The organism is Enterobacter cloacae complex sp. SHL022, from assembly GCF_049237785.1.
GTDB lineage: Bacteria > Pseudomonadota > Gammaproteobacteria > Enterobacterales > Enterobacteriaceae > Enterobacter > Enterobacter hormaechei_C.
The window spans coordinates 221,906-279,576 of sequence record NZ_JBMKJH010000008.1; the positions used below are offsets into that span (position 1 = coordinate 221,906).

General features: G+C 52.2%; 54 protein-coding genes and 1 tRNA gene (2 of these 55 running past the window's edge). 17 read left to right on the plus strand and 38 right to left on the minus strand.

From position 1 onward, the window contains the following. Positions 1-622: the 5' portion of an S-methylmethionine permease gene (mmuP, locus tag ACOTZD_RS17670; protein ID WP_017383140.1), read on the minus strand. It extends 779 nt beyond the left edge of the window; 622 of the gene's 1,401 nt are visible here — the first part of the coding sequence; it begins with the start codon at positions 620-622; the stop codon falls past the left edge of the window. Between the two features lie 157 nt (positions 623-779). On the opposite strand from mmuP, the gene ACOTZD_RS17675 reads away from it, so the two are divergent. The 6 genes from ACOTZD_RS17675 (at position 780) to ACOTZD_RS17700 (ending at position 7,895) form a co-directional block, all read left to right on the plus strand. Then, positions 780-1,889, plus strand: a complete 1,110-nt coding sequence (locus ACOTZD_RS17675) for an AI-2E family transporter (RefSeq protein ID WP_003863175.1) — start codon at positions 780-782, stop codon at positions 1,887-1,889. Positions 1,890-2,003: 114 nt separating this feature from the next. Continuing rightward, positions 2,004-3,788 (plus strand): diguanylate cyclase, encoded by a 1,785-nt coding sequence (locus ACOTZD_RS17680; protein ID WP_059294403.1) that lies wholly within the window; start codon positions 2,004-2,006, stop codon positions 3,786-3,788. A gap of 383 nt (positions 3,789-4,171) precedes the next feature. Next, positions 4,172-4,666 (plus strand): molybdopterin-dependent oxidoreductase, encoded by a 495-nt coding sequence (locus ACOTZD_RS17685; protein ID WP_023324209.1) that lies wholly within the window; start codon positions 4,172-4,174, stop codon positions 4,664-4,666. Positions 4,667-4,683: 17 nt separating this feature from the next. Further along, positions 4,684-6,621, plus strand: a complete 1,938-nt coding sequence (locus tag ACOTZD_RS17690) for a putative bifunctional diguanylate cyclase/phosphodiesterase (protein WP_023324208.1) — start codon at positions 4,684-4,686, stop codon at positions 6,619-6,621. A gap of 259 nt (positions 6,622-6,880) precedes the next feature. Then, positions 6,881-7,138, plus strand: coding sequence for a YjhX family toxin (locus ACOTZD_RS17695; RefSeq protein ID WP_023324207.1), 258 nt, complete (start codon positions 6,881-6,883; stop codon positions 7,136-7,138). Between the two features lie 10 nt (positions 7,139-7,148). After that, positions 7,149-7,895: an SAM-dependent methyltransferase gene (locus tag ACOTZD_RS17700; RefSeq protein ID WP_048209304.1), complete on the plus strand. Its 747-nt coding sequence runs from the start codon at positions 7,149-7,151 to the stop codon at positions 7,893-7,895. Positions 7,896-8,001: 106 nt separating this feature from the next. On the opposite strand, the gene ACOTZD_RS17705 is transcribed toward ACOTZD_RS17700, so the two are convergent. Then, positions 8,002-9,200, minus strand: a protein-coding gene (locus ACOTZD_RS17705; RefSeq protein ID WP_121301499.1) for an IS3 family transposase whose coding sequence is annotated in 2 segments (ribosomal slippage) — positions 8,002-8,921 and positions 8,921-9,200 — 1,200 coding nt in all. Because the reading frame shifts where the segments join, the coding sequence is not laid out codon by codon here. On the opposite strand from ACOTZD_RS17705, the gene yecR reads away from it, so the two are divergent. Further along, entirely contained in the window at positions 9,193-9,384 is a 192-nt protein-coding gene (yecR, locus tag ACOTZD_RS17710; RefSeq protein ID WP_072255624.1) for a YecR family lipoprotein, read from the plus strand. The genes ACOTZD_RS17705 and yecR overlap by 8 nt on opposite strands. Positions 9,385-9,406: 22 nt before the next feature. Here yecR and ACOTZD_RS17715 read toward each other — a convergent pair whose 3' ends face one another. From ACOTZD_RS17715 to proB, 6 genes are all read right to left on the minus strand, one after another. After that, positions 9,407-9,763 carry a putative T6SS immunity periplasmic lipoprotein gene (locus tag ACOTZD_RS17715; protein ID WP_032608610.1) on the minus strand — a complete coding sequence of 119 codons (357 nt, stop codon included), beginning with the start codon at positions 9,761-9,763 and terminating at the stop codon, positions 9,407-9,409. Positions 9,764-9,765: 2 nt separating this feature from the next. Beyond that, the gene (locus tag ACOTZD_RS17720) at positions 9,766-10,308 is read right to left on the minus strand and encodes a hypothetical protein (protein WP_059294405.1); all 543 of its coding nucleotides are present in this window, start codon (positions 10,306-10,308) and stop codon (positions 9,766-9,768) included. 105 nt (positions 10,309-10,413) lie between these two features. Then, positions 10,414-10,572 carry a hypothetical protein gene (locus ACOTZD_RS17725; protein ID WP_023315491.1) on the minus strand — a complete coding sequence of 53 codons (159 nt, stop codon included), beginning with the start codon at positions 10,570-10,572 and terminating at the stop codon, positions 10,414-10,416. A gap of 568 nt (positions 10,573-11,140) precedes the next feature. Continuing rightward, positions 11,141-11,216, minus strand: a tRNA-Thr gene (locus ACOTZD_RS17730). Positions 11,217-11,327: 111 nt separating this feature from the next. Beyond that, positions 11,328-12,581 carry a glutamate-5-semialdehyde dehydrogenase gene (gene proA, locus ACOTZD_RS17735; RefSeq protein ID WP_023324201.1) on the minus strand — a complete coding sequence of 418 codons (1,254 nt, stop codon included), beginning with the start codon at positions 12,579-12,581 and terminating at the stop codon, positions 11,328-11,330. An 11-nt stretch (positions 12,582-12,592) separates the two neighbouring features. Continuing rightward, positions 12,593-13,696: a glutamate 5-kinase gene (proB, locus tag ACOTZD_RS17740; protein WP_023324200.1), complete on the minus strand. Its 1,104-nt coding sequence runs from the start codon at positions 13,694-13,696 to the stop codon at positions 12,593-12,595. A 305-nt stretch (positions 13,697-14,001) separates the two neighbouring features. Here proB and phoE point away from each other — a divergent pair, with 305 nt between their 5' ends. After that, the gene (phoE, locus tag ACOTZD_RS17745; RefSeq protein WP_003863199.1) at positions 14,002-15,054 is read left to right on the plus strand and encodes a phosphoporin PhoE; all 1,053 of its coding nucleotides are present in this window, start codon (positions 14,002-14,004) and stop codon (positions 15,052-15,054) included. Between the two features lie 132 nt (positions 15,055-15,186). Here the strand turns inward: phoE and crl are convergent, their stop codons facing one another. The 3 genes from crl to gpt form a co-directional block, all read right to left on the minus strand. Continuing rightward, positions 15,187-15,588 (minus strand): sigma factor-binding protein Crl, encoded by a 402-nt coding sequence (gene crl / locus ACOTZD_RS17750; protein ID WP_003863201.1) that lies wholly within the window; start codon positions 15,586-15,588, stop codon positions 15,187-15,189. 56 nt (positions 15,589-15,644) lie between these two features. Next, positions 15,645-16,889 carry an esterase FrsA gene (frsA, locus tag ACOTZD_RS17755; RefSeq protein ID WP_023295967.1) on the minus strand — a complete coding sequence of 415 codons (1,245 nt, stop codon included), beginning with the start codon at positions 16,887-16,889 and terminating at the stop codon, positions 15,645-15,647. Between the two features lie 104 nt (positions 16,890-16,993). Continuing rightward, complete coding sequence (gene gpt, locus ACOTZD_RS17760) at positions 16,994-17,452, minus strand: xanthine phosphoribosyltransferase (protein ID WP_003863205.1); 459 nt, start codon at positions 17,450-17,452, stop codon at positions 16,994-16,996. Between the two features lie 259 nt (positions 17,453-17,711). Between gpt and pepD the strand changes: the two genes are divergently transcribed. Next, complete coding sequence (gene pepD, locus ACOTZD_RS17765) at positions 17,712-19,169, plus strand: cytosol nonspecific dipeptidase (RefSeq protein WP_174402475.1); 1,458 nt, start codon at positions 17,712-17,714, stop codon at positions 19,167-19,169. Positions 19,170-19,224: 55 nt separating this feature from the next. Here the strand turns inward: pepD and dinB are convergent, their stop codons facing one another. The 8 genes from dinB to ACOTZD_RS17805 all read right to left on the minus strand — a co-directional run bounded on the left by dinB (position 19,225) and on the right by ACOTZD_RS17805 (position 26,430). Further along, the gene (gene dinB / locus ACOTZD_RS17770) at positions 19,225-20,283 is read right to left on the minus strand and encodes a DNA polymerase IV (protein ID WP_003863209.1); all 1,059 of its coding nucleotides are present in this window, start codon (positions 20,281-20,283) and stop codon (positions 19,225-19,227) included. A 107-nt stretch (positions 20,284-20,390) separates the two neighbouring features. Then, complete coding sequence (gene nqrM, locus ACOTZD_RS17775; protein ID WP_003863212.1) at positions 20,391-20,591, minus strand: (Na+)-NQR maturation NqrM; 201 nt, start codon at positions 20,589-20,591, stop codon at positions 20,391-20,393. A gap of 2 nt (positions 20,592-20,593) precedes the next feature. Further along, on the minus strand, positions 20,594-21,817 hold the full coding sequence (gene nqrF / locus ACOTZD_RS17780) for an NADH:ubiquinone reductase (Na(+)-transporting) subunit F (RefSeq protein ID WP_023315477.1): 1,224 nt from the start codon (positions 21,815-21,817) through the stop codon (positions 20,594-20,596). A gap of 10 nt (positions 21,818-21,827) precedes the next feature. Beyond that, a complete protein-coding gene (gene nqrE / locus ACOTZD_RS17785; RefSeq protein WP_003863217.1) occupies positions 21,828-22,424 on the minus strand; it encodes an NADH:ubiquinone reductase (Na(+)-transporting) subunit E in 597 nt (198 codons plus the stop codon). Positions 22,425-22,430: 6 nt separating this feature from the next. Beyond that, the gene (locus ACOTZD_RS17790) at positions 22,431-23,069 is read right to left on the minus strand and encodes an NADH:ubiquinone reductase (Na(+)-transporting) subunit D (protein ID WP_003863219.1); all 639 of its coding nucleotides are present in this window, start codon (positions 23,067-23,069) and stop codon (positions 22,431-22,433) included. Further along, positions 23,062-23,856 (minus strand): Na(+)-translocating NADH-quinone reductase subunit C, encoded by a 795-nt coding sequence (locus tag ACOTZD_RS17795; RefSeq protein WP_003863221.1) that lies wholly within the window; start codon positions 23,854-23,856, stop codon positions 23,062-23,064. The genes ACOTZD_RS17790 and ACOTZD_RS17795 overlap by 8 nt, the downstream gene beginning before the upstream one ends. Continuing rightward, complete coding sequence (locus ACOTZD_RS17800; protein ID WP_022647143.1) at positions 23,849-25,084, minus strand: NADH:ubiquinone reductase (Na(+)-transporting) subunit B; 1,236 nt, start codon at positions 25,082-25,084, stop codon at positions 23,849-23,851. Before ACOTZD_RS17800 ends, ACOTZD_RS17795 begins: the two co-directional genes overlap by 8 nt. A 2-nt stretch (positions 25,085-25,086) precedes the next feature. After that, complete coding sequence (locus ACOTZD_RS17805) at positions 25,087-26,430, minus strand: Na(+)-translocating NADH-quinone reductase subunit A (protein ID WP_032608602.1); 1,344 nt, start codon at positions 26,428-26,430, stop codon at positions 25,087-25,089. Positions 26,431-26,730: 300 nt separating this feature from the next. Between ACOTZD_RS17805 and dpaA the strand changes: the two genes are divergently transcribed. Continuing rightward, complete coding sequence (dpaA, locus tag ACOTZD_RS17810; protein ID WP_023315473.1) at positions 26,731-27,471, plus strand: peptidoglycan meso-diaminopimelic acid protein amidase; 741 nt, start codon at positions 26,731-26,733, stop codon at positions 27,469-27,471. On the opposite strand, the gene ACOTZD_RS17815 is transcribed toward dpaA, so the two are convergent. Beyond that, complete coding sequence (locus ACOTZD_RS17815; protein ID WP_003863229.1) at positions 27,442-28,209, minus strand: class II glutamine amidotransferase; 768 nt, start codon at positions 28,207-28,209, stop codon at positions 27,442-27,444. The two genes, dpaA and ACOTZD_RS17815, sit on opposite strands and share 30 nt — an antisense overlap. A gap of 48 nt (positions 28,210-28,257) precedes the next feature. Continuing rightward, complete coding sequence (lpcA, locus tag ACOTZD_RS17820; RefSeq protein WP_003863232.1) at positions 28,258-28,836, minus strand: D-sedoheptulose 7-phosphate isomerase; 579 nt, start codon at positions 28,834-28,836, stop codon at positions 28,258-28,260. 239 nt (positions 28,837-29,075) lie between these two features. On the opposite strand from lpcA, the gene fadE reads away from it, so the two are divergent. From fadE to ACOTZD_RS17855, 7 genes are all read left to right on the plus strand, one after another. Next, the gene (gene fadE, locus ACOTZD_RS17825; RefSeq protein ID WP_023315472.1) at positions 29,076-31,520 is read left to right on the plus strand and encodes an acyl-CoA dehydrogenase FadE; all 2,445 of its coding nucleotides are present in this window, start codon (positions 29,076-29,078) and stop codon (positions 31,518-31,520) included. Positions 31,521-31,628: 108 nt separating this feature from the next. Continuing rightward, positions 31,629-32,405, plus strand: a complete 777-nt coding sequence (locus tag ACOTZD_RS17830; protein ID WP_048241348.1) for an amidohydrolase — start codon at positions 31,629-31,631, stop codon at positions 32,403-32,405. Between the two features lie 452 nt (positions 32,406-32,857). Then, positions 32,858-33,520, plus strand: coding sequence for a helix-turn-helix transcriptional regulator (locus ACOTZD_RS17835; protein ID WP_234903215.1), 663 nt, complete (start codon positions 32,858-32,860; stop codon positions 33,518-33,520). A 187-nt stretch (positions 33,521-33,707) separates the two neighbouring features. Then, entirely contained in the window at positions 33,708-34,343 is a 636-nt protein-coding gene (locus ACOTZD_RS17840) for a hypothetical protein (protein WP_023324197.1), read from the plus strand. Between the two features lie 252 nt (positions 34,344-34,595). Then, complete coding sequence (locus ACOTZD_RS17845) at positions 34,596-36,845, plus strand: type I secretion system permease/ATPase (RefSeq protein ID WP_048241349.1); 2,250 nt, start codon at positions 34,596-34,598, stop codon at positions 36,843-36,845. Continuing rightward, positions 36,842-38,191 (plus strand): HlyD family type I secretion periplasmic adaptor subunit, encoded by a 1,350-nt coding sequence (locus tag ACOTZD_RS17850; RefSeq protein WP_072203140.1) that lies wholly within the window; start codon positions 36,842-36,844, stop codon positions 38,189-38,191. The genes ACOTZD_RS17845 and ACOTZD_RS17850 overlap by 4 nt, the downstream gene beginning before the upstream one ends. A gap of 3 nt (positions 38,192-38,194) precedes the next feature. Next, positions 38,195-39,940, plus strand: a complete 1,746-nt coding sequence (locus tag ACOTZD_RS17855; protein WP_023315466.1) for a TolC family protein — start codon at positions 38,195-38,197, stop codon at positions 39,938-39,940. 70 nt (positions 39,941-40,010) lie between these two features. On the opposite strand, the gene ACOTZD_RS17860 is transcribed toward ACOTZD_RS17855, so the two are convergent. The 17 genes from ACOTZD_RS17860 to ACOTZD_RS17940 form a co-directional block, all read right to left on the minus strand. Continuing rightward, positions 40,011-41,012, minus strand: coding sequence for a hypothetical protein (locus tag ACOTZD_RS17860; protein WP_023324195.1), 1,002 nt, complete (start codon positions 41,010-41,012; stop codon positions 40,011-40,013). 10 nt (positions 41,013-41,022) lie between these two features. Then, on the minus strand, positions 41,023-41,955 hold the full coding sequence (locus tag ACOTZD_RS17865) for an ACP S-malonyltransferase (protein ID WP_174402485.1): 933 nt from the start codon (positions 41,953-41,955) through the stop codon (positions 41,023-41,025). 10 nt (positions 41,956-41,965) lie between these two features. Then, positions 41,966-43,354, minus strand: coding sequence for a hypothetical protein (locus ACOTZD_RS17870; RefSeq protein ID WP_023315463.1), 1,389 nt, complete (start codon positions 43,352-43,354; stop codon positions 41,966-41,968). Further along, positions 43,351-44,109: an outer membrane lipoprotein-sorting protein gene (locus ACOTZD_RS17875; protein ID WP_137048452.1), complete on the minus strand. Its 759-nt coding sequence runs from the start codon at positions 44,107-44,109 to the stop codon at positions 43,351-43,353. The genes ACOTZD_RS17870 and ACOTZD_RS17875 overlap by 4 nt, the downstream gene beginning before the upstream one ends. A 39-nt stretch (positions 44,110-44,148) precedes the next feature. Then, positions 44,149-45,459: an ABC transporter permease gene (locus ACOTZD_RS17880; protein WP_023324193.1), complete on the minus strand. Its 1,311-nt coding sequence runs from the start codon at positions 45,457-45,459 to the stop codon at positions 44,149-44,151. After that, positions 45,460-46,107, minus strand: coding sequence for a hypothetical protein (locus ACOTZD_RS17885; RefSeq protein ID WP_023315460.1), 648 nt, complete (start codon positions 46,105-46,107; stop codon positions 45,460-45,462). It abuts the gene before it with no gap. Then, a complete protein-coding gene (locus ACOTZD_RS17890) occupies positions 46,091-46,798 on the minus strand; it encodes an ABC transporter ATP-binding protein (RefSeq protein ID WP_023315459.1) in 708 nt (235 codons plus the stop codon). Before ACOTZD_RS17890 ends, ACOTZD_RS17885 begins: the two co-directional genes overlap by 17 nt. A gap of 10 nt (positions 46,799-46,808) precedes the next feature. Next, the gene (locus ACOTZD_RS17895) at positions 46,809-47,759 is read right to left on the minus strand and encodes a hypothetical protein (protein WP_023324192.1); all 951 of its coding nucleotides are present in this window, start codon (positions 47,757-47,759) and stop codon (positions 46,809-46,811) included. A gap of 18 nt (positions 47,760-47,777) precedes the next feature. Further along, on the minus strand, positions 47,778-48,995 hold the full coding sequence (locus tag ACOTZD_RS17900) for a beta-ketoacyl synthase (protein WP_050870213.1): 1,218 nt from the start codon (positions 48,993-48,995) through the stop codon (positions 47,778-47,780). Between the two features lie 4 nt (positions 48,996-48,999). After that, the gene (locus ACOTZD_RS17905) at positions 49,000-51,558 is read right to left on the minus strand and encodes a beta-ketoacyl-[acyl-carrier-protein] synthase family protein (protein ID WP_174402497.1); all 2,559 of its coding nucleotides are present in this window, start codon (positions 51,556-51,558) and stop codon (positions 49,000-49,002) included. Between the two features lie 97 nt (positions 51,559-51,655). Beyond that, positions 51,656-52,816, minus strand: a complete 1,161-nt coding sequence (locus tag ACOTZD_RS17910; protein ID WP_058674817.1) for an aminomethyltransferase family protein — start codon at positions 52,814-52,816, stop codon at positions 51,656-51,658. A gap of 29 nt (positions 52,817-52,845) precedes the next feature. Further along, entirely contained in the window at positions 52,846-53,127 is a 282-nt protein-coding gene (locus tag ACOTZD_RS17915; RefSeq protein ID WP_023315454.1) for an acyl carrier protein, read from the minus strand. Between the two features lie 21 nt (positions 53,128-53,148). Next, positions 53,149-53,697, minus strand: a complete 549-nt coding sequence (locus ACOTZD_RS17920; RefSeq protein WP_023315453.1) for a 3-hydroxyacyl-ACP dehydratase FabZ family protein — start codon at positions 53,695-53,697, stop codon at positions 53,149-53,151. Positions 53,698-53,700: 3 nt separating this feature from the next. After that, on the minus strand, positions 53,701-54,456 hold the full coding sequence (locus ACOTZD_RS17925; protein WP_023315452.1) for an SDR family oxidoreductase: 756 nt from the start codon (positions 54,454-54,456) through the stop codon (positions 53,701-53,703). A 20-nt stretch (positions 54,457-54,476) separates the two neighbouring features. Then, positions 54,477-54,845, minus strand: a complete 369-nt coding sequence (acpS, locus tag ACOTZD_RS17930) for a holo-ACP synthase (protein WP_023315451.1) — start codon at positions 54,843-54,845, stop codon at positions 54,477-54,479. Between the two features lie 17 nt (positions 54,846-54,862). After that, positions 54,863-56,482: a ShlB/FhaC/HecB family hemolysin secretion/activation protein gene (locus tag ACOTZD_RS17935; protein ID WP_023315450.1), complete on the minus strand. Its 1,620-nt coding sequence runs from the start codon at positions 56,480-56,482 to the stop codon at positions 54,863-54,865. 88 nt (positions 56,483-56,570) lie between these two features. Then, positions 56,571-57,671: the end of a filamentous hemagglutinin N-terminal domain-containing protein gene (locus tag ACOTZD_RS17940; protein WP_023315449.1), read on the minus strand. Its footprint extends 2,772 nt past the window's final position; 1,101 of the gene's 3,873 nt are visible here — the last part of the coding sequence; its start codon lies off the right edge, out of view — the gene reads right to left on this strand; its stop codon occupies positions 56,571-56,573.

Consider the following 57,671-nt stretch of genomic DNA (forward strand, 5'->3'; position numbering starts at 1 on the left):
TCAGGATCGGCAGACCGCCGTGCGGGAACCAGCCTTCGGCAGTAATGTTGCTCAAGCCCGGCGCCGGTGAACCATCCTGCATCGGGATAAAACCGAAGATCGCCGCTCCGCCGAGAATAATGAAGGCGATGATGGTGATGACTTTCACCAGCGAGAACCAGAATTCCCCTTCGGCGAAGAAACGCGTGGAAATCACATTAAGAGCAAAAATCACCACGCAAAAGACGACGCACCACGTCCAGACGGGAACCTGCGGGAACCAGTACTGCATACAGAACCCGGCTGCGGTAAAGCTCGATCCCAGCGCCACTGTCCACGTAAGCCAGTACAGCCACGCCACGGTATACCCTGTCGCCGGGCCGAGATAACGAGCGGCGTAGACGTGGAACGCCCCGGTTTCCGGCATCGCCACGGAGAGCTCGCCCAGACACTGCATAACCAGCCAGACCACCAGCGCACCGATAAGATACGCCAGCAGCGTGCCCGCCGCGCCAGTTGTCGAAATGATGTATCCGGTATTGAAGAATAACCCTGTGCCGATAACGCCACCCAGCGAGAGCATAATCAGGTGGCGGGTTTTCATGGTGCGCTTAAGCTGCCCGTTTTGTTGTTCTGTTTGCATATTACCTTCTAAACGTATGGACATCTAAACATCCAAAGAAGGGTGTTATACCGCGATTGTTAACAAAAAGCCACCCGGCACGACATCGGCGCAATTATTGGTAAATCCTTAAATCAGTTCTATAGTCGACACAGTTTCTTCTTCACCAGGACTCACTATGCGATTTAACGGACTGACCAAAGGTTTCTTTATTCTCATCCTGGCCCTTGTAACCTGGGCTTTCTTTGACGTGCTGTCACCCTATTTCTCGGCGATTCTGTGGGCCGCGATCCTGACCATCATTTTCAACCCGGTGAAAAACAAACTGCGTACCGCGCTGGGCGATCGCAACGGGCTGGCTTCCCTCCTCACACTCGGCATTATCTGCCTGATCGTGTTTATTCCGTTGATGGTGATCCTTTCCTCGCTCGCGGTGGAACTGAACATGGTTTACACCAAGCTGCAACAGAACAACACGCAGTTCCCGGAAGTCATCGCCGGTATCTTCAACCGCCTGCCGGACTGGGCCAGCGGCTTCCTGGCGGATCACAACCTGACCAACGCCGCGCAGATCCAGAAAAAGCTTTCCGATGTCGCGTTACAGGGCGGACAGTATCTGGCGGGTAGCGCGTTCCTGATTGGTAAAGGGACGTTCGGCTTTGCTATTAGCTTCGGCATTATGCTGTACCTGCTGTTTTTCCTGCTCAAAGACGGGCCCTATCTGGTGCGCCAGATCCTCGACTCGCTGCCGCTGTCTGACTTCGTCAAACAGCACCTGTTCGCGAAGTTTGTCGGCGTCTCGCGAGCTACGGTAAAAGGTACGGCGGTCGTGGCGGTGGTTCAGGGTACGCTTGGCGGTATCGCCTTTGCCATCGTCGGTATTGACGGTAGCGTACTGTGGGGAGCGCTGATGGCGTTCCTCTCCCTGGTGCCCGCCGTCGGCTCGGCTATCGTCTGGGTTCCCGCCGCCATCTTCCTGTTTGCCACTCACCAACTGTGGCAGGGTCTCTTCATTGTGGGCTTCTTTGTCATTATCGTCGGGCTGGTGGACAACCTTTTACGTCCGCTGCTGGTGGGCAAAGACACCAAAATGCCGGACTACCTGATACTGATCACCACGCTCGGCGGTATGGAGCTGTACGGCATTAACGGCTTTGTGATTGGGCCGCTGATTGCCGCCCTGTTTATCGCCTGCTGGAACCTCTTCTCCGGCCGCGACCACGCAGGCAACGCCGAGGAGCTGGACGCAGATTTTATCGAAGAAGGAAAAAATCCTCCGGACCTATAACTAAACGCGTTTTGACAGGCGGCCCGGTGCCGCCTTTTTTTTCGCGATAAATCAGGGGTTTTCTATAATCTTTAATGAACGCTCTTCCACATTTGTCGTAGAAGGATCCAACAGGTGCGAATCGCCACGATCACAAACTGGGCTTATGGTGTCACGGTGTGCCTGACCATTGCCTCCGGTATCGTCATGCTGATGGCTTCCCATGCCGACAACGTAGAACGTCAGGCTGTTAAGCAACGACAAATTTTTGACCAGCTTACGGAAGAGATTGAAGCAGAAACCTGGATGCTCTCCGACTTAGCGCGCCTTTACGCCATCAAAAAAGAGCCCGATGTGCTGAAAACGTACCAGGCGAAAGAAGGCGAACTGAAGAATATCGAGCGCAAGCTGGGCCAGTTAAAAGATACGGGCGCAACGGGCGAAGAGCTGGCGCTGCTGTATGAAGGGCTGAAGATTGTCGATGACCTACAGGATGAACAGCAGGCAGCAATTGCCAGCGTCGCCCGGGGTGAGGAACAACAGGCCATTGCGTTACTCTTCGGCAAAATCTACGAACTTGAAATGGAACGCGCCCAAAGCAAGATTGACCATTTTCGTGTGCTTCTGGATAAGCGCATTATCGCCGATGTCCAGGCAGCGACCAACACGTCAAAAACCCTGCGTACCGCCTCTGAAATGATGGTCGGTCTGACCGCCCTGCTCTTCTTATTCGTGATGGGTTTTATTCTCAAGCACCGCGTGCTGCGCCCGGTGGTGCGCCTCAGTGATGTGGTTCACCGGCTGGCCTCACAGGATTACGCCGTCGAAACGCCAAATTTCAACCAGGTCGATGAGATAGGCGATATGGCGCAGGCCATTCGCATTTTCCGCGAGAACGGGCTGGCAAGGCAGCGGCTTGAAAAAGAACGCGACGCAGACTGGGCCATCCGCGAGCTGCTCGCGCGAATGACCCAGCGCTTGCAGGGCTGCGAGAACGTTAGCGACGTGATTGAGGTGGCAGAGCTGTTTGCTCCCAACATTGCGCCGGGTGTCGCCGGGCGTCTGTATATTCTGGATCGAAACCCGTGGGAGATGCGCTGTGCGGCGGAATGGTTATCTCCCCAGGGAGAAAAAAATGCTTTCCACCCCGATCAATGCTGGGCCATACGCCGTGGTCAGAGCCACCCACCGGTCAACGGCGAGCCGGATATCGGTTGCCAGCATCTGCCTGAATCACAAAAAGACAGTTCATTCTGCGTGCCGCTCATTGCGCAGGGGGAAGCCATTGGTTTGCTGTCGTTTCAGAACATCACGCCTGAAACGGCACCGTCCCGCGCCTATCTCGAATTAATGGCGGAAGCCCTGGGTCTGGCGCTGGCCAACCAGCGTCTGCGCGATGCCCTGCTGGAAAAAGCGCTATTCGACCCGCTCACCGGCTTGCGTAACCGCCACCACCTTGAAGATACCCTGCGCACTCAGATAGCTCAGGCGATGCGCAATGATGAACCGGTGAGCTGCATGATGATCGACATCGATCACTTTAAAAGCATTAACGATCGCTTCGGCCATGAGGCTGGCGATCATGTGATTAAGAGCGTGGCGACAATTGTTCAGCGTGCCGTGCACGATGCCGGCCTGGCCTTCCGCTTTGGTGGTGAAGAGTTTCTGGTGCTACTTACGGGTGCGGATGAGGACGCGGCTCACGCCTGCGCAACGGAGATTTATAACGGCGTCCATACACTGTCGCTACGTTATGGGCTTGCTGAGATTGGCCCGGTAGATGTGTCGATCGGGATCGCCAGTTACCCGCAGCACGCCCAAAGCGACGACCTGCTGCGCGCGGCAGACGTGGCGCTCTACCGGGCGAAAGAGCTGGGGCGCTCGCGGATCGTCAGTTTCAGTATGCTGGAGGCGGGTTAAGCGAAACTCAGTGCCAACGACGTCAGAGGTACGCGCACTCTCTTATTCCCTCACATTGAGGGTGCGTTATCATTCTTTGTACAAATAAATTCATCTTAACGATGCCACCATTGATAAAAAATGGGGGTGCGTAAATATATCAATAAATCAAAGCGATCATTTTTTAAACTCGGGTGGTTTATTACACTAAGTTTTTATGTTTTAAAAAACGTAAGCTTCAGCCAGCGGTCTGCAATCATGGGGCAAAATACAGCTATCATTTTGATTTTTATGATTTTAATCAAGTAGCGTTTGCAAAAAGGCGTGGCGTTCAACAAAATAGACAAACTTATAGGATAAATAACTTATAATTCTTATACTTCTGTTAAAAAGAGGAGGCCAATATGCGAATAATCCTAATGCTGTGCTGCTTTTTGGTACAAAGTTTAAGCTGGGCTGGCGAACTGCCAAAGCCTGTGGGCAAACCCATCTTAACCATTAGCGGTAATATAGAAAATACGAACGAAAATGGAAATGCCGTTTTTGATATTGCCAGCCTTGAAAAACTGGGCATGGTGAGTTTCCAGACGACCTCTCCCTGGTATAATGGCCGCACGAAGTTTGAGGGTATCCCGATGCGCAAACTCATGGAGTATGTGGGTGCAAAGGGTTCTGTCCTGAATGTGATTGCACTCAATGATTACACTACCGTCATCCCTCTCAGCGACTTCCAGAAATACAACGCCATCCTGGCTTTAAAGGTCAATGGCGAATATATGCGCATCCGCGATAAAGGTCCGTCATTCATCGTCTACCCTTATGACAGTCTTCCTGAACTCAATAATCAGATTTATTACTCGCGATCGGCATGGCAGGTCAGCAAAATGAAGATTGAATAGTAGTTCAGGAGAACATAATGAACAGGATACTGGTTGGTATCATTTTTTCTCTTTTTATCACTACGGGATATATAGCATTTCTTGTTTACGATCGTCAGCAAGAGTTGCAAAAATTGACTCACTACACTGAGTCCTGGTCTGTAGCCCAACTGGTATCTGAATATTACCGATTTGAATCATGGATTGGACTGTACGCAACCGAGACTGATGACGTTACGGTAGACCAGGTTCGCATGCGCCTGGAAATCATGCTGAGCCAGAATGATTTATTGAAAGAGGGCGGCCTGGGTCGTTATATAAACAGCGAAAAAGCGCATCAGGCGCTCGCCTTACGCCTGGAAAATATACTGAACTATCTGGATGGTCATCTTGAGAAAATGAGCCGTTCAGAGTTAAAGCTCTATCTGAAAAATATGCATTCACTGGATGCCCCGCTAAGCCAGCTTTCATCCACGGCTTTAACAAAAGATGTTAATACAATCAATGAAACCAACCTTAAAATACAGGTTCTGTATTATATTTATTCGGCACTTTCGCTGTTGCTGGTTATTTTAAGCTTCATACTGGGCTTTTTGATTATCTATCAAAATAAAAATATCCTGAAAGCCCATATGCAGGTGAAAACGCTGGCTGAAGAACTTCAGCTATCCAAAGAAACCCTGCAAATCCAGAATACAAAACTGGAATACGATGTTTATCATGACTCCCTTACCGGAATGAAAAACCGTCTTTTCTTTTGGGATGATCTCAATAAACTTAATCTACAGGCTGAGAAAAAACATATTTCGGTCACGGTGATGTTATTCGATTTAGACCGATTCAAAGAGGTGAATGATACCTACGGTCATGATACCGGGGATTTACTGTTACGTGAGGTATCCACGCGCCTTAATGCTTTGGGCCGCTTTTCAGAGACATTTTATCGTTTGGGCGGCGACGAATTTGCGTTTCTCTCCAGTGGCTTAACCGAAACCGCAGCCGTCTCACGCGCGCGAGAAATCAGTGATAGCATCAGCAAGCCCTATACAATCAATAATCAACTCATAAAAATAGCCACCTGTGTAGGTATTGTTTTATCGGATAACGAACGACGTTCAGATTACCTTTATAAGTTTGCCGATCTGGCGCTCTATGAAGCCAAGAAAGAAGGTTCTCAGCAAATCAAAGTCTTCCGCCAGCGAATGCTACAGAAGTTGCAGGAAAGCAGAACCCTTGAAAATGATATGGCAAGAGCAATAGAGAATGATGAATTTGTTGTTTATTACCAGCCTATTGTGAATTCCGTCAGCAAGGAAATTTACGGCTATGAAGCGCTTATTCGCTGGATGCATCCTGTAAAGGGAATGCTTGCCCCGGATAGCTTTATTTTCGCCGCTGAAAAAACAGGCATGATCAACGAGATAGGTAAAACCGTACTTAAACTGGCCTGTAGGGAAGCGGTCTCCTGGACTGTTCCGGCCAGGATCTCCGTCAACGTCTCGCCTGTTCAATTGGGCAGCAAATCATTTATTAATACGGTGCAGTCCGTTCTGGCTGAAACCGGGCTCCCGGCTAACCGTCTTGAGTTAGAGGTCACGGAGTCCTCCCTCTTCAGTGACAGAAATAACCCCATTGCGATTCTGAAAAAACTCCGCGCACTGGGCGTAAGAATCTCCATTGATGATTTTGGCACGGGCTATTCGTCGCTCTCCAGACTCAGCGAACTGAATTTTGATAAAATCAAGATCGATAAATCTTTTGTCAATCCGATATCTACGCAGGAAGATGCGCTTAATATTGTGAAGCTGATTACCGGTATGGCTAAAAGCCTTAATATGGGCGTCATAGCTGAGGGCGTTGAGACCGAAGAGCAGCTTGAGCGGCTTCAGGCTCTGGGTTGCGAGCTTGTGCAGGGATATCTTTTCAGCAAACCACAGCCTCAGGTCGACAGCAAAATCAAGAGCGGCCCGGAATGATTCCCTCTCCTCAGCCCGATACCAACCGGGATCACATTTTTCACCCCTGGGTATTCACTGACAATAAACAGGTGTTATCATTCACCCCGTAAATATCTATCAACTCAATCCGAGGCTTTGATGCTGGAGAATGTAATCATCCGATAATCAGCTTCCCGACCATTCCAGGCCGGACTGATTATCAATGCGCTGAAACCGTATGCGGACACCGCTGTGTGTTTGCACGTTTTGCCCATGATGATTAAACAGGTTTTCCAGTATGAATTTATCCCGTCAGGAACAACGTACCTTACACGTTCTCGCCAAAGGTGGCCGTATTGTGCACGTCCGCGATACCTCCGGCCGCGTCACCGCCGTTGAATGCTATAGCCGCGAAGGAATACTGCTGGCTGACTGCACGCTCGCCGTTTTCAAAAAGCTCAAAACCAAAAAGCTGATCAAATCCGTTAACGGTCAGCCCTACCGCATTAACACTACGGGGCTGAACAACGTTCGCGCTCAGCCTGATAATCGTTGAGGAGAGGATGATGGATATCCCACGTATTTTTACTGTTAGCGAAAGCGAACACCGCATTCATAACCCCTTTACGCCAGAGAAGTACGCGACGCTGGGCCGCGTGTTACGCATGAAGCCAGGCACACGCATTCTCGATCTTGGCAGCGGCTCGGGAGAGATGCTTTGTACCTGGGCACGTGATTACGGTATTACCGGTACCGGCATCGACATGAGCCCGCTCTTCACCGCGCAGGCCACACTGCGCGCAGAGGAACTTGGCGTCAGCGAACGCGTCCATTTCATTCATAACGACGCGGCCGGCTACGTCGCGAATGAAAAATGTGACGTGGCGGCCTGCGTTGGCGCAACCTGGATTGCGGGGGGCGTAGCCGGGACAATGGATCTGCTGGCAAAAAGCCTCAAGCCCGGGGGAATAATGCTCATCGGCGAACCGTACTGGCGTCAGGTACCCGCGACGGAGGAGACAGCCCAGGCCTGCGGCGTCTCGTCGATTGCAGACTTTCTCACTCTGCCCGGTCTGGTTGCGTCTTTCGATCAACAGGGCTATGACCTGGTTGAAATGGTGCTGGCTGACCAGGAAGGCTGGGACAGGTACGAAGCCGCAAAATGGATGACCATGCGGCGCTGGCTGGAGGAAAACCCAGACGATGACTTCGCGCAGGAGGTTCGGGCGGAGCTGACGATAGCGCCTGAACGTCATGTGACGTACACGCGGGAGTACTTTGGCTGGGGAGTGTTTGCGTTAATGGCGCGATAACATAACGCTGGCGGTATAGCCTTTAGGGTTATGCCGCCGTTCAACAGACAGGGTTAAGCATTCAGCCAGAAAGTGCAGCATAGATGGGTTGAGTTGTTTGAAGTGGTCAACCAAAACTGGCCACGGCTTTAGAGTTTTTCCAGTATCGGTTTTCCGATTCGTTTGGGGGTAACCCACCGTTATAGTCATGCGGCCTTACCGAACTGTAATACCCGACGATATAGTCTGTGATCGCATGAGCTGCTTCGCTAAAGTTTATATAGCCTGTCACTGGCACCCACTCGTTTTTCAGACTTCTGAAGAAGCGTTCCATCGGGCTGTTATCCCAGCAGTTTCCGCGTCGGCTCATACTTTGCCTGATCCGGTAACGCCACAATAACTGCCGGATCTGCCTGCTTGTGTAGTGGCTACTCTGGTCACTGGGGAACATCACTCCCGCTGGTTTACCTCGGGTTTCCCACGCCATTTCCAGCGCTTTGATGGTTAGCTTGCTGTCCGGTGAGAATGACATTGCCCAGCCTACCGGTTTCCTGGCGAACAAATCGAGAACAATGGCGAGGTAAGCCCAGCGCCTGCCTGTCCAGATATACGTCACATCGCCGCACCACACCTGATTAGGCTCTGTCACTGCGAACTGTCGCTCAAGGTGGTTTGGGATAGCAATGTGTTCATGGCCACCACGTTTATACCGGTGGGTGGGTTGCTGACAACTAACCAGTCCCAGTTCTTTCATGAGTCTGCCGGCAAGCCAGCGTCCCATTCTGAAACCTCTCAGGGTTGCCATAATGGCGATACTCCTCGCGCCAGCAGAGCCATGGCTAATGTTATGCAGCTCCAGAACCTGGCTACGTAATACAGCCCGCTTGCCGTCTGGCTTTTCGGGGCTTTTCACCCAGTATTTGTAGCTGCTGCGATGAACCCCGAACACCTGGCAGAGTGTGACCACAGGATACTGCGCTCTGAGTTTTTCGATTAACGAGAACTGTTCAGGGAGTCTGACATCAAAAGCGCGGTAGCCTTTTTTAATATGTCGTTTTCCATTTCAATGCGTTGTAGCTTTTTCTTTAGCTCACGTATTTCAATCTGTTCCGGGGTTATAGGGGAGGCTTTAGGTATTTTACCCTGTCGTTCATCCCGTAACTGCTTTACCCATCGCGTCATGGTAGAAAGCCCCACGTCCATAGCACTGGCCGCAGCTGCAACGGTGTAGTTCTGATCAAGGACCAGTTGAGCGGATTCGCGTTTAAACTCTGCGCTGAAATTTCTTTTTTCATTGGGACACCTGTATTGTTCTGAGATGAGCATATCACCTCTGTTCAGGTGGCCAAATTCAGTAAACCACTTCACACAGCGTTGCGCTGCATGGGGCTATTCTGGTGCTGAGCCTTTCGGTGGTTCAACTTCTGTTTGTTCTCAACCATCCTCAAGCGGATGTATGGAAACAATGGTCACAATGGAATATCTATGTACTGGTGACTTGAAGAAATAAGATTTGGGGGCAGAATGCCCCCTTATTCTTTGGGATAAGAAAATTCAGCAGTGACTAAATACGCCCCTGATTTAGCAGATTGGACGTCATACGCGAAGTTATACCGCTCTCCAGGTGTAAACTTAAATCCGAATACAGGAAGACACTCACCCTTCGGTACATAAACAGGCTTGTCATCAAAAATATTGTGAAGAGAGTCGCTATTATCACTGTTGATTTGGATAGCAGTGATCCGTTCCTGTGGCTCCAGTGGTGACACCACACAAACTTGATTATCTTTGATAAATGCCGTTGTAGATTCACGATCTACCATTCGATCACCAGGCCCAGGGCATCCCGTTAAGAGGAATACAACACCCAGCAACATTTTGTTTTTCATGTTTAACGCCCCTTCCCTGTTACGATTTTCTGGTAAAGCGAAGGGGCATCCTGCAATTTGTCTACGCCCCTGTACATCCCCATGCGCCCTGGTCTCTGATAGTAAGACCACTTACTGATCCCATAAACCAGCAGTAACCAGTAATCAGCTAAAATAGAGGCTTGCTGCTCAAGAGAGTAATCAGTGAGCTTTTCTTTATCCAGCCTGTAGGTATATTCAGCAGCCCAGCTAAACGCACCCCGCATTCTCACCCATTGCCCGTGCTGGTGTTGCCACACATGCCCCAATTCATGGATGAAAACATATTTATCTTCAACGAAAACTGAGTTTGCGGAAAAGTCTTCCCTGTACATCTGTTTTCTGTACCACAACTCCCCGTTGGGAGTCATCGCGTAGTTCTGTTTCTGGAGGCCGAACGGTAAATAGCTGTCGCAATGAATCCAGACACGGCTATACACTATCGAATCACCGAACACTCTGCGAGCCATTGCAATCTCGCCTAAGGTCATCCGGCGTAATGTTCCTTCCTCTGCCTGTGCGCTCATAAACTGTCCTCCTTGTATGATTTATATCAGGGTATCCAGAGAGCAGGAAATGCGCAACTAACAGATTTTGGACAATAGAAGCCAATTAGCGGCGTGTTCGGTAGTTTAAAACATGTTGTTAGCCGCTCGCGCCAACTTGATTTCCTCTCGCTCTTCCTGCTTCTTAGCAAGCCAGGCTTTCCCCTCTGGTGTTGCCAGGAATTTACGGGCGTGAATCTTACGGTTGTTGCGCTTAGTGGCTGCTGTATTCGTGGCTTTTGACATGGTATCCCCTCCGCTGAATCTGCCAGCGTTCAACGTACAGCAGAGAGACAGTACAACGAAAGTTACAATGGTGCAGATAATAGATGATCATTACGTGCCGTGTTGGGCACATAAGAAAAGGCGGCGCATAGCGCTACCGCAGGGTGTAATCCCTTCGCAGGGAGGATAAAGCCTTAGCACGTTCTCTTATCAGGTGATCGTTATACTCCGGTGATCGAAACCGTGGCAGAGCCGGATTCTTTCCCGATCCGGTTAGTCTTCCCAACATTACGCCTGTTTATTCTCTGTGACCTTTCACAAGGTGTAGCATCATTGAGCGCCGCACGAAGCGCGGAACGTATCGCTAATGGTTCAAGTGATGTGTTTAGAGAGTCCGGCAACTCTTTCAGCTTCAAGGGATGGCAAAATTTCTAATGCTGTTCGGGCTTGAGCCTGGTAACTACCCGCCAGTACGTTGTACAATCCTTGAGCCGATACAACGGAAAGGCGTTTACCAAGTGTTATCAAGGATGATAATGAAAGATACAATCCTTTAGGTTTTTGACGATAAGTGATTGATTTTCTTAGATGGTGCCGATAATAGGAGTCGAACCTACGACCTTCGCATTACGAATGCGCTGCTCTACCAACTGAGCTATATCGGCCCTGAAAGGCCGGTTACGAGCGTAACCACGGGGCAAAAGAGTAGATCTAACCGGGTGATGCGTCAATGCCCTTTTGAATCAAACGGCTATTTTTGCATCACCCGCGATTATTTACGCACGAATGGTATCATCACCAAAGCCGATCCACTTGTAGGTGGTCAGCGCTTCCAGCCCCATCGGACCGCGGGCGTGCAGCTTCTGTGTGCTCACCGCCACCTCCGCGCCCAGACCAAACTGGCCGCCATCGGTAAAGCGCGTCGAGGCATTGACGTAAACCGCAGACGAATCCACTTCATTCACAAACCGATCGGCATTGCGCAGGGTGCGCGTCAGGATCGCGTCAGAATGCTGGGTTCCGTGTTCACGAATGTGCGCAATAGCGTCATCGAGATCCGCAACTACCTTCACGTTCAGATCCAGCGACAAATACTCATCGTCGTACTGCTCCGCATTAACCGGAACGACCTTCGCCGGACCGTCTTTCAGCAGGGCGAAAGCGCTCTCGTCCGCATGCAGCGTGACGCCACTTTCCGCCATCTGCTTGCTCAGCGCTGGCAGGAAGGTACTGGCGATGCCCTGATGCACCAGCAGCGTTTCTACCGTATTACAGGTGCTTGGACGCTGGGTTTTAGCGTTGACGATAATCTTCAGCGCAGGTTCTACCTCCGCGGTGTCATCCACCACGATATGGCATACGCCAATACCACCGGTGATCACCGGAATGGTAGATTGCTCGCGGCACAGCTTGTGCAGGCCCGCACCGCCGCGTGGGATGAGCATGTCGATGTATTTGTCCATGCGCAGCATCTCGTTAACCAGAGCACGGTCGGGGCTTTCAATCGCCTGCACGGCACCCGCCGGTAAACCACACTCCTCCAGCGCCTGCTGAATGACATTTACCGTCGCGGCGTTGGTGCGCCAGGTCTCTTTCCCGCCACGCAGGATCGCGGCGTTACCGGTCTTCAGGCACAGGGAGGCGACATCCACCGTCACGTTTGGACGCGCTTCGTAAATCACCCCAATGACGCCAAGCGGCACGCGACGACGTTCAAGGCGTAACCCGCTGTCGAGCACCCCACCGTCAATCACCTGCCCTACCGGGTCGGCGAGGTTGCACACCTGACGGACGTCGTCGGCAATACCTTTCAAACGCGCCGGGGTCAGCGCCAGACGGTCGAGCATCGCTTCGCTCAAGCCGTTGCGACGCGCTTCCAGCAGATCCTGCTCGTTGGCGAGCAAAATTTCCTGCGACTGCGATTCCAGATAATCAGCGATTTTTTCCAGCACGCGGTTTTTCTCGCGGCTGGAAAGGAGCGCCAGTTTATACGAGGCGGCTTTCGCGGCTGCGCCCATTTGTTCCAGCATGTTCTGGCTCCTTAACGAATAATCATGTCGTCGCGATGCACGGCAACCGGGCCATATTCATAGCCCAGGATGGCGTCGATCTGCTGGGAATGGTGGCCAGCAATCCGACGCAGCGCGTCGCTGTTATAACGGCTTACGCCATGAGCGATGTCGCGACCTTCAAGGTTACGGATTCGGATCACTTCACCACGCGAGAAGTTGCCTGTCACGCTTTTAATTCCTTTTGGAAGTAACGAGCTTCCTCTTTCCAGAATAGCGGCGGTCGCGCCTTCATCCACGGTCAGTTCGCCAGCCGGGGGCGCACCAAAGATCCAGCGTTTTCGGTTTTCCAGCGGGGTCGCCTGGGCGTGGAAGCGAGTACCCACAGAGATGCCTTCCATCACATCACCGATTACGCCCGGACGGCTGCCCGCGGCGATGATGGTGTCGATACCGGCCCGGCACGCCACGTCCGCGGCCTGGAGCTTGGTGCCCATGCCGCCGGTCCCCAGACCAGAAACGCTGTCACCCGCGATGGCGCGCAGCGCATCGTCAATGCCGTGAACGTCTTTGATCAGTTCAGCCTGTGGATTAGAGCGCGGATCAGCGGTAAACAGCCCCTGCTGATCGGTCAGAAGCAGCAGCTTATCGGCCCCTGCCAGGATCGCCGCCAGCGCAGAGAGGTTATCGTTGTCGCCCACTTTGATTTCAGCGGTGGCAACAGCGTCGTTTTCGTTAATGACCGGAACGATATGGTTATCCAGCAGCGCACGCAGCGTATCGCGGGCATTCAGGAAACGTTCTCTGTCTTCCATATCCGCACGCGTCAGCAGCATCTGCCCGACGTGAATGCCGTAGATGGAGAACAGTTGTTCCCAGAGCTGTATGAGTCGGCTTTGTCCCACGGCGGCCAGCAGCTGTTTGGAAGCGATCGTCGCGGGGAGTTCGGGGTAGCCCAGGTGTTCACGCCCGGCGGCAATCGCCCCGGATGTCACAATTACAATACGATGCCCTGCGGCATGCAACTGAGCGCACTGACGTACAAGCTCAACGATATGGGCACGATTCAGGCGGCGCGATCCGCCTGTTAACACACTGGTACCGAGTTTTACCACCAGCGTCTGGCTGTCACTCATGATTCTCTGCCGTTCAACAATAAGGGAAAATGATGTCAGTCAGACGTTTTAACAGGTGTCAGCCCCGTTGCCAACTGCCTTAGCGCATGACCCGTCACTTTGTTGCGCGGGATCAGGAAGCGTAGCGGCAGATTTTGACAATTTTATTACCGAAAAATTAAAACATACTTTTTTAGACATATTCTTACTTTGTCATAAAACTTTCACCCACGAACGATAAAACCCTTCCTGTTTTTCACGGGGTAATAAGCCGAATCTTATTACTCAGCGAATATTAGCGCGTTTTTATAAAATCAGGATTGAAAATGAAAAAGAGCACTCTGGCATTAGTGGTAATGGGCGTAGTTGCTTCCGCATCTGTTCAGGCAGCAGAAGTTTATAATAAAAACGGGAATAAACTGGACGTGTACGGCAAAGTAAAAGCAATGCACTACATCAGTGATGATGACGCTAAGGATGGTGACCAGACTTATGTTCGTTTCGGCTTTAAGGGTGAAACGCAGATTAACGATCAGCTGACGGGCTACGGACGTTGGGAAGCTGAGTTCGCGGGTAACAAAGCTGAAAGCGACTCTTCTCAAAAAACACGTCTGGCATTTGCCGGGCTGAAACTGAAAGACTTCGGCTCACTGGATTATGGCCGTAACCTGGGCGCGCTGTATGACGTCGCCGCATACACCGATATGTTCCCGGAGTTCGGCGGTGACGGCCTGGCACAGACCGATAACTTCATGACGAAACGCGCCTCCGGTCTGGCCACATACCGTAATACCGATTTCTTTGGCCTGGTTGACGGCCTGAATATGACCCTGCAATACCAGGGCAAAAATGAAAACCGCGACGTGAAGAAGCAAAACGGTGACGGCTTCGGTACCTCCCTGAGCTATGACTTCGGCGGCAGCGATTTTTCTGTGATTGGTGCGTATGCCAGCTCCGACCGCACCAACGAGCAAAACCTTCAGGCACGCGGCGAAGGTAAAAAAGCAGAAGGCTGGGCAACCGGTTTGAAATATGATGCCAATGATATTTATCTGGCCACTATCTATTCCGAAACCCGCAATATGGCCCCTATTTCCGGTGGCTTTGCAAATAAAGCGCAAAACTTCGAAGTGGTCGCGCAATATCAGTTTGACTTTGGTCTGCGTCCATCTCTGGGTTACGTGCAGTCTAAAGGCAAAGATATCGAAGGTATCGGCGATGAAGATATCGTGAAATACATCGACGTAGGTGCGACATATTATTTCAACAAAAATATGTCTGCGTTTGTTGATTATAAGATCAATCAGATTGATGACGATAATAAACTGGGCGTAAGCAGCGATGATATCGTTGCGCTGGGCATGACCTACCAGTTCTGATGTTGTGGTAATAAAAAAACCGGCGCTGAGCCGGTTTTTTTGTGCCCGGTGACGCTGTGCTTACCGGGCGTACGGGATAGTACATTTTTCAGACCGGGTAAGGCGTAGCCGCCACCCGGCGCTGGGACATCATCAGGCTCTCAGTTTCACCGCTTCGCTGGAAAAATCGTCCGCAGGCTCCAGCTTCAGATCCAATGTTGCCAGCAGGTCGCGAGCTCTGCCGTGAAATTCTTTTAGCGTATGCTCCAGGCGATCGATCACTTCCTGATCTTTGATGCTCGTCGCCTGCCAGTGCCCGTCTTTATTAAACAGGCCAAACTGATAGGTATAGGTAAAACGGTTTTCCTGCGCTTCCATTTCCATCCACCAGCCCCAGAACTCACGTTTTTCGGGTGCAGGCTTCACGTTGACGCAAACAGCCAGGCAGTCGAAAAAAAAGCGATTCTCTTCACACTGCTCTTCTCGAATATACGGGCCAAGAGCCATGAACTTCTTAATCAGTCTACTTTTCGGGTGTCCACTCGGTAACGTCATTGCGATCTCCTTTTGTGAAGCACTGTTTTACCAAACCAACGAAATTTAGCAAACTATTAACACAATCTCTGCGTGATCCAGCGTGTGATCTCTTTCAGCGCTTTGTCAAAATTCTGGTACACCGGGCTGAAGGGCACCTCCAGCAATTTACCATCAGAAGATGACGACGTGATTAAGCGTGACTCCTCTTCCGGGCTAAACGGATCGTTCTTCCAGAAACCGGACATCATCGGGGTTGGGCAGCGGCGGCCGAGTAAGCCCTGCGTTTTTAATGAATAACGATTAAGTTCAATGCGCAACGCTTCGTCTGAAGCATCATGCATGCCAAGTCGGCTCGCCAGTACGTCCAGATACATCTCAGGAACGCTACCCTGACGCGCAGGATCGCTTAACAGAGCATGCACCACCGGACCAAGACAGGCGACGGCCTTCAGGCGTGAAGATTCAAGGTAGGCAAGCCGTACCGCGACGTTAGCGCCGAAGCGGAAGCCAAACGCGCCAACCCGGGTGTGATCAACCCAGGGGATATTCTCCAGCGCTTTTAATGCATGCTGGTGCAGCAGGCTGGAGTCTTGCGTAAGTTTCCATTTGGATGAAAAACCAATGGAAGGCATATCAAGCGTCAGCATGGCGATTCCGTTTGGGGCAAAGTAGCGCTCATACAGGCTGTAATAGTCAATTTGTAACGAGTCCAGTCCACCGCACATCAGAACCGTCGGGAACGGCCCTTCCCCCTCCGGCATATGCAGGAATCCGGTCACCGGGCTGCCGCCGGGAATGGCGAACTCAATTTCACGCATCCGGCCAGGCAACCGCTGCGCAGCCTCTTCATAAGCCCGGTTTGCCAGCGCCTGCGCCTGCTCTGCCAGTTCGTCGCCTTTAAGATGCGGATATGCAGCGATGCTGTAAAGGTTTGCCGCATGCAGCCAGTGCTTGCCGCTGAGAGTGGCATCTTCTTCCTGGCTCGCTTTTTGCTGCCAGAGCATGGCCTGCTTTGACCATTCGTAGATCCAGTTTCCACCACGGTAGCCCACTACCGTATCGTAGAGATCGCTGTCGGTACGCTCGGACTCGCTCATCACGATACGCGCCTGCACGTCGAGGATTTCACGCGGATCGATGCCGCGCCAGATCCACATCAGGCGGTTAATCATTCGATACCAGTGGGGCACGTTTTTACCGTCTAACGCTGACTGAACGGCAGGCATTGTCCCCGGATTAAACCGACGCACCAGCGTCGACGTTTCAGGGTGCTTGAAACGGGGTTTGAAGAGAGTTTCGGTGAGATTCGCCTGCGTCATTGCGTTGCCTCCATGGATACGTCATATGAAGACCATTGTAACGCGTGGCAGGGTAAAAAGAACAACGCCCGGCATAACCGGGCGTGTAAAGTTACGTATTGAAATTAACGGCCAGAGATAGGCGGTACGAAGACCACGCCCATATCCCATGGCTGTTCAATCCAGGTATCCTGCGGGATATCAATGACGTAATCATCAACCAGTGGGCGACCCGCTGGTTTCGCGAAGATAGTGACGAAGTGCGCTTTTGGATACATTTCGCGGATAGCCACCGCAGTACCGCCGGTATCCACCAGATCGTCGATAACGATAAAGCCTTCACCGTCGCCTTCCGCGCGTTTCAGCACTTTCAGTTCGCGCTGGTTGTCGTGATCGTAGCTGGAGATACATACGGTATCGACATGACGAATACCCAGCTCACGTGCCAGCAGCGCCCCCGGTACCAGACCGCCACGGCTGACGGCAATAATGCCTTTCCACTGTTCGGAAGGCATCAGACGCGCAGCCAGTTTGCGTGCGTGAATCTGCAACATGTCCCAGGTGACGACGTATTTTTCGCTCATGTGAAGTGTCCCAGCCTGTTTATATACGGCTTAAAAAAAATGAGGGTGAACCAGGTTGCGCGAGATTATAGAGATCTGACGCACTAAAAACCAGTGTTACGCGCCATGAGCCTGAGTTTTTACATGCTTAATGCTACCAGCCACGGGAGAAAGTGGTATTCTCAGTTGCATCTCGCAAGCCTGACTTGTGGTAACGATTAACCTGCTAACCCTGTGACCTGCAACATTGTTTTGCAGCGCAACGACAAGGAGACCTATCGTGTCTGAACTGTCTCAATTATCTCCACAGCCGCTGTGGGATATTTTTGCCAAAATCTGCTCCATTCCGCACCCTTCCTATCACGAAGAACAGCTTGCCGAACATATTATGGGCTGGGCAAAGGAAAAAGGTCTGCACGCTGAACGCGACCAGGTTGGCAATATTCTTATCCGCAAACCTGCCACCGCAGGTATGGAAAACCGTAAGCCAGTGGTATTGCAGGCGCACCTGGACATGGTTCCGCAGAAAAACAACGACACCGTTCACGACTTCACGAAAGACCCGATTCAGCCGTACATCGACGGCGAGTGGGTGAAGGCGCGGGGCACGACCCTGGGCGCAGATAACGGCATTGGTATGGCTTCCGCGCTGGCCGTGCTGGCTGACGACAGCGTTGAACACGGTCCGCTGGAAGTGCTGCTGACCATGACTGAAGAAGCGGGCATGGATGGCGCGTTCGGTCTCCAGGCAAACTGGCTGCAAGCGGACATTCTGATCAACACCGACTCCGAAGAAGAAGGTGAGATCTACATGGGCTGCGCGGGCGGGATCGATTTTATCTCTACCCTGCCGCTGTCCCGCGAAGCGATCCCTGCCGGATTCGAGACCTTTAAGCTGACGCTGAAAGGGCTGAAAGGCGGTCACTCCGGCGGGGATATTCACCTGGGCCTGGGCAACGCCAACAAACTGCTGGCGCGTTTCCTGGCGGGCAATGCCGCTGAACTGGATCTGCGTCTGGTGGACTTCAACGGCGGTACTCTGCGTAACGCGATCCCTCGCGAAGCCTTCGCTACCTTGGCAGTGCCTGCGTCGAAAGCGGACGAACTGAAAAAACTCTCCAGCGTGTATCTGGAGATCCTGAAAAACGAACTGTCTGCAAAAGAGAAAAACCTGACGGTGGTGCTGGAGTCCGTTACGACGGATAAAGCCGCGCTGACCGCACAGTCTCGTGACACGTTCGTCCAGCTGCTGAACGCAACGCCAAACGGCGTTATTCGCAACTCTGACGTGGCGAAAGGCGTGGTGGAAACCTCCCTGAACGTGGGCGTGGTGACCATGGGTGACGACAGCGCAGAGATCATCTGCCTGATCCGTTCCCTGATCGACAGCGGTAAAGAGTACGTTGTGAGCATGCTGGAATCTCTGGGTACCCTGGCGGGCGCGAAAACGTCTGCAAAAGGCAGCTACCCGGGCTGGCAGCCGGATGCAAGTTCTCCGGTCATGGCACTGGTGCGTGAAACTTATCAGCGACTGTTCAACAGCACCCCGAACATTCAGGTTATTCACGCGGGTCTGGAGTGTGGTCTGTTCAAGAAACCGTATCCGGATATGGACATGGTCTCCATTGGGCCGACCATCACGGGTCCACACTCCCCGGATGAACAGGTTCATATTGAAAGCGTCGGTCACTACTGGACGCTGCTGACTGAGCTGCTGAAAGCAATCCCTGCGAAGTAATTCGTCGTCTGTTGCCCGGTGGCGCTACGCTTACCGGGCCTACAATTAGCGTAATCTACAGCCCCAACACCAGCTGACGCTCCAGCTGCGGATCCAGCAAGGTGACGTGCAGCCCCACCAGCCTCACCCCTCGCCCGCCCCGCCGTTCTTCCCATGCCTTTTTTGCCGTCGCGATAAGATCCTCTTTGTTGAGGCGTGGCCAGACGTGTTCCTGCGTCGTCTGCTGAAAATCGTTAAATTTCAGTTTGATGCCCTGCCGGGCAATAAGCAGATCCGGTTTGACCTTCAGTAAGCGTCGTTCAAGTTCAGGATAGAGTTGTTCCGTAATAATGGTTTCACATTCGGTCCAGTCATGGATATCTTCGCTCAGCGTGCGTTCAACGCCGACCGATTTACGCAGCCGTTCGTTGTTCACATCCCGGTCATCAATGCCCTGACTGCGTTCCCACAGTACGCGGCCAAACTTGCCAAAACGCTTAAGCAGCAGCGCCAGATCGCTGCGCTGAACGTCTTCGCAGGTGCGTAGCCCCATACTTTCCAGCTTCGCGGCGGAGACTTTGCCCACTCCGGGGATTTTGCTGAGCGGCAGCGTCTTTAAAAACGCCGAAACCTCTTCCGGAGTGATAACGTACTGGCCGTTGGGCTTATTTAAATCGGAGGCGATTTTGGCGAGAAATTTGACCGGCGCGACACCCGCCGATGCCGTCAGGTTCAGCTCGTTAAAAATAGTCTGGCGGATCTCCTGCGCCATCAGGGTGGCGGAGCCGTGGCAGTGCACGCTGTGGGTGACATCAAGATAGGCTTCATCCAGCGATAACGGTTCGATAAGTGAGGTGTAGCGGGAAAAGATCTCCCGAATGTGGCTCGATGCTTCTTTATAGGCATCAAAACGTCCGGGCAAAAGAGTGAGATGCGGGCACAGTTTCAGCGCCATCGCTGTCGGCATGGCGCTGCGCACGCCGTATTTGCGAGCAGGATAGTTGGCGGTGCTGATGACACCGCGCTGTACCCGGCTGCCGCCAATGGCAATGGGAATATCCCGCAGCGCCGGGTTGTCACGCATCTCCACTGCGGCAAAAAAGCAGTCCATATCGACATGGATTATTTTGCGCATAGTAAGCCCTCACTCGTTACTGGATAAGTATACAGTAAACAAATGAGGGTTGAGAAGTGTGCATGGGAATTGTCGGGTGGCGGCGTTGCCTTACCCGACCAGGAAGACTAAATAATGCGTTGCTGCTCGCGAGCCATCCGCTTTTTCCGCGCATCGCACGGTTCCGGACAATCGCACACTTTTTCCATTCCGATGGAAGAGATGCCTCCGCAACTGCCCTGAATGCTTTTACGCTTGATGATCCAGCCTAAGGACATGCCGAAGATCACCAGCACAAACACCGCAAAGGTCGCCAGAAAGGTCAGCATAATCAGCCTCCGAAATCATCGAGCATGATGTTCTCATCTTCCACGCCAAGATCTTTTAGCATCTTAATCACGGCCGCGTTCATCATTGGTGGACCACACATATAGAACTCGCAGTCTTCCGGTGCCGGGTGCTGTTTGAGGTAATTTTCATACAGCACGTTGTGGATGAAGCCCGTATAGCCTGTCCAGTTATCTTCCGGCTGCGGATCGGATAACGCCACATGGAAGGTAAAGTTAGGGTTATCACGTGCCAGTTGTTCAAACTCATCGTCATAGAACATTTCGCGCAGTGAACGCGCTCCGTACCAGAAGCTGATCTTGCGCTTGCTGCCAAGTCGTTTGAGCTGGTCAAAGATATGCGAACGCATCGGCGCCATACCCGCTCCGCCGCCGATAAAGACCATCTCCGCGTCAGTATCTTTGGCAAAGAATTCGCCGAACGGGCCGGAAATCGTCACTTTGTCGCCAGGCTTGAGGGACCAGATATAGGATGACATGACGCCAGGGGGGGCATCAGGCACATTCGGTGGCGGCGTGGCGATACGCACGTTGAGCATAATAATGCCCTTCTCTTCCGGGTAGTTAGCCATGGAATAGGCGCGGAGCGCGGGCTCTTTTACCTCGGAAACAAAGCGGAAGAGGTTAAATTTATCCCAGTCGGCCCGGTACTCTTCGGGCACGTCGAAGTCAGCATACGCGACGGTGTGTGCCGGACATTCAATCTGGATATACCCACCCGCACGGAACGGGACGCTCTCCCCTTCAGGGACACGCAGCTTGAGCTCTTTAATGAACGTGGCTTTGTTATCGTTAGAGATAACTTCGCACTCCCATTTTTTCACGCCGAAGATCTCCTCCGGCAGCTCAATCTTCATGTTCTGGCGCACAGCGACCTGACACGCCAGACGGCATCCCTCTTTCGCTTCACGCTTCGTAATATGCGACAGTTCCGTTGGCAGAATATCACCGCCGCCCTCTTTCACCGTCACACGGCACTGGCCACAGGAGCCACCGCCGCCACAGGCAGACGAGACAAAAATCCCGTTGCCGGAGAGCGTGTTAAGCAGCTTATCCCCTGCCGGGGTACGGATCTGATTCTGCGGATCGTCATTGATATCAATGATCACATCCCCGGAATTGACCAGCTTCGCACGCGCCGCCAGGATCAGCCCTGACAGCACCAGTACTATCAGCGTGAACATCACCACGCCAAGAATAATTTCCATTTGTTAGCCCTTATAGCTGCACACCGGAGAAGGACATAAAGCCCAACGCCATCAGGCCGGTGGTGATAAAGGTGATCCCTAAGCCACGAAGCCCCGCAGGTACGTTGGCATATTTCATTTTTTCACGGATCCCCGCCATGGTAACAATCGCCAGCATCCAGCCGATACCGGAACCGAAGCCATACACAACCGATTCACTGAAGTTGTAATCACGCTGAACCATAAAGGAAACACCGCCAAAAATGGCGCAGTTCACGGCGATCAGCGGCAGGAAGATCCCCAGCGCGTTGTACAGCGACGGGAAGTATTTATCGAGGATCATCTCCAGGATCTGAACAAGCGCCGCAATCACTCCGATAAAGGTGATGAAGTTCAGGAAGCTAAGATCAACCCCCTCCACCAGCGCGCCATCGCGCAGCACGAAGTTGAATACCAGGTTGTTAATTGGAACGGAAAGCCCCAGCACAACGGTAACTGCCACGCCCAGACCAAATGCCGTCGATACCTTTTTAGAAACGGCAAGGAACGTACACATGCCCAGGAAGAAAGCGAGCGCCATGTTTTCAACAAACACCGCGCGCACAAATAAACTCAGGTAATGAGCCATTGTCGGTTACTCCTTTTCCTGCTGTTCAGGCTTCAACGTACGAATCAGCCAGATCAGCAAACCGATAATGAAAAATGCGCTTGGGGCCAGCAGGAACAGGCCGTTCGGCAGATACCAGCCGCCGTTCTGTACCGTATCCAGCACCGGAATGCCAAACAGCTTGCCGCTGCCAATAAGTTCGCGCAGGAAACCAACCGTCAACAGGATTACGCCGTAACCCAGGCCGTTGCCGATACCGTCCATAAAGCTCGCCAGCGGCGGCATTTTCATCGCATAGGCTTCAGCACGCCCCATCACGATACAGTTGGTGATAATCAGGCCGACAAACACCGAAAGCTGCTTCGAGGTTTCATAGGCGAAGGCGCGCAGGAGCTGATCGACCACGATCACCAGCGAGGCGATGATCGCCATCTGCACGATGATCCTTACGCTGTTGGGTATGTGGTGGCGGATCATTGAGATAAACATGCTGGAAAAAGCTGTCACCAGCGTTACCGCCAGCGTCATGACCACCGCCGTTTCCAGCTTGGTGGTGACCGCCAGCGCCGAGCACACCCCCAGCACCTGAAGCGTTATCGGGTTATTGGCTAACAGCGGGCCAATCAGCACCTTTTTAACTTCTTTCAGTTCACCCGTATCAGCCATTATTCAGCGCTCCTTCACGTACATTCTTCAGGAAGGGACCAAAGCCCAGTTCACCCATCCAGAAATCAAAGCTGTGCTGCACACCGTTTGAGGTGAGCGTGGCGCCGGAAAGGCCATCAACGGCAAATTCATCGCCGGGACGCGCGCCCCCTTTTACCACCTTCAGCGCAGGCTGGCCGTTGTCGTCGAGCACTTTTTTACCAACAAACTGTGCCCGCCAGTTAGGGTTCTCAACTTCGCCCCCCAGCCCCGGCGTTTCGCCCTGATCGTAATAAGTAATGCCTTTAACCGTACGGCCGTCGGTATCCAGCGCCACAAAGGCGTACATCATTGACCATAAACCGTTGCCATAGATGGGCAACACGATTTTCTGAATGCGTTTTTGCTCGTCACGGACGAGGTAAATCTCCGCGACATTGCTGCGGCGCTTAATGCCTGCCGGATCCTGCGAGGCGTCAAGCGTGGTGCTCATTTGCGGATCTTTTAGCGCCAGCGCCTGGTTGTATTTCGCCGGGTCTTTATCCATTAACTCCCCGGTTTTTAAATCCACCAGCCGTGCGGTAATACGTTCGGCAAACACCGCTGCGACGTCATCCTTCGTCATGCCTTCCTGCATCAGCCCGGCAACGGCCAGGATGTTACGCTGTTTATCCAGCGCACGTTGCTCCTGCTGTAGCGGTTTCAACCCTACGGCAGAACCGGCCACGACAATGGAACAAACCAGACACAGTACCAGCACCACCAGCAGCGTTTTGCTGATGCTGTCGTTATTTTTGATCTCAGCCACGCGCCTTCCTCCGTTTAATGTTGGCGCGCACAACCAGGTAGTCGAACAGCGGCGCAAACAGATTGGCAAACAGAATGGCCAACATCATCCCTTCCGGATAAGCCGGGTTGACCACGCGAATCAGTACACACATCACCCCAATGAGCGCGCCGTAACACCATTTACCTCTGTCGGTAAACGAAGCCGAGACCGGATCGGTGGCCATGAACATCATGCCAAACGCAAAGCCTCCCAGCACGAGGTGCCAGTACCACGGCATGGAGAACATCGGGTTTGTGTCTGAACCAATGAAGTTGAAAAGCGTGGCGGTGAGTACCATCCCGAGCATGACGCCAGCGACAATGCGCCAGGACGCCACGCGGCCAAAGAGGATGATGGCTCCGCCGATCAAAATCATCAGGGTAGACACTTCACCGATGGAGCCTGGAATATTGCCGATAAACGCATCAAACCAGGTGACAGGCTGTCCGGTTGCATTATTGACCAGCGTTTCGCCGCCGCCTGCCGCCCACTGTGAAAGTGGCGTCGCGCCGGAGAATCCGTCTGCTGCCGTCCACACCAGGTCGCCCGAGATTTGCGCCGGATAAGCAAAGAACAGGAACGCGCGTCCTGCCAGCGCCGGGTTGAGGAAGTTGCGTCCGGTCCCGCCGAAGATCTCCTTGGCAATCACCACGCCAAAGCTGATCCCCATCGCCGCCTGCCAGAGCGGCAGCGTTGGCGGAACAATCAGCGCAAACAGAATAGAGGTAACAAAGAAGCCCTCGTTGATCTCATGTTTGCGAATAATGGCGAACAGCACCTCCCAGAAACCGCCCACGATAAAGACAGTCATATAGATGGGGAGGAAGAAGACAGCGCCCAGCGTCATCATGCTGATCCAGCCGGCATCTGCCGCAAAGCTCACCCCCAGCGACTGTGCCAGACGATAGTGCCAGTCAGACTGAATCACCTGCGCCAGCTGCTCTGCATCATACATATGGTGCAGCGCCGGAATAGTTTGCAACCCAACGTTATACATCCCCCAGAACATGGCCGGGAAGACCGCAAACCAGACCAGAATCATCATTCGCTTGAGGTCGATGGCGTCGCGAACGTGCGCCGCGCCTTTCGTTACCAGACCCGGCGTGTAGAAAATGGTCGTTGTCGCTTCATACAGCGGGTAGTACTTTTTGAGCTTCCCTTCGGTAAAGTGCGGCTCAATTTTTTCAAAGAGGTGTTTTAAGCCCATGTTTATCCTTCCTGCTCAATGCGGGTTAACACCTCGCGCAATACGGGTCCATATTCGTATTTACCTGGACACACATAGGTACACAGCGCCAGATCTTCTTCGTCCAGCTCCAGACAGCCCAGCGCCTGGGCACCGTCGGTATCACCGGCCAGGAGATCCCGCAGCAGCACGGTGGGCAGAATATCCAGCGGCATCACGCGTTCGTAGTTGCCAATCGGAACCATGGCGCGCTCACCGCCGTTGGTGCTGGTGGAGAAGTTAAACAGCTTATGACGCAGGAAGTGGCCGAGCGTGGTGCGGGTTACCGAGTATTTTTCTGCGCCAGGCAGTACCCAGCCGAACAGCTCTTTCTCGCGTCCTTCAAGCACCACACTCACCTGAAGATGGAAACGACCCAGCCAGGCCATCGGGCCTGTCGCGTGCCTGCCGCTCAGCACCGAACCGGAAATAATACGGTTTTCACCCTCTTTCGTTTCGCCAGCCAACAGCGCCGTCAGGTCAGCCCCAAGCAGCGTGCGAACCAGACGCGGTTGGGTTGCCTGAGGGCCGCCGATGGCAATAATGCGTTCTGCGCACAGCTCACCCGTGGTGAACAGCTTACCGATAGCGATCACGTCCTGATAATTAAGATGCCAGACCTGTTTCGTCAGGCTTACCGGCTCCAGGAAATGAATATGCGTTCCCACCAGTCCCGCCGGATGCGGGCCGGCAAATTCATTAAAGGCCACCTGCCCTTGCGGATGACCGCCCAGCTTACCGCCGCTGGCCTGGCAGACATGCACTTTGCCCGGCGTCAGGCGTGTTAACACGGTGAGGCCGGCATCGAAAGCTTTTCGTTCCGCCAGGATAAGAGGCTGCGGATCTGCGCTGAGCGGGTTGGTGTCGATGGCCGTAACGAAGATAGCGGCCGGCACAGTGCCTGGCACGGGCGTTTTGCTATAGGGCCGCGTGCGAAGCGCCGTCCACAGTCCCGACTCCAGCAGTTGCGTCTGCACCACGTCGTGGCTGAGGGTGGCGAGATCGGCGGCGTCAAAACGCGCAAATTCGCGTTTCTCATCACCTTCAATTTGAATAACAACCGATTGCAGGACGCGACGCTCACCACGATGGATGGCAACAACGGTGCCGCTGGCTGGGGCTGTAAACATAACGCCAGGATTTTTTTTATCCTCGAAGAGTGCCTGGCCTTTTATTACGCGATCGCCTTCCTGTACCAGCATCGCAGGACGCATGCCCACGTAATCATCACCTACAATGGCGACATGATGAATACTTGCGCCGGTGGTAACGTGCTGTTCAGGCACGCCAGAGATTGGCAGATCGAGTCCTTTTCTGATTCTAAACATGTGGTTAGCAGGTATCCATGAACAACAATCCAGAGAGGCCGGAGTGTACCATTTTCGGCCCTGCCAGGGGCAGCAAATCCGCCGTCTGGCGCGCCGAAATGCGAGCTATTGCGCAAAGTTCCTGGAGTCAGGACAATGTGAATGGGTTATAAAGTAAAACTAATTTGTAAACGCAAAGGTTGGCTCTTGCGAAAATCTCCATCGGTGCTAATGTGAGCGCTCCTGTCCAGATTAGTCTGATTTCGGGTGTCTTTTGCCGTTCTGGCAAGTTGGTCATTGTTTTATCAAGGAACCAGTAGTATGCGTAAAATCGCATTGTTCATTGCGATGCTTCTGATACCGTGCATGTCGTTTGCCGGGCTGCTTGGCAGTAATAGTTCAACGACGCCGATCAGTAAAGAGTATAAACAGCAGTTGATGGGATCCCCGGTTTATATTCAAATCTTCAAGGAAGAGCGCACACTCGATCTGTTTGTCAAAATGGGCGAGACGTATCAGCTGCTCGATAGCTACAAAATCTGTAACTATTCTGGCGGGCTGGGGCCGAAACAGCGGCAGGGTGACTTCAAAAGTCCGGAAGGGTTTTACAACGTTCAGCGTAACCAGCTAAAACCGGACAGCCGCTTCTATAAAGCGATTAACATCGGTTTCCCCAATGCCTTCGACCGTGCGCACGGTTACGAAGGGAAATACCTGATGATCCACGGCGCCTGCGTGTCTGTCGGCTGTTATGCGATGACGGATTCCGGCATTGATGAAATCTTCCAGTTTGTCACGGGCGCACTGGTCTTCGGTCAGCCGAATGTTCAGGTCAGCATCTATCCGTTCCGTATGACGGATGCGAACATGGCACGCCATAAGTACTCTGTTTACACAGATTTCTGGAAACAGCTAAAACCGGGCTATGACTACTTCGAGCAGACCCATAAGCCGCCGGTGGTGTCCATCGTCAATGGCCGTTACGTGGTGAGTAAACCGCTCAGCCATGAAGTGGTTCAGCCGCAGCTGGCGTCAAATTACGCGGTCCCCGAGACAAAATAGCGCCCACTCGCCTGGCATGATCTTTTGCCAGGTTTCGTTGCCCGTCAGTGGCTGCGTTGCAATGACAGTGACCACATCGTTCGGTGTGGTCTCCTTCTGAAAATCAATTTCCACATCCTGATCGAGCAGCGTGGCGACGCCAAACGGCGCACGTCGGGTGATCCAGAACAGATTTGTCGAGCAGAACGCCATCACGTAGCGCCCGTCAGACAGCAGCATATTAAAGACGCCTTTCGCGCGTAACTCAGACGCCAGTGACGCTATGTACTTAAAAACGGCGGTCATGTTGCCGGGCGTACGGGGATAGCGCTCGGTCAGCTTGTGCAGCAGCCAGCAAAATGCTTTTTCGCTGTCCGTTTCACCGACAGGACGAAAATTGCCGGTTTCCAGTGATTTATAGCCCGAGAGCTGCCCGTTGTGCGCATAGGTCCAGTTACGGCCCCACAGTTCACGGGTAAACGGATGGGTATTTTCCAGCGCCACTTCGCCGCGATTGGCCTGGCGGATATGGGCGATCACCGAACAGGATTTAATAGGATAGTCCTGCACCAGTCTGGCAATGGGTGAGTTAAAGCTGGGCTGTGGATCTTTAAACGTGCGGCATCCTTTGCCTTCGTAGAAGGTAATGCCCCAGCCGTCTTTATGCGGCCCGGTTCCTCCACCGCGCTGAACCAGCCCGGTAAAACTAAAGCAGATATCGGTTGGCACATTGGCGCTCATCCCGAGCAGTTCGCACATAGATCACCTCCACAACAGCGGGGGGCACCGGCGCCCCCCAGCGAAGTCTTACTTAACCATCTCTTTTTCGATCAATTGGATCAGGATGTGGATCACTTTGATGTGAATTTCCTGAACGCGATCGGCATAACCGAAGTGTGGAACGCGGATTTCAATGTCCGCTGTACCGTCCATCTTACCGCCATCTTTCCCGGTCAGGGTGATCACTTTCATGCCCTTCTCACGCGCGGCGGCGATCGCTTTGATCACGTTAGCGGAGTTACCGGACGTGGAGATACCGAGAAGCACATCGCCTTCACGGCCTACGGCTTCAACGTAGCGGGAAAAGATGTGGTCGTAACCAAAGTCGTTGCCTACACAGGAGATGTGGCTCACGTCGGAAATCGCAATCGCCGGGTAGCCCGGACGGTTTTCGCGATAGCGTCCGGTCAGCTCCTCGGCGAAGTGCATGGCGTCACAGTGGGAACCGCCGTTACCGCAGGAGAGCACTTTACCGCCGGCTTTGAAGCTGTCGGCAAGCAGGACCGCCGCGCGCTGAATAGCGTGAATATTGGCATCATCTTTCAGAAAGTTCGCCAGCGTTTCCGCCGCTTCGTTCAGTTCGTTACGAATAAGATCCTGGTACATGAGGATAATCCTTTAGTATTGATGAAATAACACAGTGGAGTGTACCGGATAGCAGTAAAAGCGAGAAGCTAAAGCCATGCGAATCGTCCGGCGTTTTGATTTTTTGTGCCGGCTAAAACGCGAACAATGTGAACCAGGTTGTAATTATTTTGTAAACACATTGCTAAAGGAAATGACATCAACTACAACCATATCATCACAAGTGGTCAGACCTCCTACAAGCAAGGGAGCTTTTCTTTATGATGATTTTGAGCATTCTCGCAACCGTTGTACTGCTCGGTGTGTTGTTCTATCACCGTGTCAGTTTATTCCTGAGTAGCCTGATTCTTCTGGCCTGGACGGCTGCACTTGGCGTCGCTGGCCTGTGGAATATCTGGGTTCTTGTTCCCCTGGCCATCATTTTACTGCCGTTTAACCTGACGCCGATGCGTAAGTCGATGATCTCTGTGCCGGTGTTCAGGGGATTCCGTAAAGTGATGCCGCCGATGTCGCGTACAGAGAAAGAAGCGATTGACGCCGGTACGACCTGGTGGGAAGGCGATCTGTTCCAGGGCAACCCGGACTGGAAAAAGCTTCACAACTATCCACAGCCGCGTCTGACCGCCGAAGAACAGGCCTTTATTGATGGTCCGGTAGAAGAAGCGTGCCGCATGGCAAACGACTTTGCCATCACTCACGAAATGGCCGACCTGCCGCCTGAGCTGTGGGCATACCTGAAAGAGCATCGCTTCTTCGCGATGATCATTAAGAAAGAGTATGGCGGTCTGGAATTCTCCGCTTACGCTCAGGCTCGCGTGCTGCAAAAACTGGCGGGTGTCTCCGGGATCCTGGCGATTACCGTTGGCGTGCCAAACTCCTTAGGCCCGGGCGAGCTGTTACAGCATTACGGTACAGAAGAGCAGAAAGATCACTACCTGCCGCGTCTGGCGCGTGGCCAGGAAATTCCGTGCTTCGCGCTGACCAGCCCGGAGGCGGGCTCTGATGCCGGCGCGATCCCCGATACCGGCGTGGTTTGCATGGGCGAGTGGCAGGGCCAGCAGGTGCTGGGCATGCGCCTGACCTGGAACAAACGTTATATCACCCTCGCGCCTATCGCCACGGTGCTGGGCCTGGCGTTCAAACTCTCTGACCCGGAAAAACTGCTGGGCGGTGAAGAAGATCTGGGCATTACCTGTGCGCTGATCCCAACCTCGACCCCAGGTGTTGAGATTGGTCGCCGTCACTTCCCGCTGAACGTACCGTTCCAGAACGGTCCTACCCGCGGTCAGGATATCTTTGTCCCGATTGATTACATCATCGGTGGCCCGAAAATGGCCGGTCAGGGCTGGCGTATGCTGGTAGAATGTCTGTCTGTGGGCCGCGGCATTACCCTGCCGTCGAACTCAACCGGCGGTCTGAAATCGGTGGCGATGGGGATTGGGGCTTACGCGCATATCCGCCGTCAGTTCAAAATCTCCATCGGCAAGATGGAAGGTATCGAAGAGCCGCTGGCGCGTATTGCGGGCAATGCCTACGTGATGGACGCCGCAGCCTCGCTGATTACCTACGGAATTATGCTGGGCGAAAAACCCGCCGTGCTGTCGGCAATTGTGAAATACCACTGTACCCACCGTGCACAGCAGTCAATTATTGATGCAATGGATATCGCAGGCGGTAAAGGGATCATGCTCGGTGAAGGCAACTTCCTGGCACGCAGCTATCAGGGTGCGCCGATTGCCATCACCGTAGAAGGGGCAAACATCCTGACCCGTAGCATGATGATCTTCGGCCAGGGTGCGATTCGTTGCCATCCGTACGTGCTGGAAGAGATGGCTGCCGCGCAGAATAATGATGTGGATGCCTTCGACAAGCTGCTGTTCAAACATATCGGTCACGTCGGCAGCAACAAGGTGCGCAGCTTCTGGCTGGGCCTGACGCGCGGGCTGACCAGCGCGACGCCAACCGGTGATGCGACCAAACGTTACTACCAGCACCTTAACCGTCTGAGCGCCAACCTGGCTCTGCTGTCTGACGTTTCCATGGCGGTGCTGGGCGGTAGCCTGAAGCGTCGCGAGCGCATCTCCGCCCGTCTGGGTGATGTGCTGAGCCAGATCTTCCTGGCCTCTGCGGTGCTGAAACGCTACGACGATGAAGGCCGTCAGGAAGCGGATCTGCCGCTGGTGCACTGGGGCGTGCAGGATGCGATGTATCAGGCCGAACAGGCAATTGACGATCTGCTGGCGAACTTCCCGAACCGCTTCGTGGCAGGTGCCCTGCGCGTCGTGATCTTCCCGACCGGTCGTCATCACCTGGCGCCGTCCGACAAGCTGGATCACAAGGTAGCGAAGATCCTCCAGGTACCGAGCGCAACCCGCTCTCGTATTGGTCGGGGTCAATATCTGGCACCTACCCCGCATAACCCGGTAGGTTTGCTGGAAGAGGCGCTGCTTGACGTGATGGCCGCCGACCCGATTCACCAGAAGATCTGCAAACAGCTGGGCAAAAATCTGCCGTTTACACGACTGGATGAGCTGGCAAAACAGGCGCTGGCGGGTGGCATCATCGACAACAGCGAAGCTGCGATTCTGGTGAAAGCCGAAGAGAGCCGTCTGCGCAGTATTAACGTGGATGATTTCGAACCAGAAGAGCTGGCGACACAGCCGGTAAAGCTGCCGGAGAAGCACCGCAAACCTGAAGCCGCATAAGACGTTCAGCGTCCATCAACCCCGCTCCGTGCGGGGTTTTTTAATGCCACATTTTCTCGTAATGACGTGCTACAGTGTCAAAAAGCGATCTTTTAAGGAGTCGGTATCGTGCCTGGTTTGAAGATTTCTGTTTTGCAGCAGCCTTTAGTTTGGATGGACGGTCCAGCCAACCTTCGCCATTTCGATCGCCAGCTCGAAGAGATTAGCGGTCGCGATGTGATTGTCCTGCCGGAGATGTTCACCACGGGTTTTGCGATGGAGGCTGCAAAACAGTCGATGCCGCAGGACGAGGTTGTGGCCTGGATGCACGCCAAAGCGCAGGAGACAAACGCGCTGATTGCCGGTAGCGTCGCCCTCCAGACCGAACGCGGGCCGGTTAACCGCTTCCTGCTGGTCGAGCCAGAGGGAAAGGTGCATTTCTACGATAAGCGCCACCTGTTCCGCATGGCGGATGAGCATCAACATTATGTAGCCGGAAACGAACGCGTGGTGTTTGAATGGCGCGGCTGGCGTATTTTGCCGCTGGTCTGTTATGACCTGCGCTTCCCCGTCTGGTCCCGCAACCGCAACGATTACGACCTGGCGCTGTATGTTGCCAACTGGCCTGCGCCACGTTCACTTCACTGGCAGGCGTTATTAACGGCGCGGGCAATTGAAAACCAGGCTTATATTGTGGGATGTAACCGCGTAGGCACGGATGGTAACGGACACCATTATCGCGGCGACAGCCGGGTAATAAGCCCGCAGGGAGAAATTATTGCTACAGCCGAGCCGCATCAGGCCACGCGAATTGACGCCGAGCTTTCGTTAACTGCGCTAACGGAATATCGCGAGAAGTTTCCGGCCTGGCAGGATGCCGATCGTTTTAGCATAGAAAATAAATAAAGGACATCGTCGTTTACTTTAGCCAGTTCGTACGAGAACCTAATGCGCGACCTGGTAAATAAGCAATATTTACATTCACACTGAATCTGACGTTCCCGCCCACCCCCTATTTTCTTTTTATCGAAACATTCTATTCCAACCTTATAAAGTTTAGTCCTTCAATGTTTAACATTATGTTAATTGCAATAGCATTACCAAGTGAAAAAAAATAACCACCCATTAACAAAACAGAAGAACAACAACCCAAAAACCCGTAAATCGGCCATTTAAGAAAACATGTAACCACTTGAAAAATATAGACTTAAATCTTAAATGCAGCCTGAAAAGGTGTGTTCAGACTATTTAATTAAGACTTATACCAGGTATTCAGTATGATGCCTCACATCAAACGACGAGGTTGATGCTTCGTCCAAAACTAATATCGTGCTTAATCATCGCGTATAAGGTGTAATATGTTATTTCACAATAATAACTCTATTTATTTATCTCATAATGATGGTCAGCAGGTGAGCCACACGCCGTCGATGCATTGCTATGGTTGTGTGAAAAAATGCCTGTTTGGTGACGCTGAAGCGTGCGCTCGTAAAACCTGCACAGGACTTGAATGCTATATTTGGCCTGATAACAATTCTTACCTTGTAGAAGGTATCCGGCACTATTTTGAATGTGTGAGCGACAAATATATTTCTCAGCCAGTCGTGATTATTGATTTTAGCCATAAAAATATCACCTATTTTCTGAACGATAGCTGGCTCGAACAATTCAAAAATATGCGCCTTATCCTCGTCACTGACAAAAAGATGACGGCGATTGCCCATTACTGGTTCTATAACGATACGTTAGAGACCACCATCAGCTCTATTATCTTTTATGATGATTCCGCTGAGGAGGTTGCCACGAAACTGAAGAAAACGTTCCTGGCAAAAACGATCAAACCATCCGGGAGTAGGCCAAAACTGAGCCAGAATGAATTCAGCCTGTTTTCGTTCTTGTTCAATGGATGGACACCTAAAAAAATCGCGTATCAGAACGGTACTAGCGTCAAAAACACCTATGCCATGAAAAACAGAATTGAGCGCAAACTGGGAGTTTCAATCACCCGCCTGGTGAATTAGCCTTAAATGGTATTGCGTAAAAAAATCGACAATCACGGATGGGGATTAATTTCTGTAGAAAATTCCTGGATAAACGATGCTTTATCTCATCACAACTCGTTTTTTTCCTTAATGCATTATTAATATAAATATTGATATATTATAGTAGATTTAACATTTATAATTTTAACGCATAGAGTTTTATCACATGGATATCGTTACTATTAGACATATTGAGCACAACGACAACACTATGCGCTGCTATGGGTGTATGAATAAATGTGTTTTTCCTTCTTTTCGTACTGAACAACAGGGCGAGTGTAATGGTTCTGAATTTTATATCTGGCCTGAAAATAACTCTTTTTTGATAGAAGGTATATTACAATACTTTAACAACATTACGGTTAAAATCATTTCTCAACCCATTGTAGTCATTGATTTTAACTATAAGAATATAAATTTTTTCTTAACAAACAGCTGGTTAGATCGTTTTAAAAACGCAAGACTGATCCTGATAACTGATAAAAAGATGGCCGCGATTGCCCATTACTGGTTTTATAACGACACAAGCGAAACAATAATCAGCACCGTCATTTTTCATGATGATATTATTGATGATATAAAATTTAAAATTCGCCAGTCGTTCCTTGGCAAGATAACGCGACCTTCGGAGAAGAAAGCCAAACTTAGTGCAAATGAATACGCCCTGTTTTCTGAATTGTATAAGGGACAACTCCCGAAAAAGATAGCCATGAAGAATGCTACAAATGTTAAAAACATTTACGCCATGAAGATAAGAATCGAGAACAAGCTGGGCGTACCTATTTCAAGGCTCGCCAGTTAACCCTCAGTTCAAAAAACCTGAAAAAACATAAACCTGGATCAATCCACATATAATATTCTTAATCATGCAGTGGTTTATCTTTATTGTGTACATATACGGCTAACTTTACACTACGATATTGCCAGCGCTTGTAATTTCACTATAACCATCAGCCATAAACTTCGTACTTACGGATGTTCTTGGTCAATTTTAATAGCATGCCTTCACTTTATTTTTAAAGTAAGGAACGTAACTACAGGTCTGGATTCGATAATGAATACGCATCTTTCCACCGTAAAATTTAATTCAGAGCACGATTTCAATAATATTGAAGAACCCAGAAAAGATTCTCTTCTGTGGGGTGTTGAATGGCTTTGTGCACATCACGCTAAGTATGCCAGCAAAGAAGTTCTTTACGCTGGCTTGCCGAAAAGCGACAAGCTTGAGCCGGAAATGGCTTTGCGTATGCTCGACCAGATGGGGATATCTGCTGGCTGGGTAAAACGCGATCTTAATTCAATATCGTCCTGGCTCTTTCCGCTGCTGATCGCCCGCAAAGATGGAACGTATTGCATTATTACCGCGCGTAACGGTAAACGCGGACAATTCACCTATCAGATCGTGGTGCCTGAAAACGAAGGAATACTTACCGTTTCAGCGGCTGATTTGCTGGAAGTTTACGGCGGCTATGCCCTTGTCACCACGCCAAAACCCAGTCTGGATGCGCGTGCCGACGATCTTCTCTTACCGAAAGCGCAGAATGAAGGTCACTGGCTTTATTCTACGCTGTGGCGCTACCGCCACTATTTTTACAGCGCTGCGCTGGCGGCACTGCTGGCAAATATACTTACGCTGGCTGGCACCTTCTTTACGATGAACGTCTATGACCGGGTGATCCCGACGCAGGCCTATGTCACCCTCTGGTCGCTGGCTATTGGCGTCGTGATTGCCAATATATTTGAGTTTTCCAGCCGCCAGATCCGCGCATACCTGATCGATATCGCGGGGAAAAAGGCAGACCTGATCCTGGGCGCGAAGCTTTTTCGCCAGGTGATGTCTATGCGCATGGAATATAAACCACAGTCTTCCGGGACCTTCGCTAACCAGCTGCGCGATTTTGAGGCAGTACGGGATTTTATTACCTCTGCGACGCTCGCCACGCTGTCCGACCTGCCCTTCTGCGTGCTGTTCATGTTCATCATTTATATGATTGGCGGTCCGCTTGCCGTGGTGCCCCTGGTGGCAATGCCGCTCATTTTAATTGCCAGCATCGTTATTCAGTGGCCGCTGGGTCGCTATATGGAAGAAAACGTTCGCGAGATTTCGCTTAAGCAAGGCCTGCTGATTGAAAGCATTGAGGGACTTGAAGCCCTGAAAGCTGCGCAGGGTGAAGGCGTTATGCAAAAGCGCTGGGATGATTTCAGCGCGCTGGCTGCCGCTTCCTCCATGAAAACCCGCAACCTTTCCATGCTGACAACCAATTTTGTCTCCTTCGTTCAGCAAATTACCACGGTCTGTATTGTTGTGCTGGGTGTGTATTTGATCCACGCGGGCGAGCTCACGATGGGCGCCATGATTGGCGTAGTGATCCTTTCCAGCCGTTCTCTCGCCCCGCTGGCATCCGTTGTCGGGCTGGCGTTGCGTTATCAGCATGCCAAAACGGCCCTGAAATCGCTTAACCAGCTGATGGATACCCCCACTGAACGCGATTCCTTAATTACCTATCTACCAACGCCGAATTTCACGGGCAGCATGCGCCTGCACAAAGTGGGGTTCACCTATCCAGTGCCGGGAATGATGGTAGCCCCGCGCATTCTCGAGAATATCAATATCAATATTGAAGCCGGTGAGCAGATTGCGATTCTGGGCAGGATCGGCAGCGGGAAGTCTACCCTGCTGCGGGTGATGGCGCGCCTGTATCAGCAGAGCAGCGGGCAGATATTCATTGATGAAGTTGATGCAACCCAGGTTGATCCGGCGGACTGGCGTGCGGCCGTAGGCTATGTCGGGCAAGACTGCCGTCTTTTTTACGGCACGCTGCGTCATAACATCATTATTGGCAACCCGGGCGTAAGCACGGAAGAGTTTCTGCGCGTGGTTCGCCTGACCGGGCTGGATCAGGTCGCAGCCAGACACCCGCTGGGTTTTGACATGCCCATTGGTGAAATGGGGAACTGCCTGTCGGGTGGACAAAAGCAGCTCGTTGCACTGGCCCGCTGCCTGTTGCTAAGGCCGAAGATTTTACTGATGGATGAACCGACCAGCTCCATGGATGCGATGACGGAGACGTTATTCCTGCGGCGGTTAAAAGAGGCCACAAAGGGGCAAACGCTGATCATTGTCACGCATCGCATGTCCGTACTCAGTCTGGTTGAACGCCTGATTGTGCTGGAAGACGGGCACGTTGTGAAAGACGGGGCAAAAGATCGGGTCATGGAAAGCCTGAATGAGAACGTGCTGAAGAAAAAACAAACGATGCATTCGGTTGAAGAAAAGCAACAGGAACAAGGTGTGAAGGGATGATGAACGAGGACGATGTGAATCAGAACGCCTCAAAAGGAGAGGCCGATAGCGGAGCGGGAGCTTCCTCCACGGCGTTGAGAAAAATTGAGGGCGGCGCCGGAAAAACAGCGCTGGCGGAGCAAAAACCGCAGCCGACAGGAAAGGTAAAAGCGGACGATCTGAAATTCATGCATGACCTGCAGGGCGCCCTGATCGCGCAGAAAACCCCTTTCAGCATGATCATGCTCTATACCATCACGATGGTTGTCGTCGTCGCGCTGGTGTGGGCACATTTCGCTCGCGTTGAAGAGATTACGCGTGGCGATGGAAAAGTCATCCCGGCCAGCCGTGAGCAGCTTATTCAGAGCCTGGAGGGGGGCATTCTTGAGGAGCTGAACGTTCAGGAGGGCGATATTGTCGAGAAAGGACAAATCCTGCTGAAAATCGACCCCACGCGTGCCGGCGCCAGCTACGGTGAATCGCTTTCAAAAGTTCAGGGGCTGAAGGGCAGCATTGCTCGTCTCAGGGCTGAAGCCTATGACACTCCCCTGACCTTCCCGCCGGAAATTGCAGGAATTGAGTCCATCGTGCGTGATGAGACGCAGGCCTATAACGCGCGCCTCAAAACCCTGAATGAAAGCGTACAGGCATTGCAGCGCAGCCTGGCACTGGCGCAAAACGAGGTCAGCCTTTCCGAGCCGCTGGCTCGCAAAGGGCTGATGTCCGATGTGGAGATCCTGCGCCTCAAGCGTCAGGCCAACGAGTTCAGCCTGCAAATTGCCGAACGGACCAACCGCTTCCGCTCTGATGCCAACAGCGAGCTAAACCGTCTGGAATCTGAACTGGCGCAGGCGGAGGAGATCCTGCGCGGACGTCAGGACGTGATGAACCGTACTACCGTTGTCGCCCCCGTGCGCGGCACGGTAAACAATATCCGCGTGACCACGCGCGGCGGAGTTATACAGCAGGGAGCGGAGATCATGACCATTATTCCGCTCGAAGATAACCTGCTGGTCGAAGCCAAAATTAAACCCTCTGATGTGGCATTTATTCATCCGGGTCTTCCCGCGACGGTAAAAATTACCGCCTACGACTACGCCATTTACGGCGGCCTGACCGGCGTCGTCGAACACCTGAGTTCAGACACGCTAATTGATGAAGAGAAAGCCCGTCAGGGACGTGGTGATTCGACCTATTACCGGGTCTTTGTCCGTACAAACCGGGCGGCGCTACAGGTTAAAGATAAAGCGTTCCCGATCATTCCGGGGATGGTGGCAAACGTTGAAATCAGAACCGGGGAGAAGACCATTTTGTCTTACATCCTCAAACCAATACTGAAAGCGCGTGAAGCATTCAGGGAGAGATAATTTATGGTTAAGGCACGTAAAGAGCGCCGTTGGGCCAGGGTTGCAGCCGCGGTTGCACTCTGTTTGCCCTGCTCTTCTTTTGTCACCCCGCTTCACGCGGCTGACGCGGCGCAGATCAAAAACATCCCGGCCTCGCTGCCACCTATGCGCACGCAGTCAGAACTAAACCGCGCATCGCAAACGCAGCCGGTAGCACGCGCGCGTTCTCAGAATGCCGCGCCTGCCACATCCTTGCCTTCTATGCGCACGCAGTCGCAATATGCCAGTACGTCCAAAGCCGTGCCGACTCGGGCCTTCTCCGCGCCGCAACCTGAGCGTTATGCCACCGCACAGCAGGCCGCAGCGCCAATGTCGAAGCCGCAAAGCACGGCGGGTAACAGGGCAGCACTGAAAAAGAATTACGACTTCTTCCCGGCCGTCACCGAATACTATGAGCCCGATCCGGCCTATGCCACAGTTCGTCGCCACAGCGCGTCGGCAAATAGTCGCGCCACCAGCGGCATGGTGCAAGGCAACTTCAACGGCACCAGCACCAGTGATTCGCGGGAGTTTCTTCGCAGCATGGTCGCAAGAGCGCTGGCGTACAGCCCCGAACTTCGTGCAGCCTCCTCTGAGGTTCTGGCCTCGGATTATATGGTGGATCAGGTCAAAGGCCAGCGTTTGCCCCAGGTGCGGCTGGGCGTAACCTCGCCGTTGACGACGATGGGTGGAGATCGGCAGGCTTCTTCCAACAACACGCATTTTAGCGACTCCAGCGGAACCGTATCCGTTAATACCCCGATCATCGACTGGGGCAGGATCGGTAATCAGGTGGATAACTCGCTGGAGACGGCCAAGGCCGCTCGTTATTCAAAAGAGTATTCCCGGGAGCAGCTGGCCTATAACACCGTGTCTGAACTGATGAATATGAGCCGCTATGAGCAAAGCCGAATAGTGGCGAAGCATTACGTTGGTCGGATGAAAGAGCTGGTTAATATGCTGTCGCAAATTACCCAGGCGGACCGCGGCAGAGAGAGCGAACTGGTACAGGCAAAAGCGAAACTGATGTCTGCACAAGCGAGCATGGACAATATCGAACATCAGCTGAGCGCGAGTAAAATTAAGCTGGTGCGCCTGCTTGGCGCAGAGCCATCGCTACCAGACGATCTCAACTGGCAGGATACGATTATTCCGGCATCGGTCGCCATTGCGTCGCTGGATAAGAACCCGATGATGCTGAACCTGCAAGCAAAAGTCCGCGCTGCGGAATATGAAGCGGAGAGCATTAAGGCCGCGGCGCTGCCGCAGGTCAACTGGGTGGTATCTAAAAGCACAGCCAAAGACAGCAACGGCAACGAAAGCGGCTGGTATACCGGCCTTAACGTCGAATGGGAAGCGTTTAGCGGCGGCTCTCAGCGTGCCGCTCAGATGACGGCCCGCGCCAAAGCTAACGTCGCGCAGCAGCAGTATGAGGTGAGTTACCGCGACCTGGAATATCAAATCAACTATCAGGTGCAGGTCCGTGATTCGTCATTCCTGCGCGCCGATGACTACGATCGTCTCTCAGGCGAAACAGACCGCGTGCGTCAGATGTTCTACCAGCAGTGGTATCACCTGGGCAAACGAACGCTGCTTGACGTTTTGACCGCTGAAAACGACCACTTTAACAACCAGCTCTCCGCCATTAATAATCGCTATGACGGATACATTTCCAACGTAAATGTTATTGCCAGCGCCGCGATGATGCTGTCCTGGATGCGAATAACCTGAATCGTATCGACCTGATAAAAAGCCAGACCGTCAGTAATGACGGTCTGGCTTTTTTATTGCCTCTGACGTCTTACCACAGCGGGTTTTCTTTATCGATCTCCGCCCAGCGCAGATACATATCGCTCGACATCATGAAATCGTTATGCCATTTCCACCACGTATGGAGAGCGTAATAGGCCAGGCAAGGGAGGTAGCTGAGCAGGAAGTACACTTCAAACCATACCTTCCATCCGAGCAGGGTAAGCAGCAATCCGACAATCGCCGACCAGGCAAACTCCACACACAACAGCATCACCAGCCTCAGCCACAGCGGTTTCTCAGACAAAGCCCGCCAGGGGATCGCCGGAGAGAAAAAGAGATCGATCTCGTTAAGGAAAAGGTGCCCCAAAAAGATATATCGCTTCGTGAACCGTAAAAACAGAAGATTGATTGCCAGCACCACCGCACAAAGCACCAGCATGGTAATGATGGACTCGAGGGTGAAGTACCGGCCATAGCGCTCAAATTGCTCACTGTTACGTAAGGGACTTATTGTCAGCAGGTTCATCACGATGGACAGGGTAATGGCGATGGCCAGATACTGGGACAAACGCTTATATTTCCCTTTATCCCTTGTCGATGCGATGACCTGTCGAATGTAGATCGTGCGCATCGCGGCGAACATTCCCCAGATAATCAGCGGGGCAACGATGGTCAGCGTCAGCAGCACGATGTCCGGCTGAGCCAGGGTAAGCATCAGTGCACTAATGCCAGCGAAAACCAGCGTGGCGATAACCATAGCAACGAGAGGATCGTAAACAATCGGAGCCGTCGGCCGGGCCTCTTTCTTGAGAAAAATGGACAAGTCGACATTCTTAACCACGCACTTGTACGCCCAGAACGCCTTGAGGTCGGCAGTGAAGCTATACAGTATCAGCGCAAAAATAGCGCTCGCCAGCCAGACATCCTGTCGGGTAAAGGAGAACCCGGCATTTTTCCAGTAAAAGCCCAGCAGCACAAACGTCACGATATAGATAAAAAGAAGGTTCCTTTTATCCTGAAAGCGAATGAACGTTAAATAATCTGGAATCATATCTCGACCTTTACATCTCTAATGCTTTTCTACAGTGCAGAACGCGTTCGGCATTAAAACCGACGAAATCATTCAGCATTTGGCCAAGATAAGGTTTGTTACTCATCTCCAGGAACAGCGGGCTGCCTGGCTGTTCGATAAACCGCGTCATGGATTCACGCCATTTGACCGTGTGGGTCAGGTGCAGCGAGAGGTTTTCCTTAATGGCCTCCGGAACGATTTCTATTTTGCCCGTCACGTTCATCAGCACGTCGTACGCGGGTGAGGTGAAAGGCTGTCCGGCGAGAAAATCGCGCATCAGCTGTACGCCCTCTTCCATCAAACGCTTGTGCCACGCGCCGCTGACGCCGAGCTTAATCGGCTCATAGCCTTCGTCCACCAGCACCTTAGCGAACTCGCTAAGCGCAGCCGGTGTCCCGCCGATAACTTGCTGACGCGGGGTATTATCACAGCTAATATCCAGCTCAAACCCGTAGCGGGTGATGATGTTGCTCAGGGCGGCAAAATCCGCCCCCTTCAGCGCAATCATCGCGCCCTTCTGCCTTTTGCTGACCGCATCCATGGTGCTGGCGCGAAAATGGAGGGTGCGGAAAAGCGTCTCCAGCGAGATCGCACCCGCAGCGTAAAGCGCACTGTATTCCCCCACGCTGTGGCCACAGGCTCCCGTCACCCGAAGCGCCGGAAAACGCTCGCGGCAAAGGGTATACAGCGATACGTTAATTGCCGTGACGGCCAGCTGTTGCACTGTAGTCTGAATCAGTCTGTTCATCGGCCCCTTTAGGCAGAGTCGGCGCAAATCAAGCCCAGAAATATCGCTGGCACAATCCCAAATCTGTTTCGTCGTTGAATTCAGATCCCAGAGATCGCTACCCATCCCAATCACTGGATTCCCTTGCCCGGAAAACAGCAGCACGACAGGCTGCGATGCGTTATTAAGCGTCATTGTCATTTCCTTATAAATAATACTTAAAGCCAACATAGCCACCGGCGACATCGCCGAAGAAGGCAAACTCAGAATTTGCGCTACCCAGTGCTGAATAGACGCCGGTATAGGCCTCCAGCTGGTCATCAATAAAGGTCAGCGGTGCGCTGAGGTGTAGCCCCGTCAGGGTGCTTTGATCCATCAGGTTGAGGATCAAATAGGGTTGCGCGGCGATCTGATGCGTGAACTGCACGCTGGACCAGGCGTTGAGATAGTGTTTCCCCTGCAGCATGCCTTTATTGCCCGTATTGCTTATCTCGGAGGCCATCAGGTACTTGTAGGAATCAAATGCCCTGTCGAGCGGCGCATAGCCTGTCGCGGTGTTCAAAAAGGTCATCAGGTCACGCTGTTTATTCCACTCAGAGCGCGAATAGCCTTCGCTCTGGTAGTAATATTCCAGTCCAAACACGTTGAAGGTATCGGAGGTGTATTGCGCACCAACGGCCACCTCCACGCCCTGTTTATCCTCTGTTTCATACAGCGAGTCGGGGAATTCATATCGCGCCAGCTCAGCAGTTTTTTCGTCCGACAGATGGCGCCAGCGCTGCTCCGCATGCCACGCCACTTCGGCACTGATGGTGAGCTGCGGGGTGTAGTGGTAACTGTCTGAAAGCGCAACCGAATGCGAATCGCCCATCAGAACGCGCATACCCGGCGTATGGTCACGGAAGGCGTGAGAGGTATAGCCCAGCAGCCATGACTCACTGCTGTTGCCGCGCTGGTTTGCAGACCAGTTTCCGGAGGTCAGATAATATTTATCAATTGAGGCCAGCTTCGGAATCACCGTCAGCGAGAACGACTCATCCCGGTTGTCCATCGACAGCGTTGCCGCCCATGAAGAGGACTGATAAGCCGTACGGAGCTCGGGATCGTAAATCCGCGTTGGTTTTGCTCCGTCGTAATAATGCGGCGTGAGATCGGAAGGCGAGCGCAGGAAGAAGAGCCCTTGCCTGGCCTGGAGTTTGCCAACCTCAAGCTGCAGGCTGTCCGACACGGTATAGGCAAGCTTGAGCCGCTCAATTAGCAGACGCGAGCGGCGATCGTCCTCTTCAAATGCCCCGAGCTTGCGCGGCGTGTACCAGGTCAGCCCATAGACGGAAAAGTCCAGATCAAGCGCATTATCAATCAACGAGCAGCGACTTGAAACATTCACTCCGGCATCGTTATAGATATTGTGTCTGGTATATGGGTTTCGACCATTGATTCGCCAGTCTGAAATCTGTTTTTTAACGGCGGACACCTGCTCATATAACGTCACGGACGTGTTTTTTGCGACGTCATTACCCGAGAGGCAGTCAGCAAACACGCTTACCGGCAGAGCAGAAAGCACGAGGGTTAATCCGGTCAACGTGCGCTTCATTTCACACCTCGCTGAATAGACTCGCGAGTGAACGCCGATTCAGGTAACGACTCCAGACGGACGTCGCTGTACTCCATGACGGAATAACTGTTACCGTGACGCACCTCTTTCACTGTAATTTTCATCGGCCGCATCTTGCCTAATACCATTTGGAAATCCTGATATAAAACTTCTTTAATTAACTTATTATCCAGAGAGAAATAGGCCGCCTTATACGGACGGTTATCTCCCATGCTTTCGACGTAATACATCACCTTCGGCCAGGTGACCTCCGCAGATTTGCGGACCAGCTCCAGCATGTAACACCGCGCCTCACCGCAGGCAGTTTCTCCCTTAAGCGAGGCGTCGTAGGCATATTCAAAGTTGGTGACAATCACGTCGCCATTGGATATTTGCCCAATCAGCCGCTGCTGGCGTGAGACGGGAACCGGACGGCGCAGTTCAGGGGTGTAGAACCATAGATCGTACCAGTCTGAGAGCAGCACTTTGCCCTTGTCGCGCGGGGGATAAACAAAGCGCGCCAGGGAGCGGGCATCCGCTTTGATTTCCCCCTCTGGTTTCATAAAGCGCATGGAAATATCCAGCACCTGTTTATTTTCGGGCCGTGTGGCGCCCGCTTTAAATTCATGAATAGTGAGGGTGTAGCGAAACGGCTTATTTGGCGAACGGACTTCATCCGCACGGCGAATAATTTCCAGCGCGCGTTCGTCAGCCGCGGCAGAATAAGCCGCTGCTGAAAAGAGGCACGCCCCCATCAGGAGATGAGCAATAACACGAACTTTCATATCGTTTCCTTACGAGAATTTAAATGCATCCGAAATATTGAGACGTGAAGCACGCAGCGCGGGCAGTACTGAAGCTCCCGTCGCGGCCAGGATCGGCAATACCAGGGTTATCCAGTTAAGCGCGGCGCTGTCGGTTTTGATAAATGCCGTGTAGCCCTGCGATTGCCCTGGCGACGGCGGCATCGCGATACCGTAGAGGTTAATCACGGCAGCAATGGCATAACCAATCGCCAGGCTGCCCAACGCGCCGATAATGCCGATGAAAATGCCCTCCAGCAAAAACAGGCGAGTCACGTGTAGCGGCTTCAGGCCAATCGCCCTGAGCGTGGTAATTTCCCGGGTGCGCTCGATAATATTCATCGTCATCGAGTTACCGATCATAAAGATGACAATCAGACCAACGATGAGCTTAATGAAGAAGTAGATCCCTGATAAAAGCCCCTCGACCTGCTGATAAAATATCGAGGCCTCTTTCCAGTCTTTGACGATTAACGGTAATTTGTGGTCGGCAATAAATTGACGCAGTTTCGCCGTGAACGCGGCAGTATCGTCCTCTTTTAACAGGATCAGCACCTTACTCACGCTAGCGGTGCCCATAATACGTTGCGCAGTATCCAGCGGAATTTTCATCGCTACGTCATCGTAATCTTTGATGCCCGATTCAAAGATGCCGCGAAGCTTCATTGACAGCGCGCCCTGTCCTCCCTGCGTGTTGACCACCAGCACGTCCAGCCAGTCGTCATAGTGGGCATTGAGCGTTTTCGCCAGCCCGCTCCCAAGCGTGATTTCATCCGTACGGATGCGGGACAGATCGCTGCCGATGATTAATTTATCAAACGAGCCCAGCTTCAGTGCCGGCAGCGGCTCTACGCCCAGCGCGGAGAAATAGCTGGAGGTTTCGCTCTCATACTGCGAAATAACACCGGTGAACTCCAGCTGGCCGGAGAGCGTCGAGATACTCTCGGCCAGAGTCGGATCGTTGAGGATCGCTTTCTTTAATGCCGGGTAATCTTCGATCAGACTTTTGTTTTTATTGGATGTTTCGAAATAGTTTTTATTATAAATCTGAACATGACCAATGTTAGTACGGATGGTTTGCTCTTTCAGGATCCAAAAGGAGTAATCAATAAAACCGCCGTACAGAAAAATCGACACGCCACCTAACATAATGGCGGCAATCGTTGAAAACGAGCGCCTTTTGTGGCGAAACAGATTTAAGAAAGCAAACTTTACGTCCCGCGAACGAAATAATACACACCAGAGGACAAAAAGCAGGATCAACACAACAACGCTTATCGCGAACACCATTTCCCCGGACATTTATTTCCCTTTCACCAGCGGTAACAGGACTTCTGTCACTTCGTTGATATCCCACTCTGGCGCATTGCCCGATGCCAGAGACGATGCGGTACTGGCATTACGCAGCTCTATTTCAGCCAGTAACGCGTCCGCCTGCTTCTTGCGTTTACAACTCAACAGCGCGCGATAGCGCATTTCGTTAATGTGTTCCACTAAACCGGCATTGAATATGCCAGGGGTTTTCAGCATCTGTTCCGTATCGTTTAACGTCACCACACAGCGTCCGATAGCCGCAGGCAAATACGCATCGACTCGCGCGCGCATGTAGCGCACCAGCGGGTTCTCTGCATAGAGATCGACCGCCTCATCCAGGTAGAAAAAGCCCGTTTTGCCGAACTCAGATGCCCGAATAAAGTCATTGGTTTTAAGGAAATAGTCGGCCTGACGCAGCGTACCGTAGGCATAGAAAACCAGAGACAGAGGATTGTCGTTGGCTTTGTATTCCTTGAAGAGCGACTGCGTCATCTCGGCGAGCATGTCTGCCTCCATCGGGAAACCGCTTTTTATGACGTGCTCGGCTACCGGTGCCGGTGCAGCTTTGATGTTTCCGGCATAGGCCAGGCACAGCAGAAACCAGCAGAGAAGGAAAAAATTACGTTTGTGAATCATGAACTAAAACTCCGTCCTTAATTTCAACCACGCGCCGTGCACGCTCTTTAAGCTGGCTGGAGTGCGTGGAAATAATAAAAGTGGTGCGTGTCTCCTGATTAATTTTCAGCAGGAGATCCAGAATGGCTTCCCCGGTGACCAGATCGAGATTTCCGGTCGGTTCATCGGCAATGACAACCTGCGGGTCGTGTGCCAGCGCCCGGGCGATGGCCACGCGCTGCTGCTGCCCGCCCGAAAGCTGGCCCGGTTTACGTTCGGTAAATCCCGCAAGCCCCACGCTCTCAATAAAATGCAGCGCCCGCTCTCTGGCTTCTTTTTTTCCGACATGGCCGTTTAACACCAGCGGGAAAAAGACGTTATCGAATACGCTCAATACGGGTATCAGATTGAAAAACTGAAAAATAAAACCCAGGTGTCTACCGCGGATCGCCGCGAGCTGTTCTTCCGGCAGATGGTTGAGTAATTTTTTCAGAAACATCACCGTTCCCACGGTGGGTTTATCAATTCCCGAGAGGATATTTAACAAGGTACTTTTACCGCTGCCGGACGGGCCGCAAAGCGCCAGAAATTCACCTTTTTCTATTTCCAGATTGATATTTTTCAGGGCATCGACTTTGCCTTCGCCCGAGCCATAACTCTTATAGATATTGTTCAACGATATCATTGGGAGTTCTTTAATTATTCCGCTCATGGAGATGTCGTTATTCCTTGCAATATTCAATGTCGAAATAGCTGTAGCCAAACTGCTTGTCGGGAACGATGGTTCTTAATCGCCCCGAAAAATCAGCATGTTGTTTGAGCCAGGCGAAACTTAACGCTGGAGTCAGGCAGCCGCTGGCACCGTAGAGATCAACCAGATCCAGCGTGTTATTCGCGGGCAGCGCCGAGCGAGACAGCAGGTCTTTGCGCAGGCCCGAAAACGCAATCTGTTCAGGAACCTGGGTGTGCTCGATGGCATCGGCCATGACGTATTGCCCCCCCTTCACCCGAATAGCGCTCTCCTGCTGGCTGAAGATGAAACATCCGGCGCGTTCAACCGTTAAATTCACGTCTTCGGCCTTGTCCCTGCGTTTCTCCCCCCACTTTAGGGAAATATCTTCATCAGAAAACACCAGGATGGGGATCGCCCGGTAAGCCGTACAAATCACCACAAAATCAAAAACATCCCAGCTCAGGTAATCGTTCGCCAGAGCGATGGCCTGCACGAAAGATTGCTTCTCGCTTCGCAGCTTGAACGTAGGTGCGTTAACCGAGAATTTCTTGACCAGGTTTTTCGGCAGCGTATCGATCGTTGATATGTGCAACGCGCTGGAAATATTCTCAAACGGCCCGGATTCGCCCCAGGAATCGACGTAGATAAATGCCGTACGCTGCTTTAATAGCTTCATACGCTCTTTGGTCGGCAGCGCCATCAGCGCGTCATCAGCCGCCTTCTCCATCGCCTCAAGATATTTTTGATAGTGAGGGTTACGGATCATCTCTCCCGGGTAGAGGTCCGGCTGCGTACCAAAACGTTTTAATCCCCATCCATTGGCGTGGGTAGATTTAAGCGCCTTATTAAATAAATGTGCTTCCCAGGCGTTTAACCAGCTGGGTTGATAGAAATAAAATTTATCTTCCGGCTCAACAAGCGAAAATGAGGATAAATACATATGGCTCTCCACGCTCCTTCAAAGGCCCCGGTGAATATCAGACATCACGGCACCAATGATTGAACCATCCACGCCAACGCCGACTTTAAGAAGATGTTTTTTGTGGTGCCCAATAATGCCCTGGTCAATAAGGACATGCTGCGCAACGCTTTCAATAATGGTGTCATTCCCCACCGGGGAAATAAGCTCTTGCTGCGATAACGTATGGTGTCCAATAATTAAATCGACAATTCCTGAACCGGTGGCGGTATAGCCAATCTGGCCTTTGTAGGCGAGAACCGGAATGGTATTTTCCTCAGCGAAGACCGCTATTGCTTTAGCTTCCGCTTTGTCACTGATGGATGAGCCGTTACCGTGCGGCATGATTGCGCACAGTTCTTCCGCACTCAGGTCCGCTTTTTTCATCGCAGCCTGCATCACCTTCAGGATATTGGTGCTGAGCCATGAGCTGTCATTGCTTCTTCCGGCGCTAATCTGCGTGTAGGTGGTTTGCAGCCGCACGCCGGAGCCTGCCTTCCTTGCGCGGCGGTGACGCGCATTTTCGAGCAGAATCGCGCTGTATCCTTCCGCAAAAAGAACACCTTTACTGTTCTCACCGAAAGGCTGAACCAGGTGCGTATCCAGCATCGATTGGGTATCGAGGAACCAGATATCCTGGGTTTTAATTTTTGAGCAATTCACCACCAGCACAATATCAACGCCGCCATGCTCGATGGCCTGACAGCCTAAATGCACCGCCGTCATCGCTGAATTACTGGTGCAGTTCATATTGGGGGGGAGATACTGCAGGTGATATTTACGCGCAATATGTCCTGCAATCTTGTCCTGCGACATATTGTCGACGTGCAGCGTCATTAATGATTTTGAAAGATAAATATCTTCAACATCATTTTTGTTATAAAAATTCTTGAAGGCCATACCATCGACCCGAGGGCCGATGCCGGTTAAATAAACGCGAGCGTTACACCCGCCCAGCCACTGGACATCCAGCCCGGCCTGGGCGAGTGCATCGTTAATCAGACGATAAAGCAGATCTAATGCGCTATCATCCGTATGATCCAGCGTGGCAATATGCTTATTGCCATCGAACCCACACTTAATTGCCTCGTCGTCGGATTTAAACCAGGGCTTTCTTTCAACGCGTTTGCCCAGCTTCAGGTTTTGCATAAGCTGAAGGCTGTCTTCGGCAAACGGCAGGCAGGAACTGAACCCCGAAATAATAGCGGCATTATCCACAATATTATCCTTTAATCACAAACGCGTAGTAGTTGCCGCCTTCCGTCGCGCCCACCAGCAGCACGTGCTTAAGGGCCAATTTCAACGGTTCACGAACGAAGTTAATTCGCTTATCGAAGAACTCAACGGTATGAGGAATAGCGGGAACCGCCTGCTTCTTAATACAGTCAATGATGACCGCCAGGTTAAGCAGCCCGGCAGCAGACGCGACAAAACCAAAGCAGGCGTTATAGTTCACCACAGGCACGTCCGGTTTTGCCTGCGCGAAGGCTTCAGCGATCGCATCGATTTCAATGCGTGAACTTTCATCGCTGCCTTTGCTGGTGCCGCAGACCAGGTCGATCTCCTGCGCCGTCATGCCGGCATCCTTCAGCGCGCGGGCGATGGCCAGCGCCATAGAGGCAGATTTCTCGCCCTGCTGTGAGGCGTCAAAATAGCTATTGCTACAGGATTTGCCGTAACCAACCACTTCTGCCAGCACCTCGGCGCCACGCTCCGCCGCGCGCTGCGGATCTTCCAGCAGCAGCATGCACGCACCTTCGCCTGGGATATAACCCTTCGGATCGTTACCGTAGATGTGATAATCCCGCGCGTCAGAGGTCATATGGAGCTTCCGGGTGACCGCATCCATGTAGAGAGACATTGAGGGGAAATACTCGTCCGCACCGCCCACCAGCACCTGCGGCTGCAGATCCTGACGCACAATTTCGTAGCCGTAGGTTAATGCGCCGAGTGCCGCGTTTTCCCCGGTCGCCAGCGTGGTGGTATAGCCCTTGATCCCTTCGGAAATGCCGCAGAACGTTGGGATAGAGTTCATCAGCGAGCCCGGGAATTCAGAGGTTCTGACCTTGCGCGGATCGGGCTTCAGGCTTTGCAGATATTTGTAGGTGGTTTCCTGCGGGCCGCTGGACATTCCCATCACCATACCCAGCGCATCGCCATCACGTTTAATTTTACGCTTCGCCTGCTCCAGCGCTTCGGACAACGCGATTAGCGCAAACGTACCGCCACGGGTGGCTTTTCGCGGATCGAAGCGACGCAGATGTTTACGCGGCTCAAGGCCGGTGACCTGGAAGGTTTTGAAGTGCTCGTTCGCTTCCGGACGGGTTGCCGTGAGATCGCTAAACGCTTCACCGAACAGGTCCTCAAACTGACGGGTCGTTTCGAGAACATCCAGCAGCTCTTTCGCTTCTTCCAGCGTGTCTTCCGGGAAGGTGACGCCCCCCAGCTCTACGCTTTGGCTTTGCTTCCAGACGTTGTCGAGGATCTCGTTAACGGTGTGGCCAATCGCGGAGACGGCACCGAGACCGGAGATCGCGACGCGCTTTTCGTCGTAGACGCTGACCGGAACGGAACACGGATCCATGCTGATAATCATGCTGCAGTTATTACCGCCGAACGCATAATTGTTCTTCATGAAGAGGTTGATTTTCCGATCGCGGAAGTCGTTCGGCACGTAGTCCAGATCGCAGTTAGGACGCGCGTTATTGAAGTTCAGCGTCGGCAGCACGCGGTTATCCGGTAGCGTAACCAGGCAGGCGATCAGTTCGACGATCCCCGCCGCACCGATGTTGTGGCCGAAGTAAGACTTGGTAGAGCTAACCAGCAGCTTTTCGTTGTTAGCGAACACCTTTTTCATCGCCAGCGTTTCGATGCGGTCGTTCGCTTCAGTGCCGGTACCGTGGGCGTTGACGTACTCAATCTGCTCTGGGGTGACGCCCGCGTTTTCCATCGCCTTATGCATTACCTGCACAGCGCCGCTGGCGCGCGGATCCGGTCCGGTTTCATGGAACGCATCGCAGGAGGTGGCATAGGAGAGAATTTCACCGTAAATGGTGGCACCGCGCGCAACGGCGTGCTCATATTCTTCCAGCACCACGGCACCCGCGCCTTCGCCAATCGACATGCCGGAGTTGCCGGAAAACGGCGTGCAGGCTTCGGGATGCATCACGTTGAGGGCGTAAAACCCAGCGAAGGTTGGCAGGTAGATTGGCTCTGTCCCAACGGCCAGCATCGTTTTGCTTTTGCCGTTCTGGATATAGTCAAACGCCATCCCGACCGCATTCGGGCTGGCCGTACAGGCGGTCGCCACCAGCTCAACCCCGCCCTGCAGCCCGAGCAGCGTAGAAACGCTGGAACAGCAGGAAGAGAAACCGCCTGAGAATAAGGCTTTACGCAGGGAGAAATCTTCCATACGTTGTTCGAACAGCGGTAAGAACGCCTCGGTGCCGGCGGAAGAAACGCCCACAATCAGGCCGGTGTCTTTCAGGTGAGCCTTATTTTCGGCCAAGCTCGCCTGGTTCAGCGCATCTTTTCCGACCTTGTAGGCCCAGAGTGCAGCATTATCCAGAGATGCAATCACATCATCAGGCAATTCTGAATAATCAATATCATGCAAAACTTCAGCCGCTCTGGCGTTTTCAAACCATTTTGAAAAACGCACGCTGTCGGTCACGCCATTTTTTTTATTTAATAATGCGTCTCTGAAATCCTGCAGGTTATCCGCCAGCGAGGAGAGGATCCCAATCCCGGTAATAACAACGCGTTTCCGGTTTGTCTTCATAACTATGTACCACCGTGTACAGACAAGTAACAGCATGAGAGGAGCCGTGGCATTAATTAATCCACGACTCTCCCTCACTGTTTCAGTGAATAATTAACTACAGCGCGCTTTTTGCTTTAGATGCATCAACAAAGCTGTTCTCGGTCGGATTAACCAGCATGCTCAGGTTATAGATGAAAGGCATCCCTTTGGTTTTCGCGGCGACGTTTTCAGAAGCGGTTTGAATATCAAAGCCGCTAATATCAGACCAGGCAAATTCATTCTCAATCAGTGCCAGCGCAATAACGCACTGCAGGGCTGGAGAGAAAATAGCCTTCGCCACTTTACCGACTTCCTGACCGTCAACCAGTACGCTGTCGCCTGAGGCAATACCCGCACATTCCCCTTCGACAATCATGCCGATTACCTTGCGAGAGCCTTCGCTATGGGACAACGCTTCCGCTGCCTCTTTACCCACAAAGCCTTCTTTGTCGTACTGTACGGCCCACTGCATCTGGAGCTCTACCGGGTTGAGGCGGTAGCCAGCCCACAGCGCCTCGTCCCAGCCAGGGTTTTCGATACGCACGATTTTCTGGTAGTCCAGACCGCCGGTCTTCAGCTGATATTTATCCCCCCGCTCCAGCAGCTGCTGCCACTGCTCCAGCAGCTGTTCCTGCTGGCCCACAACCATATAGGCGAACTCGCCGTGCTTGCCGCAGCGGAATACCATCAGCTCGTCGTCGGTATTCATATACTCATAGTAAGGCAGGCCGATAACGTCGAAACCGTGGATCTCAGACATCAGTTCCCAGGAGTATGGCCCTTCAACCATGATGGCCCCCCAGTTCTGCTCGCGCATATCAGCAATGTCCGGGGTTTCCTGAATATCCAGTTCGTCCGCTTTTACCAGAAGGGCATTCAGGACAGCGATAATTTCCGCTGCCGGAATGTTTTCAGACATGATGTAGTAGCCGTCTGAAGCGCAAAGGACATACACGTCACCGCGCACGGTACCGTCTTCATTCAGTACCAGAGAGTAAATCCCCTGCTCGTCACGGATAATAGAAACGTCCGCAGAGACATAGTAATTCACCAGAGCCCAGGCATCATCGCCCATCACGCTGACGATGGACATGTGGGAATAGTCCACCAGCAGAGCATTTTCACGCACGGCTTTATATTCCACCATCGGGTCGTGGTAGGCAGAAGGCACGTTGGCATTGTTATAAATGCCCATTTTCGCATTGTTTTTTAAATGAAAATCATAAAGAGACGTCATAACGGGATCCTGTTATTCGCAATGGTGAATTACGCTTTTTTCTTCTGGATGATAAATGTCGCCAGATTGTTGATACTTCTCATATAAGAAGGATCGTCGCTTTCGCTGACTTTAATATCGAAAACTTTATCCAGCATGACCACGATTTCCGTTGCATCAACGGAATCCAGTTTTAAGCCATTACCAAACAGGGCAGTATCATCATCAATTTGAGATTCATCGCGCTGAATATTCAAACGCTGAATAATCTCAGTTTTAATTGTTATCAGCACATCCTTGCGCTGGTCAATTTCGTTTTTCATTGTAGACATGGTATTAACTCTCTCAGGGGTTTACTTACTTTCGCGGTAATTAATAATTGTGCCGTGGCTGATTAATCGCTTTCCGACGTTTGCCGTCACGGAGTAGTGCTTAAAGCCATGAGCATCAGAAAATGCCAGCTTGCTGGTGACTTCAATCGAGTCGCCAGGGTAGGCAATATCCTTAAATTTTAAATTCTGGGCAGCCAGTACGCCGCGCACCTGCGCGCGGCGGGTGCGGATGATCTCCCGCATTTCATCACGCTGAATGAGCGCATGGATATCGCGTAACGATTTGAGTTCGCCACCGTACGTCTCGCCGTAGATGTCGCAGATATCGGTGAGGAACGAGAGGTATTCGCTGGCCTGCCCAAAGATTTCAGAAATAATCACCCCGGGCATGATCGGATCGTCCGGGAAGTGCCCGAGCAGATAAGGTTCGTTATAGGTGATGTGCTTCGTCACCTTCACAAAGCCATTTTCGCCGTATTTGAAGTCATCAATTCTGTCGACCATCAGCAGCGGCTGACGCCAGCCGCCCATTTCCAGAAAGATCTTCGAGGGGATAACGTATTTAGACATAACTCACCGCATCACCAGGCCGCCATCGATAACGATGGTTTGGCCCACAATGTAACTGGACGCTGTCGATCCTAAGTAAACGACGGTGTTCGCCACCTCGTCGCATTTACCCAGCCGGCGCAATGGAATAGACGCGGTAACGCCGCGCACTACCGTGCGGGAAACTTTTTTGACCATTTTGGATTCAATCATTCCCGGCGCAATGGCGTTAACGCGCACGCCGTACGGCGCCAGCTCGGCTGCCAGCGTACGGGTAAATCCGAGGATCGCCCCTTTTGAGGCACTGTAGTTCGCCTGCCCGACGCTTGGGATAATGGCCGCAATGGACGCCACGTTGATGATGGCCGGGCTTTCCGCCGAACGCAGCAGCATTAGTGCCTCTTTGGTCAGGCGGAAAATACTGAACAGGTTGGTGTCTACTACCTGACTAAAATCATCAAAGCTCATCGAGGCGAAGAGGCTGTCTTTGACAATGCCGGCATTGTTGACCAGCACGTCCAGCTTTCCGGCAGCTTGCGTCAGATGAGCACAGAGCGCAGAAACGCTCTGCGGATCGGCAAGATCGCACTGAATAATCGACAGCTTGTTCCCGGCAGGATGCGTCTCTTTCAGCTCCGTTAACTGCACGGCATTCGATTTGTACAGCGCATACACATCGCAGTCCTGATCGAGAAACTTCGCACAGATCGCCAGACCAATATCACCGCTGGCTCCGGTAACCAGAACCGTCTTTGCCTTCAGATCGTTATATTGATACATAATATTCACAAATAATTAGGTTAATAAAGTATGACAACGGCAGTCGCATAATTCTGACAATGCGAAATACTGAGCGAGGCATTCTTGAGCTGCTTGTCGTCAAGCATCTCTTTGACTCGCCCGGAAAAAATGAAATGGGGGCAGCCCAGTTCGTCATGGCTAATTTCAATATCTTTAAACGTAATCCCGTCGCGATATCCACAACCAAGCGCTTTAACCATCGCCTCTTTTGCCGCCCAGAAGCCCGAGGCGCGTTCATAGTTCGGATCTTCCCGGTTAATTTTTATATTTTCCTGCTGGGTAAAGACGCGCTGTAAAAAATCATTTTGCCAGTTTGTTATCGCCCGCTTTATTCGCGAAACCTCCACGATGTCCGTGCCGATACGCATGTGTCATGCTTCCCTGTTCAGAGCTGATAAGAAATATTCAGATTAAAATTAAATTTGTTCACGTCCATGCTGCCGGGGAATTTTATCGGCATTGAGATGGACGAATCATATGCCAGGCTCTTCACGTTCCCCTGAATACCGAGCGTGCTGCCGATGATAATTTCCTGGCCATACTGGCTGTCTCGTCTTATGTGACCCGCGTCAACGCCTAAATAATAATTAGCGTCAATTCCACGCACCGGATGATAAAACGTATTTTGCAGAAAGTATCCGCTGTTTCCGGTAAGGCCAACGCTGTTTTCAAACCCGCGCACGCTCCAGCGATCGCCTATCGTCATCTGATCCTGAAGCGTCAGCTCACGCGGTGCGTATTGCGCCAAAAAAAAGGCGCTATACACGCTGCTGCCGAGCTGGCGGGTGTAGTTGCTTTCAACGTTCACCAGCTGGCTAACGGGACTGACGTCGCCGTAGACCATATCGGGCGTATGTTCTGCCCCGAACCAGGTTAAAAAACGCTGCCAAGAGAGTGAGGAGTCCCAGTGAGCATTCACTAACTGTTGCTTATAGTTAACGCCAACCTTAACGTTATCCATATCACGCTTCTGTAAGACCAGCGCTTCGCCATCAACGGTATAGCCTGATTTCCGGCGTATCAGCTCTGCACTGCCGCTCACCTTACGGGTTTTATCCCGATACAGCGTGCGCGATGCTTTGACGTTTGCGTAATCGCTTTTACCCGCATAGTCTACGCTGGTGTAGAAAAGCGGTATGGTCTGACGCGACCTGCTGGTGCTGTAGAACAGAGAATAGTTCCAGTAGCCTACCGGCAGCGCGTAGTAACCACTCACACTTTCATAGCGGCCGTTTGTGCTTTTTGTTCCCGCCAGATAAAACAGGTCACTGAACCGGGCGATGTTATACAGGTAGCCCACCGCAGAGGTCAGGTATTGCCCCGTCTCTTTAACCCCCCAGTTGTTATAGCTCGCGCGCACGCTCCAGTTTTTCACGCGGTTGGTGCGGATGTGAATCGTGCTATAGCCCTGCCTTGTACCCGGTTCGATGTTGATTTTGACGTCAACGCCCGGCTCCTGCTGGAGGTTTTCCAGCCCTTGCTCGATATCGCGAATATTCAGGATGTCTTCTTTCGCAAAAGGCAGCATCCACGGATTAATGTCGCTACTGTCGACAATAATCTTTTCAATTTTCCCTGCGCTCACGTCAAGCTTCAGCGTGCCGGACGAAATGTTTTGCGTTGGGATCGTAATTCGGGTCGTGATGTAACCCGCATCAATATAAAAGTCCTGCAGCGCCGCGGCAATTTTTACCACGCCAATACTGCCTACACAGCGGCCCAGGATCTCTTTTTTAATGGCCCTGTCGGTCTTACGCTGTAGAAAATCATTTTTAAGAACGAGCGACGTAATCGTAAAGCAGTTCTCTTCTTGCGGTAAATCATTCAGCCTGAATACTTTACGCTCGGTGCTGGAATAAACGTCCTGCCGATAAACCTTTTGCTCTTTGAAAGTATTCAGATCGGCATTTTGCTGCTGTTTGATAAGATTGTTTATGCCATCTTCAGCGAAGGCGTGAAAACTCAACAGCAACAATAGCGGTAAAAATTTAAATCGCGATTCCATTAACTTTCTCAGAAAAAAAGGCAGCAGGGTCTCGTTCTGACTTTGCGCTATCAGGCGATAGCTGCTGCCTTTTGTTACACCTTATAAATTACAGACCTACAACGTCGCCGGTATTAGTGACTTTATTTGCATTAAGTTCCATACCAGACAGACCGCCGAACACGGCGCTGCTACCGCTGTTAGTCAAGTTGTTGACGGTGATACCGGCAACACCATAACTCACCATATTCAGGTAGTTATAAATATTGCCTGCCGTTTTCACCAGCAGGGTATAATCGCTCACGATATTACCGCGGTTGTTAATGTCGGTACCGGCATTAATCGCGATATTCTGCGCGAGGATATTGCTGTTGGCGTTATTGGTGACATGACGCTGAGTATCAATTTTTGCGCTGGTGACGCCTACGATGTCTTTATAGTTCTCAACACCGTTTGCGGCATTAATTGCCAGTGCATTACCTGAAGAGATGGCATTGCGGTTAGTCAGTGCACCTTTCAGGACGTTGAAGTTCAGATCGCCTTTACCGCTGATCCAGCCATAGTTGGTGACGTTGTTATCAACGGTCAGATTCAGAGTCTTATCTGACGCGATAACGCCGGTCGCGGTGTTGTTCTCCATGCTGCCGTCGCTGTAGTTATTCAGCGTACCTGCGGTGACGTCAAGGTTGCCCGCACTCCAGGTGGTTGCATAGTTGTTATAGAACGTTCCCGCTGCTTTGATGACGGCATCCGCGCCGCTCACCAGCATTGCACGCGTATTATCCAGCGTCCCATTAGACAGTACGCTCAGCGCACCTTCATCCGCGATGATGCTGCTGTTGTTGTTGTAGACGTTCTGACCGGAAAGCGACGCGCCTTGACGACCAATCATGCCGCCAACATCGCCCGTCACACCGAAGGTTTCGCCGTGATTACGAACAAAGTTGTTACCGTCACGGTTTTCAATATTCCCTGCCGCAGTAACAGAGAGCTTCTTATCAGCTACGATCATGGCGGTGTTGTTGTACACGGTGCCTTTTGCATCGACGGTAACGTTCTTACCAGCAATCAAACCGTTATTGTTGTCAACGGTGTTGGCAGCCAGTTTGATGTCACCAGTCTGAGAAAGGACAGAGCCACGGTTGCTGTCGAAATTACCCGTCAGAGCCAGATCGATATTGCCGTAGGCGGCAACCTGACCGTAATCGTT

Coding starts and splice junctions, on each gene's coding strand:
- ACOTZD_RS17675 (WP_003863175.1), top strand. CDS start 780: ATGCGATTTAACGGACTGACCAAAGGTTTCTTTATTCTCATCCTGGCC.
- ACOTZD_RS17685 (WP_023324209.1), top strand. CDS start 4,172: ATGCGAATAATCCTAATGCTGTGCTGCTTTTTGGTACAAAGTTTAAGC.
- ACOTZD_RS17690 (WP_023324208.1), top strand. CDS start 4,684: ATGAACAGGATACTGGTTGGTATCATTTTTTCTCTTTTTATCACTACG.
- ACOTZD_RS17695 (WP_023324207.1), top strand. CDS start 6,881: ATGAATTTATCCCGTCAGGAACAACGTACCTTACACGTTCTCGCCAAA.
- ACOTZD_RS17700 (WP_048209304.1), top strand. CDS start 7,149: ATGGATATCCCACGTATTTTTACTGTTAGCGAAAGCGAACACCGCATT.
- yecR (WP_072255624.1), top strand. CDS start 9,193: ATGAGCATATCACCTCTGTTCAGGTGGCCAAATTCAGTAAACCACTTC.
- ACOTZD_RS17715 (WP_032608610.1), bottom strand. CDS start 9,763: ATGAAAAACAAAATGTTGCTGGGTGTTGTATTCCTCTTAACGGGATGC.
- ACOTZD_RS17720 (WP_059294405.1), bottom strand. CDS start 10,308: ATGAGCGCACAGGCAGAGGAAGGAACATTACGCCGGATGACCTTAGGC.
- ACOTZD_RS17725 (WP_023315491.1), bottom strand. CDS start 10,572: ATGTCAAAAGCCACGAATACAGCAGCCACTAAGCGCAACAACCGTAAG.
- proA (WP_023324201.1), bottom strand. CDS start 12,581: ATGCTGGAACAAATGGGCGCAGCCGCGAAAGCCGCCTCGTATAAACTG.
- proB (WP_023324200.1), bottom strand. CDS start 13,696: ATGAGTGACAGCCAGACGCTGGTGGTAAAACTCGGTACCAGTGTGTTA.
- phoE (WP_003863199.1), top strand. CDS start 14,002: ATGAAAAAGAGCACTCTGGCATTAGTGGTAATGGGCGTAGTTGCTTCC.
- crl (WP_003863201.1), bottom strand. CDS start 15,588: ATGACGTTACCGAGTGGACACCCGAAAAGTAGACTGATTAAGAAGTTC.
- frsA (WP_023295967.1), bottom strand. CDS start 16,889: ATGACGCAGGCGAATCTCACCGAAACTCTCTTCAAACCCCGTTTCAAG.
- gpt (WP_003863205.1), bottom strand. CDS start 17,452: ATGAGCGAAAAATACGTCGTCACCTGGGACATGTTGCAGATTCACGCA.
- dinB (WP_003863209.1), bottom strand. CDS start 20,283: ATGCGCAAAATAATCCATGTCGATATGGACTGCTTTTTTGCCGCAGTG.
- nqrM (WP_003863212.1), bottom strand. CDS start 20,591: ATGCTGACCTTTCTGGCGACCTTTGCGGTGTTTGTGCTGGTGATCTTC.
- nqrF (WP_023315477.1), bottom strand. CDS start 21,817: ATGGAAATTATTCTTGGCGTGGTGATGTTCACGCTGATAGTACTGGTG.
- nqrE (WP_003863217.1), bottom strand. CDS start 22,424: ATGGCTCATTACCTGAGTTTATTTGTGCGCGCGGTGTTTGTTGAAAAC.
- ACOTZD_RS17790 (WP_003863219.1), bottom strand. CDS start 23,069: ATGGCTGATACGGGTGAACTGAAAGAAGTTAAAAAGGTGCTGATTGGC.
- ACOTZD_RS17800 (WP_022647143.1), bottom strand. CDS start 25,084: ATGGGCTTAAAACACCTCTTTGAAAAAATTGAGCCGCACTTTACCGAA.
- ACOTZD_RS17805 (WP_032608602.1), bottom strand. CDS start 26,430: ATGTTTAGAATCAGAAAAGGACTCGATCTGCCAATCTCTGGCGTGCCT.
- dpaA (WP_023315473.1), top strand. CDS start 26,731: ATGCGTAAAATCGCATTGTTCATTGCGATGCTTCTGATACCGTGCATG.
- ACOTZD_RS17815 (WP_003863229.1), bottom strand. CDS start 28,209: ATGTGCGAACTGCTCGGGATGAGCGCCAATGTGCCAACCGATATCTGC.
- lpcA (WP_003863232.1), bottom strand. CDS start 28,836: ATGTACCAGGATCTTATTCGTAACGAACTGAACGAAGCGGCGGAAACG.
- fadE (WP_023315472.1), top strand. CDS start 29,076: ATGATGATTTTGAGCATTCTCGCAACCGTTGTACTGCTCGGTGTGTTG.
- ACOTZD_RS17835 (WP_234903215.1), top strand. CDS start 32,858: ATGTTATTTCACAATAATAACTCTATTTATTTATCTCATAATGATGGT.
- ACOTZD_RS17840 (WP_023324197.1), top strand. CDS start 33,708: ATGGATATCGTTACTATTAGACATATTGAGCACAACGACAACACTATG.
- ACOTZD_RS17845 (WP_048241349.1), top strand. CDS start 34,596: ATGAATACGCATCTTTCCACCGTAAAATTTAATTCAGAGCACGATTTC.
- ACOTZD_RS17850 (WP_072203140.1), top strand. CDS start 36,842: ATGATGAACGAGGACGATGTGAATCAGAACGCCTCAAAAGGAGAGGCC.
- ACOTZD_RS17855 (WP_023315466.1), top strand. CDS start 38,195: ATGGTTAAGGCACGTAAAGAGCGCCGTTGGGCCAGGGTTGCAGCCGCG.
- ACOTZD_RS17860 (WP_023324195.1), bottom strand. CDS start 41,012: ATGATTCCAGATTATTTAACGTTCATTCGCTTTCAGGATAAAAGGAAC.
- ACOTZD_RS17865 (WP_174402485.1), bottom strand. CDS start 41,955: ATGACGCTTAATAACGCATCGCAGCCTGTCGTGCTGCTGTTTTCCGGG.
- ACOTZD_RS17870 (WP_023315463.1), bottom strand. CDS start 43,354: ATGAAGCGCACGTTGACCGGATTAACCCTCGTGCTTTCTGCTCTGCCG.
- ACOTZD_RS17875 (WP_137048452.1), bottom strand. CDS start 44,109: ATGGGGGCGTGCCTCTTTTCAGCAGCGGCTTATTCTGCCGCGGCTGAC.
- ACOTZD_RS17880 (WP_023324193.1), bottom strand. CDS start 45,459: ATGTCCGGGGAAATGGTGTTCGCGATAAGCGTTGTTGTGTTGATCCTG.
- ACOTZD_RS17885 (WP_023315460.1), bottom strand. CDS start 46,107: ATGATTCACAAACGTAATTTTTTCCTTCTCTGCTGGTTTCTGCTGTGC.
- ACOTZD_RS17890 (WP_023315459.1), bottom strand. CDS start 46,798: ATGAGCGGAATAATTAAAGAACTCCCAATGATATCGTTGAACAATATC.
- ACOTZD_RS17895 (WP_023324192.1), bottom strand. CDS start 47,759: ATGTATTTATCCTCATTTTCGCTTGTTGAGCCGGAAGATAAATTTTAT.
- ACOTZD_RS17905 (WP_174402497.1), bottom strand. CDS start 51,558: ATGAAGACAAACCGGAAACGCGTTGTTATTACCGGGATTGGGATCCTC.
- ACOTZD_RS17910 (WP_058674817.1), bottom strand. CDS start 52,816: ATGACGTCTCTTTATGATTTTCATTTAAAAAACAATGCGAAAATGGGC.
- ACOTZD_RS17915 (WP_023315454.1), bottom strand. CDS start 53,127: ATGTCTACAATGAAAAACGAAATTGACCAGCGCAAGGATGTGCTGATA.
- ACOTZD_RS17920 (WP_023315453.1), bottom strand. CDS start 53,697: ATGTCTAAATACGTTATCCCCTCGAAGATCTTTCTGGAAATGGGCGGC.
- ACOTZD_RS17925 (WP_023315452.1), bottom strand. CDS start 54,456: ATGTATCAATATAACGATCTGAAGGCAAAGACGGTTCTGGTTACCGGA.
- acpS (WP_023315451.1), bottom strand. CDS start 54,845: ATGCGTATCGGCACGGACATCGTGGAGGTTTCGCGAATAAAGCGGGCG.
- ACOTZD_RS17935 (WP_023315450.1), bottom strand. CDS start 56,482: ATGGAATCGCGATTTAAATTTTTACCGCTATTGTTGCTGTTGAGTTTT.